General features: G+C 71.1%; 53 protein-coding genes, 1 tRNA gene and 5 pseudogenes (1 of these 59 cut by a window edge). 33 read left to right on the forward strand and 26 right to left on the reverse strand.

What is annotated here, in order from left to right:
- Positions 1-421 precede the first annotated feature (421 nt).
- A complete protein-coding gene (locus ACZ4VF_RS23320; protein WP_467928246.1) occupies positions 422-1,420 on the reverse strand; it encodes a sigma-70 family RNA polymerase sigma factor in 999 nt (332 codons plus the stop codon).
- A gap of 228 nt (positions 1,421-1,648) precedes the next feature.
- On the opposite strand from ACZ4VF_RS23320, the gene ACZ4VF_RS23325 reads away from it, so the two are divergent.
- Positions 1,649-2,167, forward strand: coding sequence for a GNAT family N-acetyltransferase (locus ACZ4VF_RS23325; RefSeq protein ID WP_467928247.1), 519 nt, complete (start codon positions 1,649-1,651; stop codon positions 2,165-2,167).
- A 10-nt stretch (positions 2,168-2,177) separates the two neighbouring features.
- On the opposite strand, the gene ACZ4VF_RS23330 is transcribed toward ACZ4VF_RS23325, so the two are convergent.
- On the reverse strand, positions 2,178-2,966 hold the full coding sequence (locus ACZ4VF_RS23330) for a dioxygenase family protein (protein WP_467928249.1): 789 nt from the start codon (positions 2,964-2,966) through the stop codon (positions 2,178-2,180).
- Positions 2,967-3,070: 104 nt separating this feature from the next.
- On the opposite strand from ACZ4VF_RS23330, the gene ACZ4VF_RS23335 reads away from it, so the two are divergent.
- Positions 3,071-3,583 carry a MarR family winged helix-turn-helix transcriptional regulator gene (locus ACZ4VF_RS23335; RefSeq protein WP_467928250.1) on the forward strand — a complete coding sequence of 171 codons (513 nt, stop codon included), beginning with the start codon at positions 3,071-3,073 and terminating at the stop codon, positions 3,581-3,583.
- A 175-nt stretch (positions 3,584-3,758) separates the two neighbouring features.
- Here the strand turns inward: ACZ4VF_RS23335 and ACZ4VF_RS23340 are convergent, their stop codons facing one another.
- Positions 3,759-5,303 carry an MFS transporter gene (locus ACZ4VF_RS23340; protein WP_467928251.1) on the reverse strand — a complete coding sequence of 515 codons (1,545 nt, stop codon included), beginning with the start codon at positions 5,301-5,303 and terminating at the stop codon, positions 3,759-3,761.
- Positions 5,304-5,473: 170 nt separating this feature from the next.
- On the reverse strand, positions 5,474-6,112 hold the full coding sequence (locus tag ACZ4VF_RS23345) for a TetR/AcrR family transcriptional regulator (RefSeq protein ID WP_467928632.1): 639 nt from the start codon (positions 6,110-6,112) through the stop codon (positions 5,474-5,476).
- A 385-nt stretch (positions 6,113-6,497) separates the two neighbouring features.
- Between ACZ4VF_RS23345 and ACZ4VF_RS23350 the strand changes: the two genes are divergently transcribed.
- Complete coding sequence (locus ACZ4VF_RS23350) at positions 6,498-7,784, forward strand: M6 family metalloprotease domain-containing protein (protein ID WP_467928252.1); 1,287 nt, start codon at positions 6,498-6,500, stop codon at positions 7,782-7,784.
- 670 nt (positions 7,785-8,454) lie between these two features.
- A tRNA-Arg gene (locus ACZ4VF_RS23355) sits at positions 8,455-8,527 on the forward strand.
- A gap of 81 nt (positions 8,528-8,608) precedes the next feature.
- Here the strand turns inward: ACZ4VF_RS23355 and ACZ4VF_RS23360 are convergent.
- Positions 8,609-9,296, reverse strand: a pseudogene (locus ACZ4VF_RS23360) (tyrosine-type recombinase/integrase); the annotation flags it as partial.
- Between ACZ4VF_RS23360 and ACZ4VF_RS23365 the strand changes: the two are divergent.
- From ACZ4VF_RS23365 to ACZ4VF_RS23380, 4 genes are all read left to right on the forward strand, one after another.
- Positions 9,280-9,705 carry an ATP-binding protein gene (locus ACZ4VF_RS23365; protein WP_467928254.1) on the forward strand — a complete coding sequence of 142 codons (426 nt, stop codon included), beginning with the start codon at positions 9,280-9,282 and terminating at the stop codon, positions 9,703-9,705. The pseudogene ACZ4VF_RS23360 and the gene ACZ4VF_RS23365 sit on opposite strands and share 17 nt — an antisense overlap.
- Positions 9,699-10,094, forward strand: a complete 396-nt coding sequence (locus ACZ4VF_RS23370) for a hypothetical protein (RefSeq protein ID WP_467928255.1) — start codon at positions 9,699-9,701, stop codon at positions 10,092-10,094. Before ACZ4VF_RS23365 ends, ACZ4VF_RS23370 begins: the two co-directional genes overlap by 7 nt.
- Before the next feature lie 53 nt (positions 10,095-10,147).
- Positions 10,148-10,306 (forward strand): hypothetical protein, encoded by a 159-nt coding sequence (locus ACZ4VF_RS23375; protein ID WP_467928256.1) that lies wholly within the window; start codon positions 10,148-10,150, stop codon positions 10,304-10,306.
- A gap of 504 nt (positions 10,307-10,810) precedes the next feature.
- On the forward strand, positions 10,811-11,527 hold the full coding sequence (locus tag ACZ4VF_RS23380) for a hypothetical protein (protein WP_467928257.1): 717 nt from the start codon (positions 10,811-10,813) through the stop codon (positions 11,525-11,527).
- Positions 11,528-11,878: 351 nt separating this feature from the next.
- Here the strand turns inward: ACZ4VF_RS23380 and ACZ4VF_RS23385 are convergent, their stop codons facing one another.
- The 3 genes from ACZ4VF_RS23385 to ACZ4VF_RS23395 form a co-directional block, all read right to left on the reverse strand.
- The gene (locus ACZ4VF_RS23385; protein WP_467928259.1) at positions 11,879-12,325 is read right to left on the reverse strand and encodes a hypothetical protein; all 447 of its coding nucleotides are present in this window, start codon (positions 12,323-12,325) and stop codon (positions 11,879-11,881) included.
- Between the two features lie 168 nt (positions 12,326-12,493).
- Positions 12,494-12,808 carry a hypothetical protein gene (locus ACZ4VF_RS23390; protein WP_467928260.1) on the reverse strand — a complete coding sequence of 105 codons (315 nt, stop codon included), beginning with the start codon at positions 12,806-12,808 and terminating at the stop codon, positions 12,494-12,496.
- 416 nt (positions 12,809-13,224) lie between these two features.
- On the reverse strand, positions 13,225-13,713 hold the full coding sequence (locus ACZ4VF_RS23395; protein WP_467928261.1) for a hypothetical protein: 489 nt from the start codon (positions 13,711-13,713) through the stop codon (positions 13,225-13,227).
- Positions 13,714-13,820: 107 nt separating this feature from the next.
- On the opposite strand from ACZ4VF_RS23395, the pseudogene ACZ4VF_RS23400 reads away from it, so the two are divergent.
- A pseudogene (locus tag ACZ4VF_RS23400) lies at positions 13,821-14,587 on the forward strand (transposase).
- A gap of 170 nt (positions 14,588-14,757) precedes the next feature.
- Here the strand turns inward: ACZ4VF_RS23400 and ACZ4VF_RS23405 are convergent.
- The 4 genes from ACZ4VF_RS23405 to ACZ4VF_RS23420 form a co-directional block, all read right to left on the reverse strand.
- On the reverse strand, positions 14,758-15,066 hold the full coding sequence (locus tag ACZ4VF_RS23405) for a DUF7677 family protein (RefSeq protein WP_467928262.1): 309 nt from the start codon (positions 15,064-15,066) through the stop codon (positions 14,758-14,760).
- 118 nt (positions 15,067-15,184) lie between these two features.
- The gene (locus ACZ4VF_RS23410; RefSeq protein WP_467928264.1) at positions 15,185-15,784 is read right to left on the reverse strand and encodes a hypothetical protein; all 600 of its coding nucleotides are present in this window, start codon (positions 15,782-15,784) and stop codon (positions 15,185-15,187) included.
- A 766-nt stretch (positions 15,785-16,550) separates the two neighbouring features.
- Complete coding sequence (locus tag ACZ4VF_RS23415) at positions 16,551-17,204, reverse strand: class I SAM-dependent methyltransferase (RefSeq protein WP_467928266.1); 654 nt, start codon at positions 17,202-17,204, stop codon at positions 16,551-16,553.
- Positions 17,205-17,279: 75 nt separating this feature from the next.
- Entirely contained in the window at positions 17,280-17,441 is a 162-nt protein-coding gene (locus tag ACZ4VF_RS23420) for a hypothetical protein (protein WP_467928651.1), read from the reverse strand.
- A 167-nt stretch (positions 17,442-17,608) separates the two neighbouring features.
- On the opposite strand from ACZ4VF_RS23420, the gene ACZ4VF_RS23425 reads away from it, so the two are divergent.
- Positions 17,609-17,830, forward strand: a complete 222-nt coding sequence (locus ACZ4VF_RS23425; protein WP_467928267.1) for a hypothetical protein — start codon at positions 17,609-17,611, stop codon at positions 17,828-17,830.
- 517 nt (positions 17,831-18,347) lie between these two features.
- Here the strand turns inward: ACZ4VF_RS23425 and ACZ4VF_RS23430 are convergent.
- Positions 18,348-18,700: pseudogene (locus ACZ4VF_RS23430) on the reverse strand (tyrosine-type recombinase/integrase); the annotation flags it as partial.
- A 172-nt stretch (positions 18,701-18,872) separates the two neighbouring features.
- Here ACZ4VF_RS23430 and ACZ4VF_RS23435 point away from each other — a divergent pair.
- The 10 genes and pseudogenes from ACZ4VF_RS23435 to ACZ4VF_RS23480 form a co-directional block, all read left to right on the forward strand.
- The gene (locus ACZ4VF_RS23435; RefSeq protein ID WP_467928268.1) at positions 18,873-19,085 is read left to right on the forward strand and encodes a hypothetical protein; all 213 of its coding nucleotides are present in this window, start codon (positions 18,873-18,875) and stop codon (positions 19,083-19,085) included.
- A 338-nt stretch (positions 19,086-19,423) separates the two neighbouring features.
- A complete protein-coding gene (locus ACZ4VF_RS23440) occupies positions 19,424-19,591 on the forward strand; it encodes a hypothetical protein (RefSeq protein WP_467928269.1) in 168 nt (55 codons plus the stop codon).
- 111 nt (positions 19,592-19,702) lie between these two features.
- Positions 19,703-19,873 (forward strand): annotated as a pseudogene (locus ACZ4VF_RS23445) (cold shock domain-containing protein); the annotation flags it as partial.
- 323 nt (positions 19,874-20,196) lie between these two features.
- Positions 20,197-20,763 (forward strand): Uma2 family endonuclease, encoded by a 567-nt coding sequence (locus ACZ4VF_RS23450; protein WP_467928270.1) that lies wholly within the window; start codon positions 20,197-20,199, stop codon positions 20,761-20,763.
- A gap of 610 nt (positions 20,764-21,373) precedes the next feature.
- Positions 21,374-22,042, forward strand: coding sequence for a DedA family protein (locus tag ACZ4VF_RS23455; protein WP_467928272.1), 669 nt, complete (start codon positions 21,374-21,376; stop codon positions 22,040-22,042).
- Positions 22,039-22,647, forward strand: coding sequence for a phosphatase PAP2 family protein (locus tag ACZ4VF_RS23460; protein WP_467928273.1), 609 nt, complete (start codon positions 22,039-22,041; stop codon positions 22,645-22,647). The genes ACZ4VF_RS23455 and ACZ4VF_RS23460 overlap by 4 nt, the downstream gene beginning before the upstream one ends.
- 38 nt (positions 22,648-22,685) lie before the next feature.
- Entirely contained in the window at positions 22,686-23,375 is a 690-nt protein-coding gene (locus tag ACZ4VF_RS23465) for a phosphatase PAP2 family protein (protein WP_467928274.1), read from the forward strand.
- Between the two features lie 210 nt (positions 23,376-23,585).
- Complete coding sequence (locus tag ACZ4VF_RS23470) at positions 23,586-24,668, forward strand: bile acid:sodium symporter family protein (protein WP_467928275.1); 1,083 nt, start codon at positions 23,586-23,588, stop codon at positions 24,666-24,668.
- Between the two features lie 216 nt (positions 24,669-24,884).
- Positions 24,885-25,292: a hypothetical protein gene (locus ACZ4VF_RS23475; RefSeq protein WP_467928277.1), complete on the forward strand. Its 408-nt coding sequence runs from the start codon at positions 24,885-24,887 to the stop codon at positions 25,290-25,292.
- Between the two features lie 110 nt (positions 25,293-25,402).
- A pseudogene (locus ACZ4VF_RS23480) lies at positions 25,403-25,735 on the forward strand (deoxyxylulose-5-phosphate synthase); the annotation flags it as partial.
- Positions 25,736-25,742: 7 nt separating this feature from the next.
- Here the strand turns inward: ACZ4VF_RS23480 and ACZ4VF_RS23485 are convergent.
- The gene (locus tag ACZ4VF_RS23485) at positions 25,743-26,117 is read right to left on the reverse strand and encodes a winged helix-turn-helix domain-containing protein (protein ID WP_467928278.1); all 375 of its coding nucleotides are present in this window, start codon (positions 26,115-26,117) and stop codon (positions 25,743-25,745) included.
- The gene (locus ACZ4VF_RS23490) at positions 26,114-26,965 is read right to left on the reverse strand and encodes a hypothetical protein (RefSeq protein ID WP_467928280.1); all 852 of its coding nucleotides are present in this window, start codon (positions 26,963-26,965) and stop codon (positions 26,114-26,116) included. Before ACZ4VF_RS23490 ends, ACZ4VF_RS23485 begins: the two co-directional genes overlap by 4 nt.
- Before the next feature lie 415 nt (positions 26,966-27,380).
- On the opposite strand from ACZ4VF_RS23490, the gene ACZ4VF_RS23495 reads away from it, so the two are divergent.
- Together ACZ4VF_RS23495 and ACZ4VF_RS23500 are read left to right on the forward strand one after the other, a co-directional pair.
- Positions 27,381-27,677 (forward strand): hypothetical protein, encoded by a 297-nt coding sequence (locus tag ACZ4VF_RS23495; RefSeq protein WP_467928281.1) that lies wholly within the window; start codon positions 27,381-27,383, stop codon positions 27,675-27,677.
- 321 nt (positions 27,678-27,998) lie between these two features.
- The gene (locus ACZ4VF_RS23500) at positions 27,999-28,922 is read left to right on the forward strand and encodes a slipin family protein (protein ID WP_467928283.1); all 924 of its coding nucleotides are present in this window, start codon (positions 27,999-28,001) and stop codon (positions 28,920-28,922) included.
- On the opposite strand, the gene ACZ4VF_RS23505 is transcribed toward ACZ4VF_RS23500, so the two are convergent.
- Entirely contained in the window at positions 28,813-30,081 is a 1,269-nt protein-coding gene (locus ACZ4VF_RS23505; protein WP_467928284.1) for an MFS transporter, read from the reverse strand. The genes ACZ4VF_RS23500 and ACZ4VF_RS23505 overlap by 110 nt on opposite strands.
- Before the next feature lie 121 nt (positions 30,082-30,202).
- Between ACZ4VF_RS23505 and ACZ4VF_RS23510 the strand changes: the two genes are divergently transcribed.
- Together ACZ4VF_RS23510 and ACZ4VF_RS23515 are read left to right on the forward strand one after the other, a co-directional pair.
- On the forward strand, positions 30,203-31,189 hold the full coding sequence (locus tag ACZ4VF_RS23510; RefSeq protein WP_467928285.1) for an ArsR/SmtB family transcription factor: 987 nt from the start codon (positions 30,203-30,205) through the stop codon (positions 31,187-31,189).
- 9 nt (positions 31,190-31,198) lie between these two features.
- Positions 31,199-31,699 (forward strand): glutathione peroxidase, encoded by a 501-nt coding sequence (locus tag ACZ4VF_RS23515; RefSeq protein ID WP_467928287.1) that lies wholly within the window; start codon positions 31,199-31,201, stop codon positions 31,697-31,699.
- Positions 31,700-31,810: 111 nt separating this feature from the next.
- On the opposite strand, the gene ACZ4VF_RS23520 is transcribed toward ACZ4VF_RS23515, so the two are convergent.
- From ACZ4VF_RS23520 to ACZ4VF_RS23530, 3 genes are all read right to left on the reverse strand, one after another.
- The gene (locus tag ACZ4VF_RS23520; RefSeq protein ID WP_189294866.1) at positions 31,811-32,002 is read right to left on the reverse strand and encodes a DUF397 domain-containing protein; all 192 of its coding nucleotides are present in this window, start codon (positions 32,000-32,002) and stop codon (positions 31,811-31,813) included.
- Positions 32,003-32,191: 189 nt separating this feature from the next.
- Positions 32,192-33,049, reverse strand: coding sequence for a helix-turn-helix domain-containing protein (locus tag ACZ4VF_RS23525; protein WP_467928288.1), 858 nt, complete (start codon positions 33,047-33,049; stop codon positions 32,192-32,194).
- Positions 33,050-33,278: 229 nt separating this feature from the next.
- Complete coding sequence (locus ACZ4VF_RS23530) at positions 33,279-34,031, reverse strand: GOLPH3/VPS74 family protein (protein ID WP_467928289.1); 753 nt, start codon at positions 34,029-34,031, stop codon at positions 33,279-33,281.
- A 181-nt stretch (positions 34,032-34,212) separates the two neighbouring features.
- On the opposite strand from ACZ4VF_RS23530, the gene ACZ4VF_RS23535 reads away from it, so the two are divergent.
- Both ACZ4VF_RS23535 and ACZ4VF_RS23540 read left to right on the forward strand, forming a co-directional pair.
- The gene (locus tag ACZ4VF_RS23535) at positions 34,213-36,756 is read left to right on the forward strand and encodes a D-alanyl-D-alanine carboxypeptidase (protein ID WP_467928291.1); all 2,544 of its coding nucleotides are present in this window, start codon (positions 34,213-34,215) and stop codon (positions 36,754-36,756) included.
- Positions 36,757-36,948: 192 nt separating this feature from the next.
- Positions 36,949-38,820 (forward strand): MFS transporter, encoded by a 1,872-nt coding sequence (locus ACZ4VF_RS23540; RefSeq protein WP_467928292.1) that lies wholly within the window; start codon positions 36,949-36,951, stop codon positions 38,818-38,820.
- Positions 38,821-38,823: 3 nt separating this feature from the next.
- On the opposite strand, the gene ACZ4VF_RS23545 is transcribed toward ACZ4VF_RS23540, so the two are convergent.
- Positions 38,824-39,675 carry a hypothetical protein gene (locus ACZ4VF_RS23545; protein ID WP_467928293.1) on the reverse strand — a complete coding sequence of 284 codons (852 nt, stop codon included), beginning with the start codon at positions 39,673-39,675 and terminating at the stop codon, positions 38,824-38,826.
- Between the two features lie 74 nt (positions 39,676-39,749).
- Between ACZ4VF_RS23545 and ACZ4VF_RS23550 the strand changes: the two genes are divergently transcribed.
- Complete coding sequence (locus tag ACZ4VF_RS23550; RefSeq protein WP_467928295.1) at positions 39,750-40,538, forward strand: SDR family oxidoreductase; 789 nt, start codon at positions 39,750-39,752, stop codon at positions 40,536-40,538.
- A 109-nt stretch (positions 40,539-40,647) separates the two neighbouring features.
- Positions 40,648-42,213: a sodium:solute symporter family protein gene (locus tag ACZ4VF_RS23555; protein WP_467928296.1), complete on the forward strand. Its 1,566-nt coding sequence runs from the start codon at positions 40,648-40,650 to the stop codon at positions 42,211-42,213.
- A gap of 39 nt (positions 42,214-42,252) precedes the next feature.
- Here the strand turns inward: ACZ4VF_RS23555 and ACZ4VF_RS23560 are convergent, their stop codons facing one another.
- Complete coding sequence (locus tag ACZ4VF_RS23560) at positions 42,253-43,368, reverse strand: ADP-ribosylglycohydrolase family protein (RefSeq protein ID WP_467928297.1); 1,116 nt, start codon at positions 43,366-43,368, stop codon at positions 42,253-42,255.
- Between the two features lie 204 nt (positions 43,369-43,572).
- Between ACZ4VF_RS23560 and ACZ4VF_RS23565 the strand changes: the two genes are divergently transcribed.
- Together ACZ4VF_RS23565 and ACZ4VF_RS23570 are read left to right on the forward strand one after the other, a co-directional pair.
- Positions 43,573-44,067 carry a DUF3995 domain-containing protein gene (locus tag ACZ4VF_RS23565; protein WP_467928298.1) on the forward strand — a complete coding sequence of 165 codons (495 nt, stop codon included), beginning with the start codon at positions 43,573-43,575 and terminating at the stop codon, positions 44,065-44,067.
- A gap of 58 nt (positions 44,068-44,125) precedes the next feature.
- Entirely contained in the window at positions 44,126-44,632 is a 507-nt protein-coding gene (locus ACZ4VF_RS23570; RefSeq protein WP_467928300.1) for a DUF2165 domain-containing protein, read from the forward strand.
- Here ACZ4VF_RS23570 and ACZ4VF_RS23575 read toward each other — a convergent pair.
- Genes ACZ4VF_RS23575 through ACZ4VF_RS23585 form a run of 3 tightly spaced genes read right to left on the reverse strand, consistent with a single transcriptional unit; the run spans position 44,625 to position 48,725 of the window.
- Complete coding sequence (locus ACZ4VF_RS23575) at positions 44,625-45,188, reverse strand: hypothetical protein (RefSeq protein ID WP_467928301.1); 564 nt, start codon at positions 45,186-45,188, stop codon at positions 44,625-44,627. The genes ACZ4VF_RS23570 and ACZ4VF_RS23575 overlap by 8 nt on opposite strands.
- Positions 45,189-45,248: 60 nt before the next feature.
- Complete coding sequence (locus tag ACZ4VF_RS23580; protein WP_467928302.1) at positions 45,249-47,834, reverse strand: bifunctional FO biosynthesis protein CofGH; 2,586 nt, start codon at positions 47,832-47,834, stop codon at positions 45,249-45,251.
- A 24-nt stretch (positions 47,835-47,858) separates the two neighbouring features.
- Complete coding sequence (locus ACZ4VF_RS23585) at positions 47,859-48,725, reverse strand: LLM class F420-dependent oxidoreductase (protein WP_467928304.1); 867 nt, start codon at positions 48,723-48,725, stop codon at positions 47,859-47,861.
- Positions 48,726-48,828: 103 nt separating this feature from the next.
- On the opposite strand from ACZ4VF_RS23585, the gene ACZ4VF_RS23590 reads away from it, so the two are divergent.
- The 3 genes from ACZ4VF_RS23590 to ACZ4VF_RS23600 are packed head-to-tail and all read left to right on the forward strand — an operon-like array spanning position 48,829 to position 51,590.
- Positions 48,829-50,259 carry a CehA/McbA family metallohydrolase gene (locus ACZ4VF_RS23590; RefSeq protein WP_467928305.1) on the forward strand — a complete coding sequence of 477 codons (1,431 nt, stop codon included), beginning with the start codon at positions 48,829-48,831 and terminating at the stop codon, positions 50,257-50,259.
- Positions 50,260-50,284: 25 nt separating this feature from the next.
- Positions 50,285-50,680 carry a nitroreductase/quinone reductase family protein gene (locus tag ACZ4VF_RS23595; RefSeq protein ID WP_467928306.1) on the forward strand — a complete coding sequence of 132 codons (396 nt, stop codon included), beginning with the start codon at positions 50,285-50,287 and terminating at the stop codon, positions 50,678-50,680.
- A gap of 19 nt (positions 50,681-50,699) precedes the next feature.
- The gene (locus tag ACZ4VF_RS23600; protein WP_467928308.1) at positions 50,700-51,590 is read left to right on the forward strand and encodes a hypothetical protein; all 891 of its coding nucleotides are present in this window, start codon (positions 50,700-50,702) and stop codon (positions 51,588-51,590) included.
- Between the two features lie 18 nt (positions 51,591-51,608).
- On the opposite strand, the gene ACZ4VF_RS23605 is transcribed toward ACZ4VF_RS23600, so the two are convergent.
- Together ACZ4VF_RS23605 and ACZ4VF_RS23610 are read right to left on the reverse strand one after the other, a co-directional pair.
- Complete coding sequence (locus ACZ4VF_RS23605; protein WP_467928309.1) at positions 51,609-53,087, reverse strand: aldehyde dehydrogenase family protein; 1,479 nt, start codon at positions 53,085-53,087, stop codon at positions 51,609-51,611.
- On the reverse strand, positions 53,084-54,648 hold the 3' portion of the coding sequence (locus ACZ4VF_RS23610) for an N-acyl-D-amino-acid deacylase family protein (RefSeq protein ID WP_467928310.1). The gene runs 166 nt beyond the window's last position; 1,565 of the gene's 1,731 nt are visible here — the last part of the coding sequence; the start codon falls outside the window, past its right edge — the gene reads right to left on this strand; its stop codon occupies positions 53,084-53,086. Before ACZ4VF_RS23610 ends, ACZ4VF_RS23605 begins: the two co-directional genes overlap by 4 nt.

Below are 54,648 nucleotides of genomic sequence, written 5' to 3' on the forward strand. Positions count from 1 at the left end.
GCCGGCCGGTGCGCCCGCCTACGGAATCCTCGCCGAGACCTTCTGCGATCTCTCGGCTCTCCGCGCTCGCCACACTCTCAGGGCTCGCCACACTCTGCGGCGCACTCTTTCGCCCCCTCTGCTCGGCCCGCGCTGTCGGACCTCCGCGAGAAAAGGCCGGACTCCGGCGCCCGGGGGGGATGGGCGCCGAAGCCCGGCTCGGGAAGTCCCGGCGCCGGGGGGGGATTGCGTCGGGACGTGGTTCACGTGGGGTCGGCCGAGGGTGGTCGGCCGGGGGGCGGTGCGAGTGGGGAGTGCGGTACCCGGGCCCGTTCCTGGGCCCGGAAGGGTTGTTCCCTCGGGCCCAGCGGTTGAAGCGACGGGACCACGTCATGTTTGCGCCGTCTTTCGCACCAGGCGTACGCCCCGTACGCCCCCTGCGTCACGCCGCCGCGTCGAAGCCGGTCTGGTGGGCCAGCTTCTTCAGCTCCAGCAGGGCGTGCTTCTCGATCTGCCGGATCCGCTCGCGGGTGAGTCCGTGCTCCTTGCCGACCTCGGTGAGGGTGCGCTCGCGGCCGTCCTCGATGCCGTACCGCATCTTGATGATGGAGGCCGTGCGCTGGTCCAGGCGGCCGATCAGGTCGTCCAGTTCCTCGCTGCGCAGCAGGGTCAGGACGGACTGCTCGGGGCTGACCGCCGAGGTGTCCTCCAGCAGGTCGCCGAACTGGGTCTCGCCCTCGTCGTCCACCGACATGTTCAGCGAGACCGGGTCGCGGGCCCAGTCGAGGACGTCGATGACGCGCTCCGGGTTCGAGCCCAGTTCCGCGGCGATCTCCGCGGGCTCCGGCTCGCGGCCGTGCTCGCGGTTGAACTCACGCTGGACGCGGCGGATGCGGCCCAGCTCCTCCACCAGGTGGACGGGGAGGCGGATCGTGCGGGACTGGTCGGCGATGGAGCGGGTGATGGCCTGACGGATCCACCAGGTCGCGTAGGTCGAGAACTTGAAGCCCTTGCGGTAGTCGAACTTCTCGACGGCGCGCACCAGGCCGGCGTTGCCCTCCTGGATCAGGTCGAGGAGGGGCAGGCCGCTGCGCGGGTAGCGCCGGGCGACCGCGACGACCAGGCGGAGGTTGGAACGGATGAAGACGTCCTTGGCCCGCTCGCCGGCGGCGACCAGGGCCTCCAGTTCCTCGCGGGTGGCGTCCGTCGCGGACTCCTCCTCGCCGTCGAGGACCTGCCGCGCGAACACACCCGCCTCGATGGTCTGGGACAGCTCGACCTCCTTGGCGGCGTCGAGCAGCGGCGTACGCGCGATCTCGTCGAGGTACATGCCGACCAGGTCGCGGTCTGCGATCTCGCCGCCATGAGCGCGAACACTGCTTGCCGAGTCGGCCGTCTCGCCGGTGGCGGACTGACGACGGGCGACGGCACGGGTTGCCATGCGTGCTCCCTTGCGATGGTGGGCTGGCGGGTGGTCCTGGTGAACGCCTGGCACGGACGGGGACCGCCTCTGGGACTGGCTCACTCGTTCCGCGGCCTTCGTTCCGAGACTTTCTCCGAGTGCCCGGCATCCGTGGGAAACAACGACTGGAATCCGGACAGAATTCCCAACCTGCCCCCCGATTTTTCTGATCATGCAGTACCCTGTTCCGCCACGCGGGGAGGCGAGATGGCGTCAGATCAGGCCGAGGTGCAGGTCAGACCGGGGTTGGAGGGCGACCTCGAAGCCCTCACGGCGATCTACAACCACTACGTGCGTGAGACGGCGATCACATTCGACACCGCGGCTTTCACTCCGGAAGAGCGCCGCCCTTGGCTGCTCTCCCACCCGGAAGACGGCCCGCACCGGCTGATGGTTGCCACGGACCCGGGATCAAGCCGGATTCTGGGGTACGCCACGTCCAGCCCTTACCGCCCGAAGCCGGCGTACGCGACGTCGGTGGAGACCTCGGTGTACGTCGCGCCGGACGCCGGACGGCGCGGGATCGGCACCCTGCTGTACGGCGCCCTGTTCAGGGCGCTGGCCGGGGAGGACGTGCACCGCGCGTACGCCGGGATCGCCCAGCCCAACGAGGCGTCGACCCGGCTCCACGAGCGGTTCGGCTTCCGGTACGTCGGTACGTACGGCGAGGTGGGCCGCAAGTTCGGCCGCTACTGGGACGTGGCCTGGTACGAGAAGCGCCTGTAGCCCCCGACTCTCACCCGAACTGCACGGACCGCTTCGCCATTCCCATCCAGAACCCGTCGATCACCGACTTCTGCGCGTCCAGCTCGCCGCCGGCCTCCGCCGCGCCCATGGTGACGAAGAGCGGGGCGAAGTGTTCGGTGCGGGGGTGGGCGTAGCGGCCGGCCGGGGCCTTGTCCAGGAAGTCGAGCAGGGCGTCCCAGTCGCGGGCCTCCAGGGCCCGCCGGCCCCAGTCGTCGAACTCCGAGGACCAGCTCGGCACGCCGCCGGAGTGGCGCAGGGCGGCGAGGTTGTGGGTGAAGAAACCGGAGCCGACGATCAGGACGCCTTCGTCGCGCAGGGGGGCGAGCCTGCGGCCGATGTCCATCAGGCGGACGGGGTCGAGGGTGGGCATGGAGATCTGCAGGACGGGGATGTCGGCGGCGGGGAACATCTCGACGAGGGGGACGTAGGCGCCGTGGTCGAGGCCCCGGTCGGGGATGTCCTGGACGGGGGTGCCGGGGGCGCGCAGCAGCTTGCGGACGGCCTCGGCGAGCGCCGGTGCGCCGGGGGCCGGGTACCGGACCCGGTAGTAGTGCTCGGGGAAGCCCCAGAAGTCGTAGACCAGCGGGACGGTCTCAACCGCGCCGAGGGCGAGCGGGGCCTCCTCCCAGTGGGCGGAGACCATGAGGATCGCCTTGGGGCGGGGCAGGCCGGCGGACCAGGCGGCGAGCTGGCCGGGCCAGACGGGGTTGTCGGCGAGCGGCGGGGCGCCGTGGCTGAGGTACAGGGCGGGCATGCGCTCCTGGGCGGTGGCGGACATCGCGGCGGCTCCCAGTGGTCCACTTGCTTTAACTCTCAAGCTCTTGCCGCCACCTTACGCCCGACTTGTTCAAGTTTCAAGGAGCCGCCTCGTACAGTGGACGCATGAACACGGCACCGGACCCCGCCGACGCACGGCACCGCTGGCTCAGCGACGAGGAACAACGCGTCTGGCGCGCCTACCGGCACGCCACCACCCTGCTGGAGGACCACCTCGACCGGCAGCTGCAGCGCGACGCGGGCATGCCGCACATCTACTACGGCCTCCTCGTCGGCCTCGCCGAGGCACCCCGCCGCCGGCTGCGGATGACGGAACTGGCGATGCAGGCCAAGATCACCCGCTCCCGCCTCTCCCACGCGATCGCCCGGCTGGAGCAGAACGGCTGGGTGCGCCGCGAGGACTGCCCCTCCGACAAGCGCGGCCAGTTCGCCGTACTCACCGACGAGGGCCACGAGGTCCTGCGGCGCACCGCGCCCGGGCACGTGACCGCCGTACGGCAGGCACTGTTCGACCGGCTCACCCCGGAACAGCAGAAGGCCCTCGGCGAGATCATGGAGATCGTCGCCGAGGGCCTCCAGCCCAACGAAGCGGGTGCGGACCTTCCCTGGCTCCGCTAGATCACCGCACGGCCGCTCGCCGCCCGGTCGCCGTACGACCGCCCGCGGTCCCGCGGCGGTACGACCGCCACCTCACGGGGATGGCCGTACGGCCGTCGCCGCACCTGGATGGTCGTACGGCCGTCGCCGCACCGGGACGGTGACGGCGACCGTACGGCCGCTCACCGTCCGCCGGTCAGTGGGCCACCACCGGCACCGGCAGCTCGTCCTCGATGCCGTCACCGGAGCCGGAGGCCGCCGGGGTGGCGCCGGGCCGGCCGGCGTTGACGAAGGTGAAGGCGATCAGGGAGGCGACGGTGAGGATGCCGACGGCGAACCAGATGGCGCTGCTGTAGCCGTGCACCATGCCCTGGAGCTTCACCAGGTCCTGCTGCGGCTTGCCCGCGGCACCGGCGATGTGGTCCTTGATGTACGAGGTGGTCGCCGAGGAGGCGATGGTGTTCAGCAGGGCGGTGCCGATCGCGCCGCCCACCTGCTGCGAGGTGTTGACCATCGCGGAGGCGACACCGGCGTCCCGGGGCTGGACGCCCTGGGTGGCCAGGGACATCGCCGGCATGAACGCCGTACCCATGCCGAGGCCGAGCAGCACCATCGCGGGCAGCAGCAGGACGCCGTACGAGGAGTCGATCTCCAGCTGGGTCAGCAGCAGCATGCCGAGCGCGGCGACCAGGAAGCCCGGGCCCATCAGCAGGCGGGCCGGGACGCGAGTCATCAGCCGGGTGCCGATCTGGGTCGAGCCGGTGATCATGCCGGCCACCATCGGCAGGAAGGCGAAGCCGGTCTTGACCGGCGAGTAGCCCTTCACGACCTGCAGGTAGTAGGTCAGGAAGAGGAACAGGCCGAACATGCCGATGATCGCGAGACCGAGGGAGAGGTAGATACCGCCGCGGTTGCGGTCGGTCACCACGCGCAGCGGCAGCAGCGGGGCCTTGACCCTGGCCTCGACGACCACGAACGCGAGCAGCAGCACCACGGACGCGACGAACATCGACACGGTCACCGCGTCGCCCCAGCCGTCGGACTCGGCGCGCGTGAAGCCGTAGACCAGCGCGACCAGGCCGAGGGTGGACAGCAGGACGCCGGGGATGTCGAGCGGGTTGCGGTTACGGCCGCCCTCCGGCTCCCGGATCACGAAGTAGGCACCGGCCGCGGCGACCACGGCGAACGGGACGTTCACGAAGAAGGTCCAGCGCCAGTCCAGGTACTCGGTGAGGAAGCCGCCGAGGATCAGGCCGACGGCACCGCCACCGCCCGCGATCGCGCCGTAGATGCCGAACGCCTTGGCGCGCTCCTTGGCGTCGGTGAACATGACGGCCAGCAGGGACAACGCGGCCGGGGCGAGCAGCGCGCCGAAGACACCCTGGAGGGCGCGGGCACCGAACATCAGGGCGCCGGTGGTGGCGGCACCGCCGAGCGCGGAGGCGGCCGCGAAGCCGCCGAGACCGAGCACGAAGGTGCGCTTGCGGCCCCACAGGTCGGCGATCCGGCCGCCGAACAGCAGCAGACCGCCGAAGGCGAGGGCGTAGGCCGTGATCACCCACTGCTTGTTGCCGTCGGATATGCCCAGGTCCTGCTGGGCGGCGGGCAGGGCGATGTTCACGATGGTGGCGTCGAGGACGACCATCAGCTGGGCGAGCGCGATGAAGACGAGCGCTTTCCAGCGGTTGGCGTCACCGCTCGCAGCGGTGGCGCCGGGAGCCTTGAGGGCTGTTTCGGACATGGAGATACCCACTTCGGGACTACGGGACTTCACGACAGAGGACGTGACGAAAAATGATGAGAAAACGGAGTAAGGCGGAAAGGTGAAGGGGAGACACAGCGGCCGGAGGAACTGCCGTGCCCGGGTGGTGGACCGGATGCGGGAGGCGAACTAATCGGTCGGCGGATCGGTCAGCAGTCGCGCAGCTCCCTCATCGAGACGGCCTCGCCCGGGAGTGCGGAGCGGGCGGGGGCCCGCAGACCGTCGAGGAAGAGTTGCAGATGGCGGTGGACGAAGCGGTCGCCGCGCATGCAGTCCGTGCCGGCCGGGGGCCGGCTCAGCTGGGCCACGACGATCAGCAGGTCGCCCACGCCGACGTCCGGCCGGAGCTGTCCGGCCGCCTTGGCCCGGCCCATGATCTCCTCCACGAGCCGCTCGACGCTCTCGCGGGAGGCCTCCAGGTCGGGGTGGTGCTTGTCGAACGTGCTGGACACCATGGGGCACAGCGCGCTGATCCGCTCGTCGGCGGCGGCGTGCACGAAGCGCTCCAGGGCGGCGAACGCGTCCCCGGTCTCTCCGAGGGCCAGTTCGGCGGCCTCGACCGTGCGGTCCATGACCGAGCAGACGACCTCGCGGACGAGGGCGTCGCGGTCGGGGAAGTTGCGGTACACCGTGGCGTTGCCGACACCGGCCCGGCGGGCGATCTCGTCCAGCGGCACGTCCGGGCCGTGCTCGACGAACATCTCCCGGGCGGCGGTGACGATCCGCTCCCGGTTGCGCAGGGCGTCGGCGCGCGGCCGGGGCGCCTTGCGCGCTGCGGGGGCGGTCATGGCGGTCACGGCGTACTCCTCTTGTCGACGGGGACGGTGATGCGGGTCGCTCCCGTATCACCAGCGTGTCACCGGGCGTACCACCGACCTGCTCCCCCGGGCGGGTCACCGGCGGTACCCCTGGCGTCCCGGACGATCCGGGGAGCAGGTCCCCGTTTCGCTCGGACACAGGGCTAAACGGGGAAACGGTCCCCGGTTATTTCCCGGCCACGAAAAGATTCCTGTGACCTGAGACACAATCAGCCGCCGCCGGGATTCACCCCCGTGCGGCCCGGCTTTCCCACGATCGGTCTCCTCCAGCGCGCGCCCGCAGCGGCGCCGACACAGGGTGAGCGCAAGGGTGCAGCCGGAGACCGGCGGCTGCCGTGGCGCGAAAGGTCCCTGCATGCAGCCGCAGTCGCCGCCCCGCCGCCGGATACGCCCGCGCCGGTTCGCCGCCCTGTCCGTGGTGACCGCACTGACCCTCGCGGTCAGCACCTCGGCCGGGGCCGGCAACCTGACGGCGCCCGCCACCACCGCCGGGCCGGTGAACCTGGCCCGCTCCTCCGCACTCGTACCCTGCATGATCCATGGCGGCCTGGACGTGCAGATGACCGAGGGCCTGCCCACTCCGCCGGGCTACTCCCGGGCGACGGGCACCGTACGCGCCCTGACCGTGATGGTCGACTTCCCCGACGCCCCCGGCCAGGGCAGCGCGATGGACCGCTTCCACGAGTTCTTCCCGCAGACGCAGGAATGGTTCCGCACGGCGTCGTACGGCCGGCTCGACTACCGCCCCGAGACCCCGGTCACCGGCTGGCTGCGCATGCCGAAGTCCTTCCGGTCCTACGGCATAGAGCGCGGCGCCCCCTTCGACCCCGGGTACCGCACCCTGGTCCAGGACCTGGTGGCCGCCGCCGACCCGACGGTGGACTTCCGCGACTACGACCTGCTGAACGTGCTCGTCACCCCGAACGCCGGCCCCTCCGCCCTGGACACCGTGCTGTCCGTGACCTTCGCCGGCAACGACGACGCCCCGGTCGCCGACGGCATCCGCATATCCAACGCCTCCTTCGTCTACTCCCGCCAGGACGACGGCTCCGGCACCTACTCCCGTACCGGCTACCGCGTACTGCCGCACGAGAACGGCCACACCTTCGGCCTGCCCGACCTGTACACGCAGGAGGGCGGGGGCGCGGTCGGGCACTGGGACATCATGAGCGAGGACTGGGGCGCCAACAACGACATGCTCGGCTGGCACAAGTGGAAGCTGGGCTGGCTGGACGGCGGCCAGGTCGGCTGCGCGGCGGGGCGGGGCACCGTCGACTACACCCTGTCCCCGCTGTACAGGCCGGGCGGCGGCAAGCTGATCCTCGTCCCGGTCACCACCCGCACCACCTACGCGCTGGAGGTCCGCGCACAGGGCGGCAACGACGAGGCGGTGTGCCGTCCCGGCGTCCTCATCTACAAGGTCGACGCCGCCGTCGACACCGGCCGCGGCCCCGTCACCGTCTTCGACAGCCACCGCCACAGCGGGGGCTGCACCCGCAGCCCCAACGTCCACACCGAACTCTCCGACGCCCCCTTCACCCCCGGCGAGAGCTTCCGCGATCCCCGCCACGGCATCACCGTCCAGGTGGTGAGCACGGACGAGGACGGGAACTACCGGGTGCGGATCACGCGGGGGTCGTGAGTGGGGGCGGGGGGACTGGGCGGGGGCGGGAGGAGTGGGCGGGAGTGTGAGGAGTGGGCGGGGGCGCGGGGAGTGCGGGAGCGCGGGGAGTGGGCGGGGGTATGTCGGGCGGCGTTTCACGGGCCGGGGGTCCGGTCGGCGTTCATCGGATGGGGAGGACCGGTCGGGGTTCACCGGACGGGGAGGACCGGTCGGCGTTCATCGACTGCGGGGCCGGCCGTCGTTCATCGGCTGGGGGGCCGGCCGTCGTTCATCGGCTGGGGGGCCCGCCGTCGTTCATCGGGCGGCGTTGTCATCGGCCGACGTTCATCGGCTCGGGTCCAACGGCCCGTTTGGTTGCCCCGGCTACGTACGACGGTGAAGGCGATGGAGACCGACCTGCGCACGGCGCCTACGGCACCACCAGGCCAGCGCTCCATACCCGTACCGGTCCGCGACCGCACGGGCCGTACGGTCGCCGCCCTGAACGTGACCACACACGTGGCTCCCCGCCGTCTGGAGGAGCGCGTCCGCACCCTCCTGCCTGTCCCCCGCTCGACAACCGACCTCCACCAGGCCGACCTCCACACCGCCTTCCGCTTCCCCCTCGACCCGACCCCCATTCCCTCCAACCCGCCGCACGCTGATCCGGTACCCTGTCCACCAAGCGCCCACCAGGACGCCCACCCACGCCTTCGTAGCTCAGGGGATAGAGCACCGCTCTCCTAAAGCGGGTGTCGCAGGTTCGAATCCTGCCGGGGGCACAGAGAGAAGGGCCAGCTCAGGAGGGATCCCCTCCCAGGCTGGCCCTTCGTCGTGTCCGGGGTCGTGCCACAGGCGTGCCACTACGGGCCTGTGGGTTCCTCCTCAGAGGCGCCCGAGGCCGCTCCCCCACCACCACGGATACATGGCGCCAAGCCGGTCGGCGATGGCCCGGTCACGGTCGCTGGTCATGTGCTGGTAGATCAGCGCGGCGCGCGAGCTGCTGTGGCCCATGCGGGTCATCAGCTCGCGGGTGCTGGCCCCAGCCGTGGAGGCGAGCGTATTGCCGGTGTGCCGCAGATCATGGAAATGCAGTTCGGCCGAGACGCCCGCAGCCTTCCGGGCCTTGACCCAGTCGTCCTGGAAGTTGCTCCGCCGCAGTTGCCCTCCCTGGGGGCCGACGAAGACGTGTCCGTCGCGGCCCGGGGCAGCGAAGTCCTCCAGGTGGCGCGTCACGTCGCCGAGCAGTTCGGCCGGGAAGGAAACGGTGCGAACCCCGGCCGCGGACTTCGGCGCCTTGTCGAAGAGCCGGCCGTCCTGCAACTCAGCCTGAACACGGCGCATGGTGACGGTCAGCCCCTCCAGGTCGATGTCCCGGCGCCGCAGGGCCGCCAGCTCCCCGAACCGCAGAGTGGTGAAGGCCGCCAAGAGGACAAGCAGCCGGTAGCGCGGCGCGATGGAGTCGGCGATGGCGAAGACCTCCGCCACCGTGAGGACTGGCCGTTCGGGCACGTCGCAGCGGTCCGCGCCCTTGATGCGGCACGGGTTGCGCGCCCGGGTCTGGGGGCTGAGTTGCCCAGGATTCCCAGAAGAAGTCAGCCGGGCCCGCCGATGGACCCGTGACATCCTGCGCGGCTCCCCCTTAGCCGAAGACGCCGAACTGATCGTGAGCGAGCTGAGCACGAACGCGATCCGCCACACGGCAAGCGGCTGGGAGTCCGGCAGCTTCCACCTGGCCGTCGCGGTCTCCGCTCAGGTGGTCGCCGTCTCGGTCACGGACGACGGCGGCACGGGCACAGCCCCGAAGGTCGAGCACCAGGACCAGGCCGCCGAGCACGGCCGAGGACTGGTCATGGTCAGCGCCATCGCCCACCGGGTCATCGTGCACGACAGCGACCAGGGCTACACAGTCGCCGCGGAGCTCTACGCGGACGCCAGGCGGGGAGGCCATCCATGCTGAGCCAGAATCCCCGCCGCGGCTTCTGGTGCGAGTGCTGGACGGAAAACCTCGCCGAGGAGCAGGGGCCGGCGCTCCTGGCATCTTTCGACGCCTACTCGGCACCACAGGCCGACCGATGGGTCGCGGTCGCACTTCGCACCATCTCACCGGCCCTGGACTCGGACGCCTCGGACGAGGCATGGGAGTGGCTGCACGACGGCCGTGCCGAGACCAGGCGAGCACTCCTACGGTCCGAACCCTGCACGGTGTCGGTCACACACGCTGACACCCGCGTCACCTGGACCATCCGGCCCGTGACCTACCTGCCCCTCGCTAATCCCGCGCGCAGGGAACTCCCGCCCTGCGCTCACGACTTCAAGCGTCTTCCCACGGCAACCCGCCTCAGCTGATGACGAAGGCCCGGCCTCGCATCTGAAGCCGGGCCTCATGCATGCTCAATCACATGAGCGCCTACAGCAGCGATCTGGACCTGAACGTCAGCGACACCACCGGCAACGGCGTCGAGGTAGATGTAGCAACGAACCTGCTGAACGGCACCGTGCGACTGTCAGTGCTGTGGACCAGGAGATCTACCTGCACCCCGACGATGCCGAACGGGTAGCCCAGTCACTGCTACGAGCCGCCGAACACGGCCGCCGCATCGCGGAGGCCCGAAGCTCGGGAGCTGATCGATCTACCGGCTCCAGCCAGTGAGTTACAACTTTCTCTACTGGTTCAAGGCCCGCGCACGGCGCGGGCGCGCGCCGCCTCTGCGGCGCGGCCTGTCTCCTGTCTGCGCCCCGGCTGGCCGCGCCCGGCGGCGCGCTGCGTGCATGCGGGCAAAGGTAGGAAAACTCTCTGTGGCTGAGGCCGGTCGGCTCCACGGCTTTAGGCAGCCAATTTGGCGCGAGCCTCGAAGATCATGGCCCAAAATCGGGCACTAACGGGCAGGCTCACAAACCTGTCCGATCCGCTGGCTAGCGGAATGGGCCATGACCGCTCGCGCCAAATCAGCTCCAACCCAAAGCCGCTCCGCCGACCTGTTACTGAAGGCTGAGCGCAAGTTCCCACAGTGCAGGGTAATCTCTTGTATCGACTATGGCAGCAGTAAGCCTACGCCGGGGGCATGGTGAGCGAAGCTAGCAATCAGGTCAGCAGCTGGGAACGAGATGTTAGCGAGCTCAGCGGCATAGAAGTTGGCAGCCGCGAGTTCGAAGAAACCTACGGAAGCCTATTTAGCCGCAAGTGGGAAATCGGGCGAAAGCCGCAAAGTGACTCCGATTGGATAACTGAGTATAAGCTACTCAAAGAGGGCTATACAAACGCAATGCGGGCCCTTATTAAGGAAAAGGACAATCGGGCGCAACTACTTGATGAGGAGATGGGTAAGAAATTTCAGCTTGGCAAACGCCCCGAAACGCCCGAAGAAATCGAAGCCGAGGCCCAGCTTCGTGACACTGAGCGTCGTTGGGAGGTCGAACTCGAAGATCGTAAGCACAGGGCTGATCTGGAATCTCATGATCGAAAGCACAAAGCCACTCTTGCCGCGAACCAGGCGAATCTTGTTCAGCGAGCAGAGAGCATTCGCGGATGGGCATTGGTTGCCGTTGTGGTCACCATTGTGATCTCGCCATGGGTGGCCATCTTCGCTGGCGTTCAACCAGAAGACTTCGGGCTCTATATGATTCCCGTGACGGGAATCGGTGGCACAATCATCGGCTACTGGTTCGGCCAGGGAGGGCGTGCAACCGCGCCTTCGCACCCGTTCCCTCAATCACCCGAAATGCTGCTGTCGGCGGGAGATGTGGGGCATCTTTCTCCAAGGCCTAACAACAGCCACTAGTCATAGTAGAGTTATTAGTGAGCCTTTGCGTATCGTGAATTATCTGTGGACTGGCCCGCCTTAGTCCAGCGCTCGCGAAGTATTGGCCATTTACTCCTCAAACGGAAACGCCGGCCGATGCTTACCGTAAGCGTCTGGGCCGTCCCTGGGCCGTCCGAAGCCGACCAACGCTGACAGTCGGCACCCACAGGTGACCACCCCCACCCCGCTCTGGCCCTGGCTGGCGGAGTTGATCTGCGACACTGGAAGGGTTATGCCTGCACCCGGAGAACTGGCAGCCGTCAGATGAGAGCGGGTCACTCACCTGCGCGGAGTCCCTGTTTGAACCGTCTCTAGGCCGTGCGTCGACGCTCAGAAGTGAGACAGACGGCGGCGCACCACCTTGCCGCTCGCCGCTAAAAACTGCTTCGTAGCAGCGCCGTGACGGTCCCAAAGGTCGTCATAATCTGCATCATTCACGTCCCCACGTCGCCAGCAGCTTCCCAGCCGCCGGCCAGCCCTGTTCAGCTGATCCAGCGACGACAGCAAAGCTTCGTCCTTGGAGAGGATGTGTACGCGAGCTGTTGCCAGCCGCAGGGCCGAAAGGTCCCAGCCAGCGACCCGCCCCTCCAAGCCCAGGTGACGTTCTTCCCAGATGCGATCCCGGAACTCCGTGGAGGACGCCGCCACGACGGCGCACTGCTCAAGTAGAAGCTCTGAGATGCGAGCCCGTTCCTCAGACTGCTTCACCAAGTGCTGGCCCACGAGCGCGATCGCGGCACCAGCGATGGTCGCTAACAACGTCCCCCATGCGCCCATGTAAGGCATTGTTCCCCTGTCTCATACGGGCGCATGCATGTCAGGTGGGGTCAAGGCGCGAGAGGCAATGACCGGCGGGTGACTGACCCGCGGTCCGCCCATGTGGACAGTTCGCAGGTCAGAGCGGCACTCACCTCACCTCGCTCCTGAAGTGGTTATCCAGCGCGCTTACCGATCCCACACCCGCTGGAACTCTTCGGCTGAGATGCTCTCCAGCGGGTCTTCGTCAGGGTCGATCGCTTGGTCTGTCAGGAAGCCGTGCTCATCCTCCAGGTGCTCCCAGCTGTACCGGTGGAGTTCGCCGGCCGAAGTCAACTCGGCCTGCTTGATGACGATCAACTCACTGCGGTCGGGTACGGCTTCGATGTACCAAAGGCCGCCTTCCTCGTCAGCGTGGCGGAAGTGGCTCCGCAGGGTGGCACCCTCGTCGAGTGCTCGGTAGTACGCCATGATCTCTGCCGCGATGCGCTCCAGGTCAGCCACGCGACCATCGTGCCAGCGAGCGCATACGGATACGCCGTTCTGACATCCATGCGTGACATCAACGACGCCGGACGCCAGCGCTTCTGGATGGTCTGGCACGGCTAGCGTGGCCAGGCGGCTCCCCGGCGGTGCCGCGCAGCGATCGAACTCCTAAAGCGGTGGTCACACGACTCTGCGGCCGACGGGAGTGACGGCAGCGCTGACGGCAACGACGGCGGACGGCAGCGGCGTTCGGCAGCCGGGCACGGTGCTGGCAAGGCGCCATCGACCCAGCCCACCAGGGCCCTGCCCGCATCTTCTAAGCGCCTGGTCTGGTTCGCGGGTGAGTTTCTGAACGAGGGCGCCCGCCGGTCACTGGTAGATCGTGCACGTGATCCCGCTCAACTAAAGCTTGTCCCGTAACCGCGGGCGCGGGATCAGGATCCGTTGCGGTCGGGTGAGGTGGCGCACTGCAGCCACTTATCCACCACGTCGCGGGAGTCGTCGAGAGCCGGATCGCGACTCCCACTGGGCGCGTAGGCCGGTGACCGGTCGGCACGCAGCGGCAAGTGGGCGCAGTACCAGGCTCGCTTGGCACCCGCTTGCTCCGCGTCCGTGCCCGTCAGCGCATAGTTGAGCAGTGCCGCCGTGACTCGTCGGCGCCCGAATGCGTAGAGCGCGGGCTCGATGAACCAACGGCAGAAACTGGGGTCAGGGTCATAGACGGCTGCGGCCATCAACGGTGCGAAGAACTCCTCGGACAGGGCGCGTTCGAGTAGTGGCTTGCGCACCGCATGGGCCAGGTGTCGCGCGCGTCGGTCTTCCGGCACGTTTGCTGCGCTGTCCAGGTCCAGCAGCCGAGCCACCTCGGCTGCTGCCGACAGGAATGTCGGTGCCTCTGCCTCGTTCCGCTCTTCGTCGCCCATGGGCAGCATCCTGGCGGATCCCACCTCGAGAGGTAGATGGACGCTGGTCGCTGATCCGTGCATCCCGCTTGTCGCTCAGCGACCTCGCCCAGTGAAACGATCACGGCGTGGCTGGAGTGATCACGGCGTCGGCGCCGTCCTGGATAGGCCCCTTCACAGGGCTGAGCCCGCGCTGCTTCGGCAAGTTGGTAACCGCAGTACGGCGCGAGCAGGCCGCATATCGACAGCGCGGCCGACCCTGGAGTCTGTCGCTGGAGGATCGCATCCTGCTGGTCACGGCCTACTGGCGCACGAACTTGACCATGCGGCAGCTCGCACCGCTGTTCGGCGTCTCGAAGTCTGCAGCCGATCGGATCATCGACCATCTTGGCCCGCTACTGGCCCTCCAGCCACGCCAGCGGTTCCGCAAGGACGCCGTGCTCATCGTGGACGGCACGCTCGTGCCCACCCGCGACCGCACGATCGCCGAGCAGTCCAAGAACTACCGCTACTCCACCGCCCACCAGGTCGTCATCGACGCTGACACCCGTCTGTCGTCGTGATCGGTCGGCCGTTGCCCGGCAACCGACACGACTCCCGGGGCTGGGAAGAATCTGGTGCCAGTGCCGCCGTCGGCGCCACGATGACGATCGCTGACGGCGGCTACCAAGGCACCGGCCTGGTCATCCCGCACCGCCGTCAGAAAGGGCGAGAACTCCCGGCCTGGCAGGAGGAGAACAACCGCTCTCACATGCGGGTTCGCGCCCGCGTCGAGCACACCTTCGCCCGGATGAAGTGCTGGAACATCCTCCGCGATTGCCGCCTCAAGGGCGACGGCGTCCACCACGCGCTGCTTGGCATCGCACGCCTGCACAACCTCGCCCTCGCTGGGTAGGCGAGGAGTTCGTACCGGATCGAACCTCGCTCACGCCCAGATCGAAGATCACTTACGGGACAGCCTTTACGCGGGACCGGTGTGCACCAGGCCATGCTCGGTGTTGCACGGCTCCACAACCTCGCACTCGCCGGATAGGACGGCCGTACGCAGGTCCGTCCTGCGCAGAATCAATGGAGTGCGCATTCCCACGGCTCGATGTCCGGCTCGCCCGGCGGAAGCTCTCCCTTGCAGTACCTGTAGAGCCACGTTGCCGCCCTGCGCTCAGCGTGCTTTTCGTTGACCGGCTCGCCCTGTTCGTCCAGTTCGAGGACGTTGGCGAAGATGGCGAAACAGATCTCCGCCTGAGAAGGGGACTCATGGAGCTCTTCCCAGTAGTCGATCCCTTCCAGCATCGGGTGACCCACCGAGCCACGGGCGAGCCATCCAGCGAAGCGCCGGAAGGCACCCGACGTGCCAGGACTGAGGTGTGAACGCATGCCATGAATCTAGCCTCAGCCGGCCGAGGTCACAGCGCCGACCTCGCTCCGGCCGCTCCAGACCAGACGGTGCCGACCACGTCAGGCTTTACGGGACAGCCTTTAGTAGTAGTTGGTGTCAGACCTTGAGGGCGTAAGTCTTAGCAGCCTTGTCGATCTCGTCAGCCAGGGTCCGGAGATCTGTTGATAGCGCCTCGCTCCAGTCCCTGATGGGGCACTTGAGATCGACTCCTAGGCTAGCGAGCTTCTCCACTTGGCCCCTCAACTGCTCCATGACAGCACGATGCTTAGTGAGCTTGTCGCGCTCGGCTGCTGCTTCGGCCTCTACATGCGGCCAGGATCGTGCCGTGTACTCCAATGCACCCACGAGAGTTTCTGTCGTATGGGTTCGAACCGCTTCGTTTGCGAGCGGAAGAGCCTTTTTGAGTTCTGAGTGGGCGCGGCGAGCCCTCCTCCATTCGGCTTCGGCTGCCTCAGCCGCCTGCTTCTGCTTCGCTTGGGCGGCTTCCGCCTCCGCGCTCAGTTCCCAGTCCAACTTTGCGTGTCGGATCGCCTGCTTCTTACGGCGATCGGCCTTGCGTACTTTGACCTGGTCACGCAGGTCGTCCAGCCAGGCGTGAGCAGCACCCTTGGCTACGATGCGCCAGGCTGTCGTCAGCCCCCGCCAACGTGTCCGCGTGACCGCGTGACCGCAGATCGTAGCGATGAGCGTAGTCAAGGTCGGCAGCGCGCACCACGACCGCACCAGACTTAGCAGAGAGCTGCGGGGAATGACGCTGAAAGGCGTTCCGCCCCCCAACCAGGCCATGCGACACCGTTCACTAAGGTCAACGCTCGTTCCGCCACAAGATGCTTGCAGCCTCCCGAGCTGAGGACTCAGGCACCGTTAGCACGTGCCGGCGTCGTGACTTGCTCTGGTCGACGGTGCTGGCAGCGTAGTGAAGGCCGGTGGGGGTGCAGCGAGGCACACGCGCGCCTGGTCGGTCGGTGCGCCCGCCGTCATGGCTGACTGTCGTCGGCTGAAATTCGTGCCACAGCCGTGCCACATGCAGGGGTCAACCACGGTCAACATCAGTGCCTTGCGGTCGAGTAGCCGCTCACTTCCTCGGCCGGCGAAGTCGCAGCTCAGCCCGCAGATCACTCAGCCTCTCTCCTAAAGCGGGTGTCGCAGGTTCGAATCCTGCCGGGGGCACAGCGTTGTTCAGGGCGAAGGCCCCGGGACCTCCCAGGTCAGGGAGGGTCCGGGGCCTTTCTGGTGCCGTCGGCAACCACTCTCACTACGGTCTCGCTACACCCTGACTACACACCCGCTACAGGACCGCATCCCCTAAAAATCCCCTACCCGATCAAGGCGTTCCCGCAGGCGAGGGCAGACGTGCGCAACCCCGTGCTCCCATCGGGAGGGCGAGGTAGGTCCGCCGCCGCGGCGGGGATTCGGCGGCGGGCCCGACCGGACGCCGATCCGGCCGGGGCCGTGGTTGTTTCTAGGCAGTGGCGCGCACGATGAGGGTGCCGATGTGACCCGCGTTCGGAGCGTCGACCACACGGGCCTCCGCGCTGGTGAACCCAGCACGGAGAAGATGCCGCTCCCACACCGCGGGCTTGTAGCTGTACCGGTAGGTGAACATCGCCTTTCCGGCAAAACCGCCCTTGTACATGCCCTGCGGGCCGTAGGCACCCGGGATCGCCGGCGGCTGCGAGAACACGAGCACCCCGCCTGAGGCAAGGCGCTCGCGCACGAGGGGGAAGAGGCGGGACGGGTCGGTGAACCAGGCGGCGCCGAAGATGGAGTAGACGGCGTCGTACCGGGCTCGGTCGGCGGCGAGCCAGTCGAGAACCTCGGCCCGCTCGATCCGGACGCCGAGCGACGCCCACCGCTCGCCGGCCAGCTGCACCATCCGGGGCGACAGGTCCACGCCGGTGGCCTTCACCCCCCGCTGCGAGAGGTAGGCCAGGGCCCGGCCGGTGCCGCAACCGATCTCCAGTACGGATTCCGGCGAGCCGAGGAGCTCCGGCCCCGGCCCGTGGCCAGCGTACTGCGTCCAGCAGAACGAGGGCTCCGCCTCCGCGTCGAACGCGCTCTTGGCGTAGGCGTCCCAGAGTTCGGTCTCGGCGGGGATGTCGTGCGGTACGGGCACTGCTGTTCCTCCGGTCGTATACGCGGGAACCCCCGCCCTCCGGGGTGCATGAGGGCAGGGGCGACTGTAGTGCGCTCAGTGGCTGTCGGGGACCTTGTCGTCGCACGGCGAGCAGTCCGTGCCGACGATGGTCCACAGCTCCTCGTCGATGTGCCAGCCCTGGCTCTTGAGACACCAGCCGGCAGCATGGCTGGGCTCCGCGTGGCTGACTACCGTCGGCTGATGTTCGGGCCACAACCGTGCGAGATGCTGGGGTCAGCCATGATCAGTGATGGGGGACCTACGGCCCAGTTTCGCCTCACCAGGTTTCGAAACCGCAGGTCAGTGGCGTGAAGCGGGCGTTCCCGTCCGGATCTGTGCCGATGGCCACAGCGAACGGGATAAACGTAGGCTCATACTGAGTCATGACAAAGCCTGCTGCGCCGAAGCGTCATCTGCCTACCAGCCCCTTCAAGGCTCCGGTCACACCGGCTCCCAAGCACTTCGCCGTGGGCGACCAGGTCACACACGACATGTACGGCCTCGGCCGAGTCATCGGCATCGAGGACGGAATCGCGGCGCTCGTGGATTTCGGCTCGGCGCAAATGCGGATCGTGAGCCCGTACGGCAAGATGACCAGACTGTAAGACCGCTGTGCCCGGTCACGGCACACCAGGCCCCTTCAAAAACCTGTAACGAAAGAGAGTCCTCTCATCGATCTGACGTCGCTGTTTTCCGCCCCGGAAGGGCAACCCCGCTGCTCCGCTACAGCATCGCCGCCTCCGACGACCAACCCCTTCCAGGCCCCCGACTTCGGGGAAGACGAGACCTTGCCACTCGACGCTCAGGAACCCGCCTCGGGCCTACGCGCGGCGCGGCCCAAGGCAGCCTAGGTCCACGAATGACGGCGGCTCCGGCAACTGGCCGCGGGCCGTCTCCCAGGCCGTGGTGAAGAGTGCGGCCGTCTCAGTTTCCGTCTCGTCCAGCCCCGTTCACCGTCGTTCGGACGAGACCGTACGCCAGGTCCATCCCGTAGCCAGGGCACCCATGAACGCAGGTGAACGGCCCTGTACGCGCCCCGACTCGGCACCAAGAGACTTGGAAAGCGTGCGCCGCCGAGCAACCTCCCTGGCCCGCCGTGCACCGCTGCGCGGAGCAGTGCGCCGCGATGCAGAGAGCGGGCAGCGGGACAGCGCGGCGGCGGCTCTTCGGGTCGTCGTCGTACAGGACCCCACGGTGACGCTGGACCTGGTGGCGGACATAGAGGACGCGGTTGTCCAGGTCGACGTCCGACCAGCGGAGGCCGACGGTCTCTCCCCGGCGGACACCATGGCGATGGCGAGCACGAAGGCCGCATAGAGCGGATCCTTACGAGAGGCCGCCAGGAAGTCGAGCGTCTCCTCCTGAGTCCAGGGATGCAGCTCGGGGGTGTCCGTGCGCGGTGGCTCGACCAGCTTGGCAACGTAGCGCGTGATCAGTTCCTCGCGGCAGGCGGAGGACAGTGCGGAGGGCAGAACTCCGCCGAGCCCGGAGAGCTGCCGGAGGACACCGGGCAGGGCGCCGCCTTCGGCCGCTGTGGCATCGAGGCCGGCGATGGGAGCTGGGGTGAGTGGTGGCCACAGGAAGCGGGTGGGTCCATGCCACACTCCTCAAGCCCGTCTCGCGGTCTACCCGGCTTGAGGAGTGCGCATGGAACCGCGCTTGAGGAGATTCGGCACCGGTCTGATGAGCTGCATTGCCCTGGCTTGGTTCGGTTACCAGGCCCTCTATGGCGACGGGATGCTGCAGATCGTTTCCGCCTTCATGTCAGTGATTGGCATGGTCACGACTGCGGGCGCCATCCTCGACCACATCCACCCTCGACCGAAGCGGCGCCGATCCCGTGAGCGGGACGTTGGTTGACTGGGGCGGCTTCTCAGGCGGAGAGGTGCACGTCGCCCACGTACCGCACATCTCTGAGCGGAACACCGTCGTATCCGTCGACTCGCTCGGCCCCGTCCGGCGAAAAACCCGCGCGGGTAGACCGACTTGTGAGCCCGCTGCTGTCGTAGCGCGACGATGTCATGTCCGCCAAGTGATCATCTGCTGGGGTTGTGCGAGGGTGCCCGAGGCCACCCGACAGCGACAGGCGGCCCTCGGTCCTCACCAGTGAAGCCCCAGGTCAGGGCCGCGCAGCCGCAGTGAATTCCCTCCAGGGGTGGCGGTCAGGCAAGATGGGGCGCAACCAGCCAGGAGCGCACATGGAAGACCTGACAGCGTCGGTGGTGACCCGCGTCCTGGGAGCTGTCGGATCGGCGGCTTCCTTCGTCGTGGACATGCTCGGCGTCCGAGACTGGATCAAGAGCGTCAAGCGCGACAAGCAGGAGAAGGCTGGTCCCGTGCCCACACCTCCTGACATCCACAGCTGACATCAACGACGGCAGACGCGAGCGAGTCCGTACGGCGAGGGGTTCCGGAAGCGCAAAGCTGTTCGTCCTGACCCGCCGCTCCCTGGACCGCGGCACCCTGGGCCAGGGAGCGACTCTCCCGAGACACCCGGCGGTTGTTGGGGCCACTACGCCGACGTCCAGACCAAGGGCTTCCGTACGCTGTCGCCGGGACAACGGGTCGATTTGCAATGGGAAGCCCCCGGCTTCAAGCAGGACGGCTACGACTACCGGGCAGTGAAGATAGTGTTTCGGCCGGCCTGACATCCGTATCCGACATCGACCACGGCAGACGGCAGACGGCAGACGGCAGACGGCAGCAGCGAGCGGTGTTCTTGAAGCCCCTGGGTCGAGATCTCTCCAGCGGATAAGCATCATCCGGCCCGGTCTCCTCCGGGCCATCGGGCTCCGGCTCCGCTTCAGGCACCCAAGGAGCGCACGAGCGAGCACCCCTTGTCGTGGGCTTGCTGGTCGGACGTCGGCCGACGGAAGGGAGCGTGAGCGAGATCAGCATGCCGGAAGGACGGCAGCCACTACGCTGAATCCAGCGAGATCGGGCCCGCAGCGCAGTGTCCGGGAGGTGCTTCATGACGGCCGAGATGGTGGCCCCGGCGTGGATGCATGAGCAGATCACGGCGGAGGAGTACGAGTCCTGGTCCGAGGAGCAGTGCGCCGGCATCGAGATCGTGGACGGGATGGTCGTTGTGAGTCCCGGTGCCTCCAAGCGGCACAACCGGCTGGCTCGGATTCTGGCCAACGCCCTGGATGCCGCCGCAGGCCCGGACTGGAACGCCGACACTGGCTTCGACGTCCGGCTTCAGGACGTCCCGCTCACCAATCGCCGCCCGGACGTCGCCGTGTACCGCGCAGACACGATCGACATCACCCCCACCCGCCCTGAGCACGTGCTGCTGGTCGCGGAGGTGGTGTCGCCGGGCTCGGAGACCACCGACCGGATCGTGAAGGTCGACCAGTACGCCAAGGCGGGCATCGCCTTCTACTGGCGGATCGAGCAGGCCGCGACAGGCGTTCCCCTCGTGTACACCTGCGTTCTCGACCCCGCGACGAAGACCTACCGAGACGGAGACGTGTTCACCGGCGTCCTCAAGGCAGCGGCCCCCTTCCCGGTGGAAATCGACCTCGGCCAGATCTGACCCACGCGCTGCTCGGCAACCCGCAGCGCGTGAGCGATGCGTGAGCGGACGGCCCGGTGCCGGCCCGGCGGTACCACTCGGCGGTGTGGGTCGCGCAGGAGCAGTGCGATCTCCCGGTCCCCCAAGGCGCGCCTTGCGGAGCAGCGCGCTCTCGCGTCCCACGACGCGCGCCTTGCGCGATCCCGATGTCCCGGTGGATGCCGGGCGATCCGGTCGCCGCGGTGGTGCACGCCGGCAACGCTGAGGCGGCCGGCGGCGCGGCCGAGGAGGCGGTGCGTGGCGGCTGTGTGGCCGGTGGTGCAGGAGGGCGGTCACGCGCGGGGGGCGGGGCCGGAGATGATCGCAGGGGGCGTCGGCGGACGGGCGGTGTCCGCCGCGCCCGCCGTGTGCGGTGGCGCGGGTGGCGCGGGTGGCGCGGGGGTGAGGTGGCGATCGTCGAGGACGGTGGCGGCGGCGCGCTCGGCGGCCGGCCCGACGGCCTCGCGGGCGGGGTGCAGGGCGCGGCGGTCCCCACTCCACGTTCGTCTACAGTGTTGTAGACCGTCTGCTCGGTCGCAGACGGGCCGGGTGTCGCGCATCCGGCCTCCCGCACAGAGAGGGACTCCTGCCGATGACCACGCCTGTGGTTCTGTCGTCGCAGCTCGCGGTGAATCCGCTCAGCGCGCAGTCGCTGCTGGCCGCCTTCGGCGTCCTCGGCGTCGGCGCGGTGATGTTCGCCGAGACGGGCCTGCTGGTCGGATTCTTCCTGCCGGGCGACTCCCTTCTGTTCACGGCGGGCCTGCTGTGCACCGGCTCGGGGCAGCACGGAGTGAAACTGTCCCTGGGACCGCTGCTGGCCGCCGCCGTGTTCGGCGCACTGGCCGGCGCGCAGTGCGGCTATCTGATCGGGCGCCGCGCGGGCGGGGCGCTGCTGGCCCGCACCCGCTCGGTCCGGCTGCGCGAGGGGGCGCGGAGAGCGGAGGAACTACTCGCGCGCTACGGCCACGCCAAGGCGATCGTCCTGGCCAGGTTCGTGCCGGTGGTGCGGACCGTGCTCAATCCGCTGGCGGGGGCCCTGGAGGTGCCCGTCCGGGTGTTCACCGTCTGGCAGGTGGCCGGCGGCCTGGTGTGGAGCGCCGGGCTGACCCTGGCGGGTTACGCGCTGGGTTCGTCGGTCCCCGACGTGGACCGCTACCTGCTGCCCCTGGTCGGTCTGATCGTGGCGGTGTCGCTGATCCCGCTCGCCGCGGAGCTGCGCCGCGGCCGCAAGCGTGCGAAGACCGAGGAGGTCGGCGGATGATGCTCGCGTTCGGCGGGGCGTCGGTCGACGGCTCCGTGTACCGGGACGTGGTGGACCTGGCGGGGCGCTCACCGGGCTGGCTCGACACCGTGATCGAGTGGTGGTCGGCGTACGGGCTGGTGCTGTTCGCCGCGCTGATGGTCCTGGGCTGGTGGCGGGCGCGGCGCGCGGGCGCGGCGGCGGCGGTCACGGCGCTGGCGGTTCCGGTGGTCGTGGTCCTCGCGTACGGGGTGAACGCCGTCCTGAAGCCGTCGGTCCAAGAGGACCGGCCGTGCCGCGCCCCGCTGGTGCGGACGCTGGAGGCGTGTCCGGCGCGGGGCGACTGGTCCTTCCCCAGCAACCACGCGGCGATCGCCGCGGCGGCGGCCGTGGCGCTGCTGTTCGTGTCGCGGCGGCTGGGAGCGGTCGCCTGTGTGGCGGCGGCCGCCATGGCGGCCTCCCGGGTCTGGGTCGGAGTGCACTATCCGCACGACGTGCTGGTGGGGTTGGTCGTCGGCGGGCTGGTCGCGTGGGCGTCGCTCCTGGTGCTCGAACGGTGGTCGACGGGGCTGGCGCGGCGGCTGACGGCGGCCGGGCCCCTGCGACTGCTGCTGTCCGGCTCATGAACCGCCGGGGCGTAGCCGATCTGGCGGGGAGCGCCGGCATGGGCGCGTGGGCGGCGTTCACCGTCCTGACGCTGGTCGTCACCGGCCGGGCCGGCGCACCCCTGTGGCTGGACGACGGCTTCCTCGCACGGTCCGTCGGCCACCGCCCGGAGGTGGTCGTGGCGCTGGCCCGGGCAGTGACCGCCACCGGTACCGGCCTCTTCCCCTACGTGCTCGCCGTGCTGGCCGGTGTCGTCGCGGGCCGGACGACGCGGTCCCGGCTGCTGTCGGCCGCCGTCGGCACCGCCTGCCTCGGCCTGGGACAGCTGCTGCGGTACGGCGTCATGGAACTGGTCCACCGGCCACGGCCGCCGGAGGCCGACTGGAGGGCACACGCGAGCGGCTGGGCGTTCCCCTCGGGACACACCACCACGGCCGCCCTGGCCGCGGGTCTGCTCGCCGTCGCCCTCACCCTGCGCGCGCCGCGGGGCGGCACGGTTCTGCGGATCGCGGTGTGCGGATGGGGCCTGTCGGTCGGGCTGACCCGGGTCTACCTCGGCGTGCACTGGTTCACGGACGTCATCGGCGGCTGGCTGTTCGCCGCCGGATGGCTGGGGACGTGCCTGTGCGTGACCGCATGTCTTCTGCCCGCGCCCCTTCTCACCGACCTCACCGACCTCACCGACCTCACCGACCTCACCGACCTCACCGACGGCGCTCATACGCCGGCGGAGGGAGGCACCCGCTGATCAGCGTGCCGACGACGCTGATCGGAGCCACGGCCGAGCCGGACAGACCAGTGACACACCCGAACGCCCCCGACCGCCGCGCCGCACCGCGTGCACCACGGCGCGTGCACCAGCACCATGACCTCATGACCACCTACGCGGTCCTTCGCATACACGCGTCCCTCTTCGCCCCTGTCCCCGCAACGGAAGAAGTGACGCGAGAAGGACGCCGTGAACATCCGGACCGCTTCCCGACCGCCGGCTGACCGGGCCACGGGCTGGCTGCGGCGCAGGCTCGGCCGCGCGGTCGTCCTGGCCTATGCCGCGGCGCTGCTCCTGCCGGGACCCGGAGTGTGGCTGCGGACGGACCACGCGCTGCCGCTCGGCGAGGCCGGAGCCCTGCCCGTGCCCACCGCGCAGCTCCTGCTCGGCCTGGTGCTCTTCTCGGCCGGGCTCCAGGTGCCCCTGGGCGCGCTGGGCGGCCTGCTGCGGCGCCCGGCCGCCCTGCTGGCCGGCCTGGTCCTGCACCTGTCCATCCCGCTGCTGGCCATCCCCGCCGTCGCGTTCCTGCTGCGCCAGACACCCGACACCGACGGCGGCAGCGGTCTCGTCACCGCGATGATCCTGATCGTGGCGATGCCCGTCGCCGCCGGAGCCACCGTGTGGACCGGCAAGGGCGACGGCGACCAGCCGACCATGGTGGGGCTGGTCCTCGCCTCCACCCTCCTCAGCCCGCTCACCGTCCCCCTGATCGTCAACGCCCTGCTGCCGCTGCTCCGCGGCGGTTACGGGCCCGTACTCGGCAGGATCGCGCACACCGCCCACGGCGGATTCGCCCTGCTCGGCGTCGTCCTGCCCTGCGCGGCCGGCATCCTGTGCCGTCTGTCCCTGCCCGTGCCGCTGCTCGGCCGGGTGCTCGGCGTCGTCGTGCCGACCGCCTTGGCCGGCTCCCTCCTGCTGACCTACGTCAACGCCAGTGGCGCCCTCGGCTCGTTCCTGGCGCGACCGCGACCGCTGCTGTTCGCCGCCGCGCTGGCCGTGGCGACGCTGGTCTGCCTGCTGTCCTTCACCGTGGGACGCGGCGCCGCACGCCTGTTGCGGCTGGACGCCGCGGCGGCGTCGTCCCTCACCCTCGCCTGCGGCATGAACAACAGCAGCGCGAGCGCCGTCCTCATCACCACCACGCTGCCCGACAAACCCCACCTGCTGCTGCCTGTCCTCGCCTACGGGCTGCTCCAGAAGACGGCGGCGAACCGGGTCGTACGCCGCATGTCCGGACCGCCCGCGGGCCCACCGCGCCCCTGCGCACCATGACCCGCCGCCGTCACGCCGCCTGACACTGCTTGGCGAGGCGGGCGCGGTCGGTGGGGGCGGGGGGCGCCGGCGGAGACACCGAAGACGCGCAGGCCCGCCTCCCGCCAGGACGGTCCCGGCCCGCCTGCGCCTTCTCACCGGACGAGCACCGCCGTCGGCGCACGCCTCGCCGCTTGTAGGCTCGCCCACCCGCCGCCGGTGAAGAGGAGGAGTGTCATGGAGCTGTCGCCGTCGACGCTGAACCGTTTCGCGAACAGCGTCCTCGGAGCGGGTCCGGCGGCTGTGGGCGTCGTCTGCGCGGTGCGGGCCGACGACGCCCTTCCGCGGCTCGCGGCCTGCCTCGCCGCGGTCGGGTTCGCGGTGATCGCCGTCCGGGGGTACCGGCTCGGTGTGAGGTGCGGGCAGGCGACACTGGTGGTCCGTGGATATCTGCGCACGCGGGTGATCGCCCGCGAGAGCATCACGGGGATCACGGACTTTCCGGCGGTCCGATGGACGACCCACAGGGGGCGCAGGCGATGGACCCCCGTCACGGCGTTCATGACGACTGCGGGTGAGATCACGGCGACCCGGCTCCACAAGGAGCGCGCCCTGCGGAAGCTGCGGCGGTGGGCGCGGTCCTAGGTGCTCGGCCCGGCCGAGGGTCCCTCACGGGTGGACGGCGGTCGAGTACGCCGAGGCCGGTCGGCCTCGATCCACGAGCCGGGTGCCGCGGGTTGCCCTACCCTTCCCGCATGGCCCAAGGGAAGACCTCGTACGTGTGCCTGCCCTGCCGGGCTTCGTACAAGCAGCCCTGTCCCGGCCGCCACGACCACGACCGGGTCTGTCCACGCTGCGCCGAGCCACTGATCCACGTCGGCTCCGCCTTCGCGGCGCCCAAGAGGCGGGACACCGCCGCCTGGCGCACTCTCTCCGTGCTGCTGCACGCCGGTGTGCGCTTCCACAAGAGCTGCTGCGGCGGCCCCGGTTACCGCCCGCGCACCCTCGGCGAGGTGCGCGAGCGGATGGCCTACGCCCGGGCCACCGGAGAACCGTTCGCTCAGGCGCTGGTCCGCCGCGACCTGCCCTGGCGGATCACGTGCCGGGCGTCCCGGGCTCCGGACGGGGAGCCTCAAGGCGTTGCACCAGTGCGCGCAGGGCCCGGAGTTCGGCGTCCAGGGCCTGCGCGCCGTCGCGGGTGAGGGTCACCCAGGTGCGGGGGCGTCGGCCGGCATAGCCCTTCTCGACGGTGATCAACCCGGATTCCTCCAGCACCTTCAGGTGCCGGGAGAGGTTCCCGTCGGTGACGGCCAGTTGCTTCTTCAGGAAGCCGAACTCGACCCGGTCGGCTTCGCGGGCGACGGTGAGGACGCCGAGCCGCACACGCTGGTGGACGGTGTCGTCCAGCGCCTGGGTCGGATGCGGTTCCTCCTGGTCGTCCCGCGCGGCGGTCGAGGCTTCGGCGCTCATGTGACGACCGTACCCGCGGCCGGTGCCGTGGCCGCCGCATCGGCCACGGCACCGGCCGCGTCCCGGCGGCGGGCGGCCGCCCGTTCGCACAGGCCGGCGACGAGCAGGACGGCGGCGAGCAGAAAGGCCTTGACCTGCGGCCCGTCGGTCCAGCCGGGGTGGGCGGGGTGCTGCCAGGGAAGCCATCCGCTGCCCCAGGGGGCTCCCAGGTACGCCGTGAGCAGCAGGGCGTGAGCGGCGCCGGCCGCCGCGGCGGTCCAGCTGCGTTCGGCGATGCCGAGGGCGAGCAGTCCGGCGCCGACCACGTACCACGGGGAGGCGTAACCGTTCTCCAGCAGTACGGCCTCCCACGACTGGTCCTTGGCGAACAGCAGCGCCGCCAGGGCCGTCGTGATCACCGCGGTGGCCGCGAAGGTCACGCGGACCCACATGGCGCGTCGGGGCACGACGCCCCGGGCCTCGCCGCGCAGGCGGTACCAGCGGGCGAGGACGAACCACGCGACGGGGAGGAGCGCGAACCAGACGCCCCACGCCGTGAAGCGCAGGACGGCACCGTCGAACTCGCCCTTCAGGCAGGGGGTTCCCGGTTCGTGCACGACGCACAGACCGGTCAGCTCGGCGTAGGCGAAGGTCGGATAGGAGTTGACGGAGCGCCCGTGGGCTCCGAAGTTGAAGGCGTACCGGGCGAGGGGAACGGCCGCCAGCGCCAGGAGCCCGAAAGCGAGGAGGGGGGCCCACGCCCCGTCGGTCTGCCTGCGGGTCCTCGCCCGGAGGCCTTCCGTCGCGGCCAGCAAGGTGGCCGCCGTCCTCGGATCGGGTCCCGCGCCGCTCGATGCGGATGTTCCCATCTGTCCCCCTCGTGGCCGGCGCTGTCGGCAGCGCTCGTGAGCGGGCCGCCGGTATGCCGCCCGCTCACATCAACTTTGCATCACAAAGTAGCTTGCGATCAAGAGTCACCCGCGTGCCGACAACTCCCCGCCGGGGCGGGGGCCAAGAGAAGTACCGGCGTGCCCGGGAAGTCCCGTGAGCGGTTCACGACCGGGCGGTCCGGGAGGCAACCGCAACCGAACCGCGGGCGACAGCAGGTGAGTCGGCCTTGCTCGGGGTGGAGTACGCAGGAGCGGGTGACCTTGGCCCACAGCTCAGCGCGCTGTCACCGGTGTCGCCCGGCTGGAGCCCGTCGGGATGCAGTGCGGGCGTGCGTCCGTACGGTCGGTTGCAGGGCCGGCTCGGTGTCCGGCCCCGCACCTCAGGAGGTTCTTCATGCGGCGGATACGCTCCACGCTCGCCACCCTCGGCACCCTCGGCGCCGCCGGGGTGCTCGCGCTGGCCGTTCCCTGTTCGGCCTTTGCCGCGAACGGGTTCATCGTGATCGACGGGGTCCGTCACGAGAGCCCGAAAGGGTGCTTCGAGATTCCGCACCTGTCGGTCGTCTTCAACGTCTCGGACGTGCCCGTCCTGGTGCACAACGTTCCGGGATGCGCCGGCGGCTTCGTCCGGATCATCCCTCCCGGGCTGGCGGAACAGGTGCCGGGGACGCACAGCCTCTTCGTCGGATGACCCGACGCCCCGGCGACCCGCGCCCGGTACAGCGCGGCGCGCTCCCCCACCGTGGGTGCGGCCCCGCACACCCCAGCGGCCCCCCACACCCCACCGGCCCCGCACACCCCGCCAGGCCCGCCCACGCCCGCCCAGACCGCCCAGGACCGCCACACCACCGTTCCGTACCCTCTCCTCCGGCCGGGACGGCTCGCCGTTTCTTTACGCTTCCCTGACGCCCGGGCCGGATCCACGCTCCCTCCTCCCCGTGTCCTCCCCGTTGTCCGGATCGCGTGGGAGACGGACGAAGGGGGTCCGCGAGGACCCGAGAAGGGGGCTGCCGTGGAAGGCACCGTCGTCGCAGTGGTCGTGGTCGTCGCCCTGCTGCTGCTCGTGCTCAAGAGCGGGATGCGGGTCGTCAACCAGGTGGAGCGGGGGGTGGTGTTCCGCTGGGGCAAGGCACTGCCCAGTTACCGGCAGCCCGGCGTCACCTTCCTCATCCCCTTCGCCGACCGCATGCGCAAGGTGAACGTGCAGGTCGCGACGATGCCGGTGCCCACCCAGGAGGGCATCACCCGGGACAACGTGTCGGTGAAGGTCGACGCCGTCGTCTACTTCCGGGTCACCGACCCGGTGCGCGCGGCGATCGAGGTGCAGGACTACGTCTTCGCCGTCGGACAGGTCGCCCAGTCCTCCCTGCGCTCCATCATCGGCAAGAGCGACCTGGACGACCTGCTGAGTGACCGGGAGCGGCTGCACGAGGGGCTGGCGCTGATGATCGACAGCCCGGCCGCCGGGTGGGGCGTGCACATCGACCGGGTCGAGATCAAGGACGTCCAGCTCCCGGAGTCCCTGAAGCGGTCCATGTCCCGGCAGGCCGAGGCCGAGCGGGAGCGGCGGGCCCGGGTCATCACCGCGGACGGTGAGTTCCAGGCCGCGCAGCAGCTCGCCAACGCGTCCCGGATCATGTCGGACACACCGGAGGCCATGCAGCTGCGTCTGCTGCAGACCGTCGTCGAGGTGGCCGCCGAGAAGAACTCCACCCTCGTCATGCCGTTCCCGGTGGAGCTGCTGCGCTACTTCGACCGGGCGGTGAAGAAGATCGACGCCGAGGTCGGGACGGAGAGCGCCGGGGGCGGGACGGAGAGCGCCGCGGTCAGGACCGAGAGCGTTCCGGCGCCGGCTCCCGCGCCGGCTCCGGCTCATGCTCCCGCTCCCGCTCCCGCTCCGGAGCAGGCCGGGACGGAGCCCGCCCAGCGGCCGTAGCCGACTCCGACGCCAGTGCCAGTGCCAGTGCCACCGTCACGCACACCGACCCCATCGCCATCGCCGTCGTCGCCGCGGCGGGCGAGGTGAGCTGGGCGAGGGCCCCCGCCACCGTCGCGCTCACGCCCTGGCAGGTCAGCATGCCGGCCGAGTACAGCCCCAGGGCCTGGCCGGCCAGGGCGTCGGGGGTCAGGCTCATCAGCCGCTCCTGCTGGACCAGACTCGCCCCGAAACCCACGGAGGCCACGGTCACGCAGACCGCCGCCACCGGCACCGGCGGGTGCGTGCCGAACAGCAGGTACGGCGTCGCCAGCAGGAGCAGCAGCGGTGTGGCCAGGCGGGCGCGCACGGCGGCGGGGAGCAGCCGGCCGACCGTCACGTCCCCGGCGAACATGCCGAGCGCCGCGCAGGCGAACAGCGTGCCCGCCGCGTGCGGGGCGTACGACACGTAGAGCGACTCGCAGCCGACGACCATGCCGTTGGGCAGCCACAGGCCGAGGTAGGTCAGGCGGCGCGGCCGGGACGAGAACAGCTCGGCGTTGGCCCGCCAGGTCGCCGACGGCGAGGGACGCCCGGCGACCCGGGGCGGGCGGGCGGTCAGGCCGAGTCGCAGGACCACCGCGGCCGTCAGGTACAGGGCCGCCGCCAGCAGCAGGCAGGCGCGCGGGGTGAGCGTGGTGAGCAGGGCGCCGCCGGCGGCGAAACCGGCGACCTGCGTCAGCCCGCTCATCATGTTGAACAGCGAACGCCCCGGCAGGTAGCCGTCCTTGGTGAGGATCTCGTTCAGCAGCCCCCAGCGCACCCCGCCGCCGAGCGAGGCCACCAGGCCCAGCAGGAGTACGACGGCGAGGAGCGCGCCGGACGGCAGGCCGGGCAGCGCCTGCACCGCCGTACCGGCCGCGAAGGCCAGCGCGATGACGGACAGGGCCGTACGCGGCGGCAGCCGGTCGGCGCCGGACAGCAGGACGGTGGCGCCCAGCACCTGCGCCAGCGACGGGCCGAACATGCTCACCGCCGACAGCAGCGGGGAGCCGGTCGCCCGGTACACGAGGGTGGCGAGGGCGAGGCCGCCGACGGTCTGGGCGGCGGTCTGCGCGGCCGAGCCGAGGAAGAGGGGGGTGAACTCCGGGGTGCGGAACAGGGATCGGTAACCGGGCATGGTCCGGAGTCTCGGCCGGTCCGGTGGGGGCCCGCTATTGTTTCGCCGTCGCGCGAAAGGTCGTGGCCGCGAAGGGGTCGCGGCCGGGTGAGGCCGCGGCCGGGGAAGGGCGTTCCGGATCATGGGGTGGTGGCAGGTCAACGCCGACACCCTCGCCCGCAGCCGGTTCGTCATCTCGCCGCTCGCCGAGGTCTTCGCCGCGCTGAAGCTGCTGCACGCCGGGCAGGGGGCGCACCCCGGGGAGCACGCGTGGCTGGGTGCCCATCGGCCGGCCTACGAGACCCGGCTCGCGGCCGACCCCGTGACCGCCCGGCTGGTCCGGGCGGGGCTGGGCCGGGAGTGGATCGCCGACTTCCTCACTCCCACGCCCCGCGGCGGGGAGGGGCTCGCCGCGGAGGTCGCCCGCGTGCGCGCGGCCGATCCCGCTGCCGCCCGGGCCCATCTGCGGATGTCCCTGGGCGGGCCGCTCCCGGACCCACTGGACCGGGACGACCTGCCCGAGCGGGCGGCCGGGCTGCTGGAGTGGGTGTGGGAGGAGACCGTACGGCCGTACTGGGAGCGGCGTCGGCGGGTGCTGGAGGCGGATGTGGTCGCGCGGACGGCGGGGGTGAGCCGGGGCGGCTGGGCGAGTGTGCTGGACGGGCTGCGGCCGGGCGGGACCCGGTGGCTCGGGGAGAACCGGTTCCAGGTCAATCGGCACGAGTATCCGCCGCGGGAGATCTCCGGCGCCGAGCTGGTGTTCGTGCCGGTGACCGCGCAGCGCTCGGGGTGGGTGTCCTGGGACGAGGGGGAACGGTACGCCGTGGTCTATCCCTGCGCCGGCGTGCTGGCCGGGGACGGCGGCCGTGCGGTGCCCGCGGGGCTGGGGGCGCTGCTCGGGACGGCCCGGGCCGGGGTGCTCGTGCTGCTCGGCTCCCCCATGAGCACCAGTCAGCTGACCGCCGTCACCGGGCAGGGCCTCGGCTCGGTGGGGCGCCATCTGAAGGTGCTGCGGGAGGCGGGGCTGGTGGAGCGGCGGCGGGCCGGGAGGTCGGTGCTGTACGTGCGGACGGGCGCCGGTGACGCGCTGGTGGAGGCCGGGCGGCGGGGCGTGGGGCGGCAGGGCTAGCATCCGGACATGACGACTACTGACCACAACGTGCTGGATGTCGAGATCGGGGCCCTCACCGGCGGCTCCGCGAACCTGCCGCAGTACGCCGGCAAGGCCGTGCTCATCGTGAACGTGGCCTCCAAGTGCGGTCTGACCCCGCAGTACTCCGGGCTGGAGAAGCTCCAGGAGCGGTACGCCGAGCAGGGGTTCACCGTGCTGGGCGTGCCCTGCAACCAGTTCCTCGGGCAGGAGCCCGGCACCGCCGAGGAGATCGCGGAGTTCTGCTCGGCGACCTACGGCGTGACGTTTCCGCTGACCGAGAAGGTCGAGGTGAACGGGGAGGGCCGGCACCCGCTGTACGAACGGCTCGTCGGCTTCGCCGACGGCGAGGGGCACACCGGGGACATCCGCTGGAACTTCGAGAAGTTCCTGATCGGCCGGGACGGCCGGGTCGTCGCGCGGTTCTCGCCGCGGACCGAGCCGGACGCGGCCGAGGTCGTCGCCGCGATCGAGGCCCAGCTGGGCTGAGCCCCGGCGGCAAAGGACCGAGCCCTCTCGGCAAGGACGGCGACTGGTCGAGAGGGCTCTCCTGGTGGTGCTTGTGCAGTTGTCGTGCCGGACAGGGTCAGGGGGAACCCCTCACGCCTTGACCGAGGCCACGAAGGCGTTCCACGCGTCGGCGGGGAAGGCCAGGATCGGTCCCTCCGGGGTCTTGGAGTCGCGGACGGCGAGTTCGACGGCGGTGGGCGACTTGACCTCGACGCAGGCGCCGTTGCCCGCGGAATAGGAGGACTTCATCCACGTCTCCGAAGCGCCCTGAATCAGTGCCATGTCCACTCCTGTTGCGAGTTGCGGTGGTGCGGTTCACGCCAACCATGTCGTCTGATTGGCGTGATCGACGCTACCGGGCAACTGCGCCTGGCGGCGTAGCCGTTCACTCGACCGGATGGCATATTCCAGGTGAGCCTTCCACCGGAGCCGACCGACGGTGTACGATCCCCCGCCCGCTGTGGCCTCGCCTCAGTCGGCGTACGTTTTCGCCACATCCGCGATGAATTGCCGGGACGCCTCCACATTGAGGGACTGTGCCCGCAGATGTTCGTACATCACGGCGTACTTCTGCACGTCCTGTGCCTTCTCCAGGTAGAGGTCGCTGGTGACGCCCTCCAGGTACACCACGCTGGAGTCGGCCGCGTCGGCGAACTCCAGGATCGCGTACTGGCCGTTGAGCCCCGGGTGCGCGCCCACGTCGAAGGGCAGCACCTGCACGGTGACGTGCGGCAGCTGCGACATCTCGATCAGGTGCTCCAGCTGCTCCCGCATCACCAGCCGGCTGCCCACGACCCGCTTGAGCGCGGCCTCGTCCAGCACCACCCACAGCCGGAGCGGGTTGCTCCGGGCGGTGATACGTTCCTGTCGGCGCATCCGCACCTGGACACGCTTCTCGATCTCTGCGGTCGACGTCTCCGGCAACGCGCCCTGCACCAGGGCCTCGGCGTAGGCGCGGGTCTGCAACAGGCCCGTCACCAGCTGGGGTTCGTACACCCGCAGCGACTCGGCGTCGGTCTCCAGACCGATGTACACGCTGTACGGGATGTCACCGAAGGTGTGCCACCAGCCCTGCTGCCGCGAGTCCCGGGCCATCTCCATCAGCGAGTCGACGATCCGCTGGTCCTCGACCTCGTACACCCCGCACAGGTCACGCACATCGCGCTGGCTGATGCTTCTCCGGCCGTTCTCCAGTCTGCTGATCTTCGACTGCGACACGAGCAGCCGCTCCGCCACCTCTTCGGCCGTCATGCCCTTCAGCTCGCGCAGTCTGCGCAGCTCCTGGCCCAGCCGGCGCCGCCTGACGGTGGGATTGACATTGGACGCCACGGGACGTGCACCTCCGGCTGCCTGCCTGTTGCCTGACTTTCCGTATCTGCTGTTGAGCAGACTGCCACCAAGGTGCTTTCTACCGCTGGGAAACGGAGGATATGCGGCGCCCCCTCGAACTCCTGTGCCGCCGGACGCAGTCGAGCGGGACGGCGAGACCACAGGGGTCTCACCGCCCCGCTCGGACCAGCGGCTCCCGAACCGGGTCTGTGGGGACCGGGGGTGCGGCTCAGTGGGCCACGGCGCGTGCCATGGACCCGCGGTGCGGCTGCATCGGAACCCCGTGTGCGGGTTCCGCCGCCCGGACTCCGGAGGCGGCCTGCCGGCCGCCCGTGGCCGGGCCGCGGCGCGGCTGGGCGGCCGCACCGTTCTGCACGTCCATGACGGCGTGCGCGACCAGCCCGCCCATGGGGTCGTGCCGGATCAGATCACGCAACCGGGACCTGGACGAACGGCCCTCGTTCCCGGGGTACAGATGCTTGCCGAGCCCGACGGCGTGCGCCAGGGCGGCGAGCGCCGCGGTCCGCGGGTCCGGCGGTACGCCGGTGCGGATCGCGGAATCCAGCCGGGACCTGATCTCCCGGCTGATGGCGGTGTCCGTCGCCTGGTAACGCGTCGTCGGCAGCACCCCGCACATCTGGCCGGGCACGGCGGCGACCATGCCGCACCGCTCCAGATGCGAGAGGTAGGTCTGCCTGAGCCCCAGCCGGGGCCCGCCGATCCAGTGGACGGCACGCACGGGAGCGCCACGCCTTCGCAGCAACTCCAACGCGCAGTCCAGAGTCGGATCTCCTGTCGGCCGTGGTACCACCACGGCGATACGATCCCCGTCTGGGGCTATCCGTCCGGCCAGCGCCAGCTCCACTAGCTGTGCACCGGCCAGACCGAGGTCGAGCGACTGCGGCTGTGCAGTGGTACCCGTGGCCGGGTCCAGTGCCAGCAGCAGAAGCTCCTCCGGAAGTGTTCTGCGGCTCCTGCCCATCCATGCCTCCCCGCGTGGATGAATGACAGGGTGACCCCTCTCACATTGGTCTGTCGAGGGCGCGTGACCGGTTCGTGAGGGAACCGGTAGGTATGTCGTTCTCGTCTACCGCAGGGGCCAAGCCCTCACACAGGACACTGGTACATGGTTCGGACAGGGCGCACACGTGGACGTGCGACGCATGGAGGAGGCATCGGTGGCGGGCGAGTCCCCCGACAGGTCGAAGCAGCGCGAGTCGTCGGCGGAACCGACGTCGGGGAGTGCGGGTTCGGTTCCCGAGGCGCGCGATCCGCGTCTCGCCGTCTCCCGCGAGAAGGATTCCGCGGGCGGCGGCACGGACATGGCGACGAAGGTGTTGACGGTACGGCCGGAGTCCCCCACCGAACCGGAGCCGACCGCCACCGACGAGGAATCCGCCCTCAAGGCAGCGGTCTCCTCCTGGGTCCGCGACCCCAAGCCCGACGCACCTGCAAACCCGACCGCCTCGAAGTCGGGGGCCGGGCACGAGGTTGAGGACCTGTCGGACGCGAAGGACGCGAAAGCCGCGAAGGACGCGAAGAACGCGGAGACCGAGGGCAAGGGGCGGTCCGGCGCGGAGGGCGCGGCTGAGGGGGCGTCTGACGCCAACGCCGAGGCCGGGGCGAAGGCTGAGGCGGCGGAGGAGGATCCGTCCGACGCGGAGACCGCGGAGACCGCGGAGACCGCGGAGGCCCCCAAGAGCGAGGCGGACGCGGAGGAACGGGCGGACGCCGACGCGAAGGCTGACGCCGATGTCGATGCGAAGGCCGACGCCAAGTCCGACGCCGATGTCGACGCGAAGGCCGACGCCAAGACCGGCGCGAAGGCCGACGCCAAGACCGACACGAAGGCCGACGCCAAGGCCGACACGAAGACCGATGCCAAGGCCGACACGAAGACCGGCGCGAAGGCCGACACGAAGACCGGCGCGAAGACCGACACGAAGGCCGGGGCGAAGACCGACGCCGACGCGGAGGACGCGGCCGGTGTCGAGGGCGACGCACGTGCGAAGGAGGCCGCCGACGACGCGGAGGCCGCCGACGACGGCGTAGCCGAGACGGAAGAGGCCGAGGCGGCCGGGGGAGCCGGCGAGGAAGCCGAGGACGGGCCGGAGGCCGCCGACGGCGGGGACGCCCCCCAGGGGCCGCCCGCGGACGTCGATCAGCCGACCACCGTCTTCAAGGCCGTACAGCCCAAGAAGCCCGCCGTCGACCAGCCCACGACCATGCTCAAGCTCGGCGGCAAGCCCAGGCCTGCGGAGTCCGACTCCGAGCGCACGAGCAAGTTCGTCGCGCTGAGGGACGACCTGACCAAGCCGGCCGGTCCCAAGCCGGCCGTCTCCGAGCCCGCCGCCCCCCGGCCGGCCCCGGACGCCACCACCCCCGTCCCCCAGGTGGGCCCCGAGCGCACCACCCAGCAGCCGCTTCCGCCCAAGCCCCCGCTGGACCTGCTCGCCGAGCTGACGAACACGCCGCCGCCCCCGGAGACCCCGGTCCGCACGCTGGTGCGCCGGATCAAGATCTGGACCCCGCTGGTCCTGCTCCTGGTGATCGTCTTCGCGGTCGTACAGGCCTTCCGCCCGCTGCCGTCCCCCGCCCTCGCGCTGACCGCCGAGGGGACGTACACCTTCGACGGCGGCACCACGAACCTGCCGTGGCCCGGCGAGGGCCAGGGCTGGATCGACGCGGACGGCGTCGGCACGATGGGCCACTTCGGCAAGCAGACCCCCGTGGCCATCGGCTCGGTCGCCAAGACGATGACCGCGTACATCATCCTCAAGGAGCACCCGCTGAAGGCGGGCGAGGAGGGCCCGAAGATCAAGGTCGACGCGAAGGCGGAGAAGGAGGGCGGCTACAACAAGGACGGCGAGTCCACGCTCGACACCGTCAAGGCCGGTGACTCCCTCACCGAGAAGCAGGCCCTGTCGGCCGTCCTGATCCCCTCCGCCAACAACATCGCCCGGCTCCTTGCCCGCTGGGACGCGGGCTCGGAGGCGGCGTTCGTGAAGAAGATGAACGCCACCGCCCGGGAGCTGGGGATGACCCGGACGACGTACACCGACCCGTCGGGCCTGAGGGAGACCACCGTCTCCACGGCCGAGGACCAGGTGAAGCTGGGCCGCGCGTTCGTGAAGGTCCCGGCCCTGGTCTCGATCAGCAGCGCGGCCAGCTGGACGGACCCCACGGGCAAGTTCTGGCCCAACTACAACGAGCTGCCGTACCGGATCGGCGCGATCGGCATCAAGACCGGCAGCACCACCGCGGCCGGCGGCAACCTGCTCTTCGCGTCCCGCAAGAAGGTCGACGGACAGACGGTCACCCTCGTCGGCGCGATCCTCGGCCAGCACAAGAGGGAGATCCTCAAGACGGTCAACACGGTCAGCCAGGCCGCGCTGACCGCCGCCCAGGACGCGCTGACCTCGTCGAAGATCCTGAAGAAGGGCGACGTGGTCGGCTACGTGGACGACCGGCTCGGCGGCCACACCCCGGTCGTCGTCACGAAGGACGTCACGACGCCCGGCTGGGCCGGGATGAAGGTGAGGCTGTCGTTCGCCTCCGGTACGGTGCCGCACACCGCGAAGGCCGGAACCCGCGTCGGGACGCTCACCGTGGGTGACGGGACGGCCGGTGCGGTGAAGGTTCCGGTGGCCCTGGAGAAGGACCTGGCCGAGCCCGGATTCGCCGCCAAGCTGACCCGCCTGGGCTGACCGCCCCACCTCCGCCCGCAGCGCACCCCGCCCTACGCCGGGCCCCACCCGGGGGCCCCGTGGCGGGGTGCGTGCTAGCGTCACGAATCGGGGCAGGCCGCCGGTCCCGGGGACCGGGCGGGACGGAAATCGGCCGGGAACACCGTGGGAAGCGGCCGCGAGCAGGAAACGGGACACGGGGAGTGCCTTCAGGTGGCCACAGCGGAGCCGACACGCGCCGACGAAGCAGATCCGGGCCCGGGATCGGGATCCGGCCCGCGAATACGTGGATCCATGACGGACACGCCTGACGCGGACGGCCGCACCGCGGGCAGCCGCACCGCGGACGGCAGCGCCTTCGGCGTACGGCCCGACGCGCACTCCGACGCACGCCCCGGCGGGCGCGCGCGTCCGCTCGCCGTCCTGGAGCCCCTCCGGCAGCGCATGCTCCGGCACCCCGTGCTGTCGGTCACGGCGCTCTCCGGCGTCCTGCACATCATCTGGTTCTTCACGTTCGCGAACAGCGGCGGTGACCTCGCGGCGCAGGACGCGTGGGCGGAGTTCGTCGGCCGGCACCCGGACTCGGCGTACAACCTCGCCTGGTACGGGGGCATGCACCCGGTGTCGTACAGCGTGGTGTCGCCGTACCTGATGTCGGTCCTCGGCGTCCGTACGACGATGATGATCGCCGGGACGGTGTCGGCGGGCCTGCTGACGATGGTCCTCATCCGCAGCCGGTCGGTGCGGAACCCGCTGTGGGCCTCGCTCGCCGGGGTCTTCGCGCTGCTGTGCAACGCGATCTCCGGCCGGGTCACCTTCGGCCTCGGCACGATGTTCGCGCTCGGCGCGGTCGCGGCCGTCTTCTGCTGGCCGTACCGGTGGCGGTACAAACGCTGGGCGAAGGCGCTGGTCGCCGCCCCGCTGGCCGCACTCGCCACGATGTCCTCGCCGGTCGCGGGGCTGTTCGTGGGCCTGGTCGCGGTCGCGCTGTTCCTGCAGAAGCGGCGGCCGGGCGCCTGGGCGCTGGGGCTCGCGCCGTCGGCGGTGGTCGCGGTGTCGGCCTGGCTGTTCCCGTTCTCCGGCACCCAGCCGATGGTCTTCGGCTCGGTGGTCCTGCCCCTGCTCTACGGCCTGTTCTGCCTGTTCCTGGTGCCGAAGGAGTGGGTGACGGTACGGCTGACGGCCGCCGTCTACAGCGTCTCGGTGGTCCTGGTCTGGCTGATCAGCTCGCAGATCGGGTCGAACATCTCGCGGCTGCCGATGATGTTCGCGGGTGCCACGCTGGTCGCCGCCCTGCCCTACACCGTGCCGAGGTCCCGCAAGTGGTACGTGACCGTGGTGGCCTTCCTCGGCTTCGTCGGCTGGCTCGGCTTCAAGTCGGTGGACGACATCATCCACACCACACCGGCCGCGTCCTGGGCGCGGGAGCTCGCCCCGCTCGTCAACGAGCTGCAGAAGGCCGGCGCCGAGAAGGGCCGTGTCGAGGTGGTCCCGGCCCGCTCGCACCGGGAGGCGTCCGCGCTCGCGCCGTACGTCAACCTGGCCCGCGGCTGGAACCGGCAGGCCGACATGGAGCGCAATCCGCTCTTCTACGACGACACGCTCAACTCGGCGACCTACCACGAGTGGCTCCAGCGGTGGGCGGTGCACTACGTGGTGCTGCCGAAGGACAACGTGGACGGGGACGGCGGCGAGCGTCAGCTGCTCCAGCGCGGCATGCCGTACCTGAGGCAGATCTGGGGCGACGCCAACTGGCAGCTGTTCAAGGTGACCGATCCCACGCCGCTCGCCGAGCCGAACGCGGTGGTGGACCGGGCCGAGCAGGGCGAGATGACGCTGCGGGTGCGCGAACCGGGGCGGATCCTGATCCGGATCCCGTACTCGCCGTGGCTGAGCGTCGTCGACGAGCACGGCAAGAGCCTGCCCTACGCGAAGACCAAGGCGTGTCTGATGGCGACGCCGGAGGACGTCGACGGGGACAAGTGGACCGAGCTGCACGCGCCCAGGGCCGGGACGTACCACCTGGCGGCTCCCTACCAGCTGCCGCGCGGCACGCCCTGCCCGGACGAGCTGAGGAAGCCGTGACGGTCAGCGGAGCCGGTCGACGTACGTGTCCGTGCCCGGCACCGTCGGGATGAACGGCGCGACCAGCTCCACCCGGCCGAGGCCCGACTCGGCCACCTGCTCCTCCAGGCCGGTGAAGTGTTCCGCCCAGCAGGCGCGCGGGTCCCGCTCCAGGAACCACAGCAGCGTCAGCCGGGTGCCGACGCCCTCGACCTGCCGGACGTAGGTCATGCGGTCGCCCGGCAGCGGGGTCGGCCGGAAGACGGTGACCAGCGCGGCCGGGGAGCCGGCGAGGCGGCGCGGGAGGTGCCGGGCGCGCAGCCACTCCAGCAGCGCGGCCCGCTGCTCGGGCGTGTCGCTGTCGATCACCTGGAGCACCAGGCCGGCGTAGGGGTGGTCGAGGGCGTGGACGTCCCGGGGGCCGGCGGCGCCGTCCCGGTACACGGTCGTCTCGTGGTCCTGGAAGGCCGTGAAGACGTGGGTGCGGTCGTGGTAGACGCGGGCGTCCCGGTTGAGGCGCCTGTTGATGGCGACCGTCCACCTCATGTGGTCGTCGTAGCGGCCGGCGGTGATCCAGTAGGTGGAGAGGTAGCAGCCGGCGGTGACCGGCCGGGCGACCGCCGACTTCTCCGGGTAGCGCAGGAGCTGCAGCTCCCGGGTGGCCACCCAGCGGCGGCCCGCGTACATCCAGGGCATGGCCATCGCACCGGCGTAGTAGTGGTCGTCCTCGTACCAGCGGTTGTACGCGTACTCGTGGCCCGGATGCGGCTCGACCATGGTGATCAGGGCGTGACCGGGACGGACCCCGTACGGCCCGACGGCGGCCAGCTCGGCGTACGTCTCACTGCGGGTGTCCCCGCGGGTGTCCTCGCTCATGCGGTTCCCCTTTCCGGCGGTCGCCCATACTCTGACGCCCCGTCAGGTGAAGCGCCAGGGTCCGGGAGGCCTCCATGCCGCTGCTCGCGGGCAAGACCGTCGTCGTCTCCGGGGTCGGCGCCGGACTCGGCCACCAGGTCGCCGCCGCCGTCGTCCGGGACGGGGGGAACGCCGTTCTCGGCGCCCGCACCGGGGCGAACCTCGCCAGGAGCGCGGCCGCGATCGATCCGGAGGGGACGCGCACGGCGTTCCGGCCGACCGACATCACCGACGAGGGGCAGTGCGAGGCGCTGGCGGGGCTGGCGCGGGAGCGGTTCGGCGGGATCGACGCGGTGGTGCAGGTGGCCGCCCGGGACTCGTACTTCGGCGGGCTGGCGGACGCCGACTTCGCGGTCTGGCGCTCCGTCCTCGACGTGAACCTGCTGGGGACGCTGCGGATGACCCGGGCCTGTCTGCCGGCGCTGCGGGCGGCGGGGGGCGGGTCGGTGGTGTTCATCGGGACGCAGTCGGCCGTGGCCGCGCCCTCACAGGTGCGGCAGGCCGCCTACGCCGCCTCGAAGGGGGCGCTGACCAGTGCGATGTACTCGCTGGCGCGGGAGCTGGGGCCGGACCGGATCCGGGTGAACTCGGTGCTGCCGGGCTGGATGTGGGGGCCGCCGGTGCAGGCGTACGTGCGGTTCACCGCGCGGGACGAGGGGGTGCCGGAGGAGGAGGTGCTGGGGCGGCTGACCGGGCGGATGGCGCTGCCGGACCTGGCCACCGACGGGGATGTGGCCGACGCGGCGGTGTTCCTCGCCTCGAACCGGGCGCGGGCGATCACCGGGCAGTCGCTGCTCGTGAACGCCGGGGAGCTGATGAGGTAGACCGGACGTTCACAGACATGAACGCAGGTCATCACGACGAACGATTTTACCGCGACTTGACCTACCGCTCGCTTGTCGCGTTCATGTGGACAGATCCACGATCGGGCACATGAACAGTCTCGACTGGGCCGTGCTCATCGGCTACTTCGGTGTGATGGTCGCGATCGGCGTCTGGTCGCACAAGCGCGTGGACAACGTCTCCGACTTCTTCACGGCCGGCGGCGGGATGCCCTGGTGGCTCTCCGGCATCTCGCACCACATGTCGGGCTACAGCGCCGTGATGTTCACCGGGTACGCGGGCATCGCCTACACCTACGGCGTCACCTCCTTCATCACCTGGTCCTTCCCCATCGCGCTCGGCATCGCCATCGGGTCGAGGCTGTTCGCGCCGCGCATCAACCGGCTGCGCTCCCGGCTCCACGTGGCCTCCCCGCTGGAGTACCTGAGGAACCGTTACAACCTGCCCACCCAGCAGGCCCTCGCCTGGTCCGGCATGCTGCTGAAGATCGTGGACGTGGGCGCCAAGTGGGCGGCGATCGCCACCCTGTTGTCGGTGTTCACCGGGATGTCGCTGAACCAGGGCATCCTCATCACCGGCGCGATCACCGCCGTCTACTGCACCATCGGCGGCCTGTGGGCGGACGCGCTGACCGAACTCGGCCAGTTCGTCATCCAGTTGCTGGCCGGCGTCTCCATGTTCGTCGCGGTCCTGGTGAAGCTGGACGACAAGGACATCGGCTTCCTCGGCGCCTGGGACCAGCCCGCGCTGCACGGCCACGGCAAACCGCTGGTCGGCCCGTACGGCACGGTGTTCCTGCTGGCGTTCCTGTTCATCAAGCTCTTCGAGTACAACGGCGGCATGCTCAACCAGGCCCAGCGGTACATGGCCACCGGCAGCGCCCGCCAGGCCGAACGCTCGGCCCGGCTGTCGGCGATCCTCTGGCTGGTCTGGCCGGTGGTCCTGTTCTTCCCGATGTGGATGTCGCCGCTGCTGGTCACGGCGAAGAAGCCGGACGGCTCCGACTCCTACGCCCTGATGACCGAACAGCTGCTGCCGCACGGGCTGCTCGGCCTCGTCATCGTCGGGTTCTTCTCCCACACCATGGCGATGTGCTCCTCCGACGCGAACGCCATCGCGGCCGTCTTCACGCGGGACTGCGCGCCGGTGATCTCGGCGCGGGCACGGGAGTGGGACACGCGCAGCGGACTGATCGCGGCGCGCGTCACGACGGTGGTCTTCCTGGGGCTGTCCATGGCGGCCGCGACGCAGGTCAACTCCCCCGCGTTCAAGGACGTCATCACCGTCGTCATCAAGTGGGTCGCCGGCCTGATGGGCCCGATGGCGATCCCGATGATGCTCGGCCTCCTCCGGCCGTTCCGCCGCTCCGGCCCCACGGCGGCGCTCGTCAGCTGGGCCCTGGGACTGCTCGCCTTCTGGCTGGTCAACTACCCGGTCAGCTGGCAGGTCGACGGGGGCGTGCCGCTCCAGTACCAGGTCTCCGTCCCGCTCGCCGTCTCCCTGGTGCTCTACATCGTCATCGGCTACCTGAAGCCGGAGGACACACCGGAGCGGCTGGCGATCATCGAGAAGGTGAACACCGACGGCGACGAGGGGGCCGCGCGGGCCGTGCCGGTCCCCGCGGGCGCGGGCGACGACGTGGTGGGGGCGCCGTAGCGGTCGCCGGCGCGGCAGCAGCCGGCGCGGCATCCTCCTTCAGGCCCGCGGATACCTCGCCAGCCACCCCGGGGACGACCCCGCCGGGCCGTGCAGGGCCGGCCCCTGGGTCATCTCCATCGCGAAGTCGTCGGCCAGTTCCAGGATCGTGGGGCGGCCCTCCAGCTCGGCCAGCCAGGCCGGCGGGAGGGCCGTCTCGCCGTGCAGGGCGCCGAGGAGGCCGCCGGTGAGGGCGCCGGCGGCGGCGGAGGGGCCGCTCTGGTTCACCGCCAGGCACAGGCCGTGGCGGACGTCCTCACCCACCAGCGCGCAGTACACCGACGCGGCCAGCAGCCCGTCCGCCGTGCCGTCGCCGGCCAGTTCCTCCACCCGGGAGGGCGTCGGTACGCCCTGCCGCACCGCGCCGAGGGCGTGCTGGAGGGCGTCCGAGACCGGCTGGTGGCCGGGGCGGACGGCGAGCAGGGCGAGGGCGCGCTGCACGGCGCCGTCCAGGCTGTCGCCCCGGGCCAGCGCGTGCACGATCACGGCGTACGCGCCCGCCGACAGGTAGGCGATGGGGTGGCCGTGGGTCTGGGCCGCGCACTCCACGGCGAGCTGGACGACCAGTTGGGGTTCCCAGCCGACGAGGAGGCCGAAGGGGGCGGAGCGGGCGACCGCCTCGGGGCCCAGCTCGCCCGGGTTCTTGGGGGCCTCCAGCGTGCCCATGGTGTCGTCGCCGAGCCCGATGAGCAGTGCGCGGGTCGGGTCCCGGCGGGCGTACAGCCACTCCTCGCGGGCGAGCCAGCCGTCGTCCTTGCGGCGCTCGTCGGGCCCCCAGTCCCGCTGGGTGGCCGCCCAGCGAAGATAGGCCCGGTGCAGATCGGTCGGCGGGTGCCAGGCGCCGGTGTCACGGCGCACCTGGGCGCGTATCAGCCCGTCGACCGTGAACAGGGTCAGCTGGGTGTGGTGGGTGACGGTGCCGCGCCGGCCGTGGCCGAAGGCCAGGTCCAGCAGCCCCTCACCGCCGTACGCGGCCCGGATCTCCTCCAGGGACAGCGGGTCGGCCGGTCCGCCCAGCGCGTCGCCGACCGCGGCCCCGAGCAGCGTGCCGCGTACCCGGCTGCGGAAGTCCTGCTGCTCGGCACGGCCCCAGACGGCACCGGTCGTCGCCCCCACCAGACCTCCCACGGCACCGTCCGCCTGTACGACGTCCAGCAATGTAGTCGACCGGGGTCACTCGGTTCACGGGGGCGGACCGGCCAGGGCGGCCGGTACCGCACGGGTACGGCTCCGGAAGGAGGCCGGCTCCTCCTGGCAGCGGACCACGACGGACCGGCCGGACGACGCGCCGGACGTGCTCGGCCGGTGAGGGTGGAGCACATGGACACCAGGATCCGCGCCACCCTCGCCTCCCCTGCCGACGGCCTCCCCCGGCCGGTCCTCCGGGCCGCCGCCTACGCGGCGGCCACGTGGGCCACCGCCTTCTCGCTGGTCCACCTGTACTGGCTCCTCGGCGGCCGGACCGGTCTGCCGGCCGGGCTCTCCGTGCGGGAGAACACCCCGCTCCTCGTCATCGACATCCTTTCCATCCCGCTGTGCGCCCTGGCCGCCGCGATGGCCCTGGCGCTCGTCCGGCCCTGGGGCACCCGGTTCCCGGCCGGGCTGCTCACCCTCGGTCTCCGGGGCACCGCCGCACTGCTGCTCCTGCACGCCGCGCCCTCCGTGGCGGACTGGGCGGCCTTGGCCGTCGGTGCTCGTACGACGTCCGGTCTCGACCCGATGGCCCGGTTCACGACCTTCCTCTACGAGCCGTTCTTCATGGCCGGCGGGTTGCTCTTCGCCCTCGCCCCGCTCGGCCACAGGGCGAGGCGGTGATCTTTTCTTGGCGCAAAGCGTGCGGCAGCGGGCGGGGCGTAGCGGCGAGAATTCGTTCATGACCACCACCCCCACCCGTCACACCGGCCTCAGCCTCGCCGCCGGTGTGCTCACCGGCATACTCGCCCTCTACATCGCCCTGGTCGCCCTCGGGAACATCACCGACTTCGGGACCAACCAGCAGTTCGTACGGCATGTGCTGGCGATGGACACGACGTTCCGGGACGACGACCTGATGTGGCGGGCCGTCACCAGCACGGCTCTCCAGGACACCGCGTACGTCCTGATCATCGTGTGGGAGACGGTGGCCGCCCTGGTCCTCGTCGGGGGCACCTGGCTGTGGGCGCGGCGGGACCACGAGCGTGCCCGGCGCCTGTCCACCTACGGGCTGCTGATGCTGCTGCTGCTCTTCGGCGCCGGGTTCATCGCGATCGGCGGCGAGTGGTTCGCGATGTGGCAGTCGAAGACGTGGAACGGGCTGGACGCGGCGACCCGGATCTTCCTGCTGGCCGGGGTGGCGCTGGTCGTGAACCAGCTGCCCAACGGCCGCCGGGACGCTAGGTGACGACCGTGACCCGCGTGCCCTGGTCGCCGAAGGCCCACAGCGCGGCTCCGTCCTCCTTGTGGAGGCGGATGCCGCCCAGTTTCTGGCCGTTCGCCGGGGGCGGGGAGGCGCCGTCCAGGGCGTTGGAGAAGGCGATGTTCACGCCGTCCACCTTGGTGAAGTACATGACGTGCTCGATCTCCACGCCATCCGAGCCCTTGAGGGACTGGGTGCGCAGGGTGACCGAGTAGCGGCCGGGCCGCGGGCTCACCGTGCCCGGCCACACCGTGAACGTGCGGGTCGCCCGGCCGGTCGCGTCGACCAGCCAGACCCGCTTCTCGCCGAGCGAGTACACGATCCGGCGGCCCTCGCCCGACCCGTCCGGCAGGGCGTCCTCGGCCGGTGCCTTCGGCGTGAGCGTGGCGTGCGGGCTCGCCGACGCCGAGGTGCCGGGCCTGGCCACGGCGGCCGTGGGATGCGGCCCGGCGTCCGCCTGCACGGCGAGGGCGACGACGACCGCGGTCGCCCCCGTCGTCAGACCGGTGACCCAGGCCCACGAGGGCAGTCGGGCAGCCACGGGACGCATCTCCTCCGCTACGGGTCCCCTCTTCTCAGCACAGGGGTCGGATCATCGTACTCAGTCCAGGACCGGCAGCAGATCCGGCAGGTGCCCGTCGGACGCCTCGGCCGCCCGCCGCCGCTCCTCCGGCACCTCGCCGTACAGCGTGGTGCGAGGCTTCGCGGGGCGGCCGGCCGCCTCCGCGACCGCGACCAGGTCGCGGATCGACTTGTACGAGCCGTAGGAGGAGCCCGCCATGCGGGAGATCGTCTCCTCCATCAGCGTTCCGCCCAGGTCGTTCGCCCCGGAGCGGAGCATCTCCGCCGCCCCCTCGGTGCCGAGTTTCACCCAACTTGTCTGGATGTTGGGGATCCAGGGGTGGAGCAGGAGCCGGGCCATGGCCGTCACCGCCCGGTTGTCCCGCATCGACGGACCCGGCCGGGCGATCCCCGCCAGGTACACCGGGGCGTTCGTGTGGATGAACGGCAGCGTCACGAACTCGGTGAAGCCGCCCGTCTCCCGCTGGATCCGGGCCAGCGTGCGCAGGTGGCCGAGCCAGTGCCGGGGCTGGTCCACGTGCCCGTACATCATGGTGGACGAGGAGCGGATGCCCAGCTCGTGCGCGGCGGTGACCACCTCGATCCAGGTGGCCGCGGGCAGCTTGCCCTTGGTCAGCACCCAGCGCACCTCGTCGTCCAGGATCTCCGCCGCCGTACCCGGGATGGAGTCCAGACCCGCCTCCTTGGCGGCGGAGAGCCACTCCCGGACCGACATCCCGGTCCGGGTGGCGCCGTTCACCACCTCCATCGGGGAGAAGGCGTGCACGTGCATGCCCGGGACGCGTTCCTTCACCGCCTTCGCGATCTCGAAGTAGGCGCTGCCCGGCAGGTCCGGGTGGATACCGCCCTGCATGCACACCTCGACCGCGCCCACGTCCCACGCCTGCTGGGCGCGGTCCGCCACCTGCTCCAGCGAGAGGGTGTACGCGTCCGCGTCCGTGCGGCGCTGCGCGAAGGCGCAGAACCGGCAGCCGGTGTAGCAGACGTTGGTGAAGTTGATGTTGCGCGTGACGATGTAGGTGACGTCGTCGCCGACCGCCGACCTGCGCACGTCGTCGGCCACCCGGCACAGCGCGTCCAGTGCCGGGCCGTCCGCGTGCAGCAGGGCGAGGGCCTCGGCGTCGGTCAGCCGGGTCGGGTCGTCGGCCGCCGTGCGCAGCGCCTCGCGCACATCGGCGTCGATGCGCTCCGGGGCCATCCCGGGGGCCGCTGCCTCGCGCAGGGCGTCCCAGTCGCCGTACACCTCGTCGAAGTCGGTGCGCCGGTCGCCCGTGCGGCCCTCGGTGTCGACGGCCGTGTGCAGGTCCGTGCGGCCGGAGGCGGTGAACACCTCCTCCGGCTCCTGCCAGGGCCGGCCCTCCACGACCGCGTCCTCCCGAGCCAGGCCCGTCTCCGGGTCGGCGAGGGCCGACACGTGCGGGCGCAACCGCGGGTCCAGCCAGGGCTCGCCGCGGCGCACGAACTCCGGGTAGACGCACAGCCGTTCGCGCAGGGTGAAGCCGGCCGCCCGGGAGCGCTCGGTGAGTTCCTCGATCTGCGGCCAGGGGCGTTCCGGGTTGACGTGGTCGATGGTCAGCGGCGAGACCCCGCCCCAGTCGTCGATGCCGGCGCCGATCAGCCGCTCGTACTCGCTGTCGACCAGGTTCGGCGGGGCCTGGAGGCAGGCCGAGGGGCCCATGATGTGCCGGGCGACCGCCACCGTGGCGACCAGGTCGTCCAGTTCGGCGTCCGGCATGCCGCGCATCGCCGTGTCCGGCTTGGCGCGGAAGTTCTGGATGATCAGCTCCTGGATGCCGTGGTGGGCCCGGGCGATCCTGCGGAGCGCGAACAGCGACTCGGCGCGCTCCTCGTACGTCTCGCCGATGCCGATGAGCAGGCCGGAGGTGAACGGCACGGAGGAACGGCCGGCGTCCTCCAGCACCCGCAGCCGCACGGCCGGTTCCTTGTCGGGGGAGCCGTGGTGCGGGCCGCCCGGCTCGGACCACAGCCGCTCGGCGGTCGTCTCCAGCATCATGCCCATGCTCGGCGCGACGGGCTTGAGCCGCTGGAAGTCCGTCCACGTCATCACGCCCGGGTTGAGGTGGGGCAGCAGTCCCGTCTCCTCCAGGATGCGGATGGAGACGGCGCGGACGTAGGCGATGGTGTCGTCGTAGCCGTGCGCGTCCAGCCACTCGCGCGCCTCCGGCCAGCGGTCCTCCGGCTTGTCGCCGAGGGTGATCAGGGCTTCCTTGCAGCCGAGGGCGGCACCCTTGCGGGCGATGTCCAGCACCTCGTCGGGGGACATGAACATCCCGTGCCCGGCGCGCCGCAGCCTGCCGGGCACGGTGGCGAAGGTGCAGTAGTGGCACTTGTCCCGGCACAGCCGGGTGAGGGGGATGAAGACGCTCTTCGAGTACGTGATGACGCCGGGCCTGCCCGCCGCCTCCAGGCCCGCGTCCCGCACCCGGGCGGCGGAGGCGGCGAGGGCGGTCAGATCCTCACCGCGTGCCTGGAGGAGCACCGCCGCCTCGGCGACGTCGAGGGTGACGCCGTCCCGGGCACGTTTGAGGGCGCGACGCATGGAGTTCTCGGTCGGGCCGGTTCCGGAGGTCGCGGAAGTCGTCATCCCTTGAGCATACGGTCGCGGTGATCACCGCCGAGGAGCGCCGCCCGCGAGGAGGGGGCCGTAGGCGTCGAGCGCGCGCAGCACCTCCGCCGCACCGCCGGGCGGCAGTTGCACCACGACCTCCTCGATCCCCAGCTCCGCGTAGTGGGCGAGCTTTCCGGGGCTGGGCTGGACGGCGTACGGGACGACCTGGAGGGCGGCCGGGTCACGGCCCGCGTCCGCCCACACCGAGCGCAGCACCGGCAGCGACTCGGTCAGCCCGCGCCCGCCGATCGGCAGCCAGCCGTCGGCGAACTCGGCGATGTGCGCGAACAGCCTGGGTCCCGCGCCCCCGCCGACGAGGGTGCGGGGGCCGACCACCGGTCCGCGCGGCTTCTGCACGGGCTTGGGGTGCGCGAGGCTGGCCCGGACGCCGCCGAACTCGCCCTCGTACGCGGTCGGCTCCTCGCTCCACAGCGCCCGCATCAGCGCCATCCGGTCCCGGACCAGCTCCCGACGGGTCCGCCAGGCCACACCGTGGTCGGCGGCCTCCTCCACGTTCCAGCCATAGCCGAGGCCCAGGGTGAAACGGCCGCCGGACAGGTGGTCCAGGGTGGCGATCTGCTTGGCGAGGTCGATGGGGTCGTGCTGGGCGACGAGGGTGATGCCGGTGCCGAGCGCCAGGTCCCGGGTCACGGCCGCCGCCTGGCCGAGGGCGACGAAGGGGTCGAGAGTGCGGCCGTACTCGCGGGGGAGGTCGCCGCCGGCGGGGTAGGGGGTGGTGCGCTCTGTGGGGATGTGGGTGTGTTCCGGCAGGTAGAGGCCGGAGAAGCCGCGTTCTTCGAGTTCGCGGGCGAGGTGGACGGGGGTGATGGTCTCGTCGGTCAGGAAGATCGTGACGGAGATGCGCATGGGGCATCGTACCGACTGGTCGGTCGCTCGTCAGGGGTGCGCGCGGTCCCATGTGGCCGGTCCCGCCGTTCCGCAGGGCCCTCCGGGGACCTACGGTGAGGAGGTGACGACGTTGCGCGGCACCATCCCACCCGGCTCCCCCGACTTCGTGTACCTCCCCTTCGACGTCCCGCCGGGCACCCGCGAGTTGAACGTCTCCTACACCTACGACAAACCCCCCGTCCCACCCGGAACCCCCGGCAACGCCCTCGACATCGGGCTGTTCGACCAGCGCGGCACCGAACTGGGCGGACGGGGGTTCCGGGGATGGTCGGGCGGGGCCCGCACCGGGTTCTTCGTGCGGGCGGACGACGCCACGCCCGGGTACCTGCCCGGGCCGCTGCGCCCCGGCACCTGGTACATCGCGCTCGGGCCGTACACCGTGGCGCCGCAGGGCCTGGCCTACGAGGTGACCGTCACGCCGGTGGCAGGGGCGGCCGGGACGACGCCGGAGCCGGTGTATCCGCCGGACCGGGCCCGGGGGCGCGGCCGGGACTGGTACCGGGGCGACTGCCACCTGCACTCCTGGCACTCCGACGGACGCCGCACCCCGGCCGAGATCGCGGCCCTGGCCCGGGCGGCCGGGCTGGACTTCCTCAACAGCTCCGACCACAACACCCACGCCTCGCACGCCCACTGGTCCGACGCGGCCGGTGACGACCTGCTGGTGCTGCTCGGTGAGGAGGTCACCACCCGCAACGGGCACGTCCTGGCCGTCGGCACCGAGCCGGGCACCTTCGTCGACTGGCGCTACCGGGCGCGGGACGGCCGCTGGGCACGGTTCGCGCGGGACATCCGCCGGGCCGGCGGCCTGGTCGTACCGGCCCATCCGCACGCCGACTGCGTGGGCTGCGCCTGGAAGTTCGGGTTCGCGGAGGCCGACGTCGTGGAGGTGTGGAACGGGGCCTGGACCCCGGACGACGAGGTGGCGCTGGCGGCCTGGGACGCGCGGCTGGTGGCGTCGGTGCGGGGCGGGCGGGCGTGGCTGCCGGCGATGGGCGACAGCGACGCCCATCGTGATCCGGACGTGGTCGGGCTGCCCCAGACGGTCGTCCTCGCCGACGGGCTGACCCGGGAGGCGGTCCTGGAGGGGCTGCGGGCGGGACGGTCGTACGTCGCCGAGTCACGGCACGTCTCGCTGGCGTTCTCCGCGACGGCCGACGACGGTGGACGGGCGGGCGCCGAGGCGGGGCCCGGGGAGCGGCTGGCGGCCGGGTACGACACCGGGGTGACCGTCCGGCTGGAGGTGTCCGGGGCGCCGCACTGCTCGGTCCGGCTCGTCACCGACCAGGGCGTGATGTTCACCGGGGAGCCGCTGCCGGTGTCCGGCACGGGAACCGTCCGGTGGCGGACGACCCCGGCCCGCGCGGCCTACGTACGGGCCGAGGTCCGGCACGAGACGACGCCGGGTCCGGTGCCGGGGGCGATGGCGGCGTTCACCAACCCGGTGTTCCTGGGACGGGCCGGCGACGGGGGGTCCGCCCAGGGGGCATGATGGCCTCCGTACCGAGAGGGGCGAGATGTCCGACCGCACCGACCGCAAGCACCGCCTGGTGACCCGATTCCAGCGGTACGTCGCCAACCCGATCAACCGGCGGCTGCCGTTCCAGACCCTGCTGGAGACCACCGGCCGCACCTCCGGCCTGCCCCGGCGGACCCCGGTCGGCGGACGCCGGGTCGGGACGTCCTTCTGGCTGGTCTCCGAGTTCGGCCTCAGGTCGCAGTACGTGCGCAACATCCAGGCCGACCCCGTGGTCCGGGTCCGCATCGCCGGCCGCTGGCACCGCGGCACCGCCCACCTCCTCCCCGACGACGACGCCAGGGCCCGGCTGCGCTCCCTGCCCCGCTTCAACAGCGCGGCGGTACGGGCGTTCGGCACGGACCTGCTGACCGTGCGGGTGGATCTGGCCGACTGACGGAGGCGACACTGCGCGGATGAAGCTCACCACCGCCCCCTCCGTGATCGACCCCGCGCGTGACTTCCCGGACCTGCTGCCGTACGCCCGCCCGGCCGTCCGGCTGCATCCGCGCCGCGGCACACCCGGCCCGTACGACAGTCACATCGGCGGCCCGGTGCTGTGGCCGGCGGCCGAACCCTGGCCGCGGTGCACCGACCACCACGACGTGAACGGCAGGGCGCGCACGCTGCCGCTCGTCGCCGTGGCGCAGTTCACCGCGGCCGACTTCCCGGAGATCCGCTTCCCCGACGGCACCGACCTGGTCCAGCTCCTGTGGTGCCCCGACTGGCACGACCAGCCGCACCCCGAGGGCTGGGGCCAGGCCTGCCGGCTCTTCTGGCGCCGGGCCGCCGCGGTCACCGGCCCGCTGACCGAGCAGCCGGATCCGGAGGACCACCCGGCGTACGACGAGGGCATGATCCCGCGCGCCTGCGTCCTGCACCCCGAGCGGGTCACGGACCACCCCGGCGACGAGGAACTCCCCGCCGGACTCGCCGGCCGCTTCGAGACCTGGCTGACCGAACGCGGCCTGACCGACGACCTCACCACCGTCCCCGGCTACAAGCTCGGCGGGTTCCTGGACTGGTGCACGACCGGCCTGCCGGCCGCCCTGGAGTGCGGCGAGTGCCGGGCGCCGCTGGAGCTGTTCCTGCAGTGCGACACCTACGAGTACCCCCTCGGCAGCTGGGCCCCCGACGACGCGCCGGACCGCTTCCGGCCGCTGGAGGAACGCCACCTGCGGACGGGCGACGAGGCCGGCGACGCGTCCCGCGAGCCGGTCGGCATGACCATCGGCCGCGGCAGCCACGCGGGACTGTTCGTGTGCTCCGCCGACCCCCGCCACCCGGCGTCGTTCTTCACCCAGTGAGCGGACCGGGCGCCCCCGTCACCCCGGCCACACGATCGCCTGCACCTCGCTGTAGGCGTGCAGCGCGTACACGCCGACGTCCCGGCCGACCCCGCTGTCCTTGAACCCGCCGAACGGGGCCTCCATGTTGCGGCCGACCGTGTTGACGCCCACGCCCCCGGCCCGCAGCCGCCGTGCCAGCCGGAAGGCGCGGGAGACGTCACCGGACCAGACGTAGTCGACGAGCCCGTAGTCGGAGTCGTTGGCGAGGGCCACCCCCTCCTCCTCGTCGTCGAACGGGATCACCACCACCACGGGCCCGAAGATCTCCTCGCGCGCCACCCGCATGGTGTTCGCGCAGTCGGCGAGCAGGGTGGGCGCGACGAAGAACCCCCGGTCCCGCGCGGGCCGTTCGCCACCCGCCACGACCACCGCGCCCTCCTTGCGCCCCAGTTCGACGTACGACTCCACGCGCGCCCGGTGCTCGGCGGAGATGACCGGCCCCACGACCGTGCCGGGTTCCCGGGGGTCCCCCACCTTCAGGCGACGGGCGTGCGCGGCGAGTTCGTCGACCAGTCGCTCGTACACCCCGCGCTGCGCCAGCACCCTGGTCGGTGCGGTGCAGATCTGGCCGCTGTAGAAGGAGAAGGTGGTGCCGATGCCGGCGACGGCCGAGGCGAGGTCGGCGTCGTCCAGGACGAGCGCGGCGCCCTTCCCGCCCAGCTCCATCAGCTGCCGTTTCATGTCCCGGCCGCACACCTCGGCGATGCGCCGTCCGACGGCCGTGGACCCGGTGAAGCTCACCATGTCGACGTCCGCGGAGGCGACCGCGGCCTCGCCCACCGAGACGGCCCGCCCGGAGACGACGTTGACCACGCCCGGCGGCGCCCCGGCCGCCTCCAGCGCCTGCGCCATCCGGTAGACGGACAGGGGGTCCTGCGGCGCGGGTTTCACGACGACCGTGTTGCCCATCGCCAGCGCGGGGGCGATCTTCCCGGCCGGGTTGGCCCACGGGTTGTTGTACGAGGTGACGCAGGTGACGACCCCGACGGGCTGCCGTACCGCCAGCGCCCCCAGCACACCGGCCCGCCCCATCGGCCCGGCCTCGGTGATCTGCGGGGCGATCGCCCACTCGGCGCTCTCCACGCGCGCGTACCGGCGGAAGCGGGCGGCGGCCACCCCGACCTGCATGGTCCGCGCGGTCGCGGTGGTCGCGCCGGTCTCGGCCCGGGCCAGGTCGGCGTACGGCACCAGCCGGTCCCGGATGATCCCGGCGGCCCGCCGGAGCACCGCGGCCCGCTCCTCCGGCGGGGTCCGCGACCACGCCCCGAACGCCTCCCGGGCCGCCGCGCAGGCGGCCCGCGCCTGCTCCGGCGAGGCCTCCGGCGCCCAGCCGACGGTCTCCTCGGTGGCCGGATCGGTCACCGGGTAGTACCCGCCGTCCGGCGCCACCCACTCCCCGCCGACGAACAGCGGCTGCCCCCCGCCCGCCGCGCTCCCCCCGTCCGCGTCGCTCACCGCGTGCCCACCGTCCGCGTGTCCCGCCCGGACCGCAGCACCCGGCCGGGGACGGCCCCGGTCACCTCGTCGTCCCGGATGGCCTCCACCCCGTTCACCCACACGGCCCGCACCCCGAGCGCCCGGGAGTCCAGCCGGGGGCCGCCCCCCGGCAGGTCGTGCACCAGCCGGGCCGGGCCCGCGTCGATCCGCTCCGGGTCGAAGAGGACGAGGTCCGCGTGCCAGCCCTCCTTGATCCGGCCCCGCTCGCGCAGCCCGAACAGCCGCGCCGGGTCGTCCGTCAGCATCCGCACCGCCCGCTCCAGACCGGCCAGCCTCCGCCCGCGCAGACAGTCCCCCAGGAACCGGGTGGTGTACGGCGCCCCGCACATCCGGTCCAGGTGGGCGCCCGCGTCCGAGCCGCCGAGCAGGACGTCCTCGTGCTGCCAGGTCTCGGCGCGCAGCGCCCAGGACGCCGGGTCGTTGTCGGTCGGCATGGGCCACAGGACCGTACGCAGGTCGTCGTGGGCGCAGATCTCCACCAGGCAGCCGAAGGGGTCCTGACCGCGCTCGGCGGCGACGTCCCGCACCACGCGGCCGGTGAGCCCGCGGTTGGCCTCGCTGTAGGTGTCCCCGATGACGTACCGCCCGAAGTCCGTGAGCCGCCGGAACACCCCGGCCTCCGTGGACCGGGCCCGTCGCAGCATCTCCTCCTGGACGGCCGCGTCCCGCAGCCGGGCGATCCGCTCGGGCACCGGCAGCGCGAGGACGTCCCCCCAGCCGGGGATGAGGTTGAGGGCGCAGAAGGTCCCCAGGGACATGTTCATCGGGGTGAGGATCGGCATGGTGAGCGCCACGACCCGCCCGCCGGCCTTCCTCGCGCGTTCGCTCGCGCTCAGCTGGCGCGGCACCCGCTCCGGTACGGCGGCGTCGATGGTGAGCACGTTCCAGTTCAGGGGCCGGCCGGCGGACGCGCTCATCTCCACGAGGAGATCGATCTCGTCGTCGCTGAACCGGTCCAGGCAGCCGGCGACGATGGCCTCGATCTGTGTCCCCTCGTGCTCCCCCACGGCCTTCGCCAGCGCCAGCAGCTCCGCCGGCCCCGCGTGCCGGGAGGCGACCGGCCGGCCGTCGCCGTCGGAGTGCGTACCGGACTGCGTGGTGGACAGCCCCCAGGCACCCGCGTCCATGGCCTCGTGCAGCAGCCGCAGCATGGCGTCCATCCGGCCGCGGTCCGGCCGGCCGCCGACGGCCTCCGGGCCCATGACGTACCGCCGCAGCGCGCAGTGCCCCACCATGAACCCGGCGTTGACGGCGATCCGCCCCTCCAGGGCGTCCAGGTACTCCCCGAAGGAGTGCCAGCTCCAGGGCGCCCCCTCCTCCAGCGCCACCAGGCTCATCCCCTCCACCTTGGACATCATCCGCCGGGTGTAGTCGGCGTCCCCGGGACGGGAGGGGTGGAGCGGGGCGAGGGTGAACCCGCAGTTGCCGGCGACGACGGTGGTCACGCCGTGGTTGAGGGAGGGGGTGGCGTACGGGTCCCAGAAGAGCTGGGCGTCGTAATGGGTGTGGGGGTCGACGA

It is taken from the genome of Streptomyces sp. NPDC029151, assembly GCF_055564315.1.

Excerpts from the sequence above, each read along its gene's own strand:
- ACZ4VF_RS23580 (WP_467928302.1), bottom strand. The coding sequence starts at position 47,834 with ATGACGACTTCCGCGACCTCCGGAACCGGCCCGACCGAGAACTCCATG.
- ACZ4VF_RS23595 (WP_467928306.1), top strand. The coding sequence starts at position 50,285 with ATGTCCGACCGCACCGACCGCAAGCACCGCCTGGTGACCCGATTCCAG.
- ACZ4VF_RS23585 (WP_467928304.1), bottom strand. The coding sequence starts at position 48,725 with ATGCGCATCTCCGTCACGATCTTCCTGACCGACGAGACCATCACCCCC.
- ACZ4VF_RS23570 (WP_467928300.1), top strand. The coding sequence starts at position 44,126 with ATGACCACCACCCCCACCCGTCACACCGGCCTCAGCCTCGCCGCCGGT.
- ACZ4VF_RS23535 (WP_467928291.1), top strand. The coding sequence starts at position 34,213 with ATGGAGGAGGCATCGGTGGCGGGCGAGTCCCCCGACAGGTCGAAGCAG.
- ACZ4VF_RS23450 (WP_467928270.1), top strand. The coding sequence starts at position 20,197 with ATGACGGCCGAGATGGTGGCCCCGGCGTGGATGCATGAGCAGATCACG.
- ACZ4VF_RS23335 (WP_467928250.1), top strand. The coding sequence starts at position 3,071 with ATGAACACGGCACCGGACCCCGCCGACGCACGGCACCGCTGGCTCAGC.
- ACZ4VF_RS23375 (WP_467928256.1), top strand. The coding sequence starts at position 10,148 with ATGAGCGCCTACAGCAGCGATCTGGACCTGAACGTCAGCGACACCACC.
- ACZ4VF_RS23550 (WP_467928295.1), top strand. The coding sequence starts at position 39,750 with ATGCCGCTGCTCGCGGGCAAGACCGTCGTCGTCTCCGGGGTCGGCGCC.
- ACZ4VF_RS23555 (WP_467928296.1), top strand. The coding sequence starts at position 40,648 with ATGAACAGTCTCGACTGGGCCGTGCTCATCGGCTACTTCGGTGTGATG.
- ACZ4VF_RS23545 (WP_467928293.1), bottom strand. The coding sequence starts at position 39,675 with ATGAGCGAGGACACCCGCGGGGACACCCGCAGTGAGACGTACGCCGAG.
- ACZ4VF_RS23455 (WP_467928272.1), top strand. The coding sequence starts at position 21,374 with ATGACCACGCCTGTGGTTCTGTCGTCGCAGCTCGCGGTGAATCCGCTC.
- ACZ4VF_RS23395 (WP_467928261.1), bottom strand. The coding sequence starts at position 13,713 with ATGGGCGACGAAGAGCGGAACGAGGCAGAGGCACCGACATTCCTGTCG.
- ACZ4VF_RS23475 (WP_467928277.1), top strand. The coding sequence starts at position 24,885 with ATGGAGCTGTCGCCGTCGACGCTGAACCGTTTCGCGAACAGCGTCCTC.
- ACZ4VF_RS23340 (WP_467928251.1), bottom strand. The coding sequence starts at position 5,303 with ATGTCCGAAACAGCCCTCAAGGCTCCCGGCGCCACCGCTGCGAGCGGT.
- ACZ4VF_RS23345 (WP_467928632.1), bottom strand. The coding sequence starts at position 6,112 with ATGACCGCCCCCGCAGCGCGCAAGGCGCCCCGGCCGCGCGCCGACGCC.
- ACZ4VF_RS23330 (WP_467928249.1), bottom strand. The coding sequence starts at position 2,966 with ATGTCCGCCACCGCCCAGGAGCGCATGCCCGCCCTGTACCTCAGCCAC.
- ACZ4VF_RS23460 (WP_467928273.1), top strand. The coding sequence starts at position 22,039 with ATGATGCTCGCGTTCGGCGGGGCGTCGGTCGACGGCTCCGTGTACCGG.
- ACZ4VF_RS23495 (WP_467928281.1), top strand. The coding sequence starts at position 27,381 with ATGCGGCGGATACGCTCCACGCTCGCCACCCTCGGCACCCTCGGCGCC.
- ACZ4VF_RS23370 (WP_467928255.1), top strand. The coding sequence starts at position 9,699 with ATGCTGAGCCAGAATCCCCGCCGCGGCTTCTGGTGCGAGTGCTGGACG.
- ACZ4VF_RS23385 (WP_467928259.1), bottom strand. The coding sequence starts at position 12,325 with ATGGGCGCATGGGGGACGTTGTTAGCGACCATCGCTGGTGCCGCGATC.
- ACZ4VF_RS23365 (WP_467928254.1), top strand. The coding sequence starts at position 9,280 with ATGCGGCACGGGTTGCGCGCCCGGGTCTGGGGGCTGAGTTGCCCAGGA.
- ACZ4VF_RS23350 (WP_467928252.1), top strand. The coding sequence starts at position 6,498 with ATGCAGCCGCAGTCGCCGCCCCGCCGCCGGATACGCCCGCGCCGGTTC.
- ACZ4VF_RS23520 (WP_189294866.1), bottom strand. The coding sequence starts at position 32,002 with ATGGCACTGATTCAGGGCGCTTCGGAGACGTGGATGAAGTCCTCCTAT.
- ACZ4VF_RS23530 (WP_467928289.1), bottom strand. The coding sequence starts at position 34,031 with ATGGGCAGGAGCCGCAGAACACTTCCGGAGGAGCTTCTGCTGCTGGCA.
- ACZ4VF_RS23425 (WP_467928267.1), top strand. The coding sequence starts at position 17,609 with ATGACAAAGCCTGCTGCGCCGAAGCGTCATCTGCCTACCAGCCCCTTC.
- ACZ4VF_RS23505 (WP_467928284.1), bottom strand. The coding sequence starts at position 30,081 with ATGCCCGGTTACCGATCCCTGTTCCGCACCCCGGAGTTCACCCCCCTC.
- ACZ4VF_RS23515 (WP_467928287.1), top strand. The coding sequence starts at position 31,199 with ATGACGACTACTGACCACAACGTGCTGGATGTCGAGATCGGGGCCCTC.
- ACZ4VF_RS23405 (WP_467928262.1), bottom strand. The coding sequence starts at position 15,066 with ATGCGTTCACACCTCAGTCCTGGCACGTCGGGTGCCTTCCGGCGCTTC.
- ACZ4VF_RS23440 (WP_467928269.1), top strand. The coding sequence starts at position 19,424 with ATGGAAGACCTGACAGCGTCGGTGGTGACCCGCGTCCTGGGAGCTGTC.
- ACZ4VF_RS23380 (WP_467928257.1), top strand. The coding sequence starts at position 10,811 with ATGGTGAGCGAAGCTAGCAATCAGGTCAGCAGCTGGGAACGAGATGTT.
- ACZ4VF_RS23565 (WP_467928298.1), top strand. The coding sequence starts at position 43,573 with ATGGACACCAGGATCCGCGCCACCCTCGCCTCCCCTGCCGACGGCCTC.
- ACZ4VF_RS23325 (WP_467928247.1), top strand. The coding sequence starts at position 1,649 with ATGGCGTCAGATCAGGCCGAGGTGCAGGTCAGACCGGGGTTGGAGGGC.
- ACZ4VF_RS23435 (WP_467928268.1), top strand. The coding sequence starts at position 18,873 with ATGGAACCGCGCTTGAGGAGATTCGGCACCGGTCTGATGAGCTGCATT.
- ACZ4VF_RS23320 (WP_467928246.1), bottom strand. The coding sequence starts at position 1,420 with ATGGCAACCCGTGCCGTCGCCCGTCGTCAGTCCGCCACCGGCGAGACG.
- ACZ4VF_RS23490 (WP_467928280.1), bottom strand. The coding sequence starts at position 26,965 with ATGGGAACATCCGCATCGAGCGGCGCGGGACCCGATCCGAGGACGGCG.
- ACZ4VF_RS23485 (WP_467928278.1), bottom strand. The coding sequence starts at position 26,117 with ATGAGCGCCGAAGCCTCGACCGCCGCGCGGGACGACCAGGAGGAACCG.
- ACZ4VF_RS23600 (WP_467928308.1), top strand. The coding sequence starts at position 50,700 with ATGAAGCTCACCACCGCCCCCTCCGTGATCGACCCCGCGCGTGACTTC.
- ACZ4VF_RS23510 (WP_467928285.1), top strand. The coding sequence starts at position 30,203 with ATGGGGTGGTGGCAGGTCAACGCCGACACCCTCGCCCGCAGCCGGTTC.
- ACZ4VF_RS23465 (WP_467928274.1), top strand. The coding sequence starts at position 22,686 with ATGGGCGCGTGGGCGGCGTTCACCGTCCTGACGCTGGTCGTCACCGGC.